This is a genomic window from Corynebacterium variabile (assembly GCF_006539825.1).
Classification (GTDB): domain Bacteria; phylum Actinomycetota; class Actinomycetes; order Mycobacteriales; family Mycobacteriaceae; genus Corynebacterium; species Corynebacterium variabile.
In genome coordinates this window covers 1-44660 of sequence record NZ_BJNT01000027.1, presented here as the reverse complement: position 1 = coordinate 44660, position 44660 = coordinate 1, and the positions used below count along the sequence as shown (strand labels likewise).

Below are 44660 nucleotides of genomic sequence, written 5' to 3'. Positions count from 1 at the left end.
GCCGACTACTCCCCCGAGTGCCCGGCCAGCAGCGCGGCGAAGCCGCCGGCAGGGACATGGAAGTCCGCGCCCTCCGGCGCAGCACCGTCAACACCCTCACCGGCGGTAGCGTCCCCTTCCACGGGTTCACGGGTTTCCGTGGATCCCGTGAATCCCGCGACCCCGGACACAACAGAGGTCAGCTGCTCAGCCAACTCCCCTGCCGCCGTCGCCACTCGTCGGGGCAGGGCAGAATCTGCACCGAACTCGGCGGTGTCCACGAAGACACCCGTAGGCAGCACCACGGCATGGAGGAACGACAGCAGCGGACGCACCGCGAAGTCCAGGACCATGGAGTGGCGCGCCGTCCCGGCGGTGGCGACCATGGTCACCGGGATCCCGGCCAGTGACTTCATGTCCAGCGCATCGAAGAACATCTTGAACAGCCCGGAGTAGCTGCCCTGGAACACCGGCGTGGCGGCAATGAGGGCATCAGCATCGGTGACGGTGCGTCGGGCGTCCTCCAGGGCCGGCGTGGCGATGAACGTGGTCATGTATGTCGCAAGGTCTGCGGCCAGGGCGCGCACGTCGACAACCCGGACGTCCAGCCCTTCTCCGGCGGCGGTGACCTGACGGACCGTGGCATCCGCGATCTGCTCGGCGACCTGGCGGGTGGTCGAAGGATCACCCAGGCCGGCGTTGACGATGACGAGAGTCTTCATCACTTCTCCTCCACTTGTCTCTGCTACTCCGCTACTTGTCCGTTGCAGCGTGGTTATGCTTCGTGGCGGGCTCGACGGCGGCCAGCCCACCGCGCGGCGGGTCCGAGGGTATATTCGCAGGACGCCGCGCCTCGAACTCCCGACGCAGCACCGGGACGACCTCGGTACCGAGGATCTCGATCTGTTCCAGGACCGCAGACTCCGGCAGTCCGGCATGGTCGACGAGGAAGAGCTGACGCTGGTAGTCACCGACCTCGTCGGCGTAGCCGAGATAACGCTCGATGACCTGGTCGACGGTGCCGACGGTCAGCGGCGTCATCTGCGTGAAGTCCTCCATCGACGGGCCGTGGCCGTAGACCGGGGCATTGTCGAAGTAGGGGCGGAAGGTCTTCTTCGCCGCAGCCTCGGTCTCGCCGATGAACACCTGACCGCCGAGGCCGACGATCGCCTCCTCACGCGCACCGTGCCCGTAGTGCTCGTAGCGCTGCCGGTAGAGCCGGACCATCTTCCGTGTGTGCTCGATGTTCCAGAAGATGTGGTTATGGAAGAAGCCGTCGCCGTAGTACGCGGCCTGCTCGGCGATCTCCGGTGAACGGATCGAGCCGTGCCAGACGAACGGCGGGGTGCCGTCGAGAGGACGCGGCGTGGACGTGAAGTTCTGCAGCGAAGTGCGGAACTCACCGGACCAGCTGACGTTCTCCTCCCGCCACAGCCGGCGCAGCAGATGGTACTTCTCCACGGCCAGCGGAATGCCCTGGCGGATGTCTGCACCGAACCACGGGTAGACGGGTCCGGTGTTGCCGCGGCCGAGCATGAGGTCGAGACGTCCTCCGGTGAGATGCTGGGCGTAGGCGTAGTCCTCGGCCAGGCGCACCGGGTCATTGGTGGTGATCAGGGTGGTGGCGGTCGAGAAGCGCAGCCGTTCGGTCTGCGCGGCGAGGTGCGAGAGCAGGATCGGCGGGTTTGCCGGGGCCGCGAACGGAGGGTTGTGGTGCTCGCCGGTGGCGAAGATGTCGAGGCCGACTTCCTCGGCCTTTCTCGCATAGCGGACAGTGGAGCGGATCCGCTCATGCTCGGTAGGGGTGCGACCGGTGGTGGGGTCAGTGGTGACGTCGCCGATGGTGAAGATTCCGAATTCCATGACTCCGATCATTCTCCTATTTAGTTGATATGTCAACTACTTTGCGGGCGACTTCTCCGTATCCTGCTCGTCCGCCTCGGCCTTCGCCTTCCGCACCCGCGACAGCACCCGGTGCACCACCTCAATGACCGCCGCACCACACACGCCGACCACCGCACCGGTGACCATGAGGGACGCATCCCCAGGCTCCAGCAGCACCAGTTCCCGCAGGAAGGGCACCGTGAAGATCACCAGGTAGCCGACCACGCAGCCGCACAACAGCAGTACCTTCCACCAGTTCAGCGGACGCGCCACGATCCCCAGCACCCACAGGCCCATGATGATCAGCGCCAGCAGCACCGCGGTGCCGGCCTGGTCACGCTCGAGCTGTGGGGCGTCCCCGCCCGGATAGACCACGATCCACATGCCCACCGCGATACCGCCGATCAGCAGCCCCGAGGGCAGCGCCAGTGACAGCACCCTTCTGACGAAACCGTCACGCGGACGCTCAGTGTTCGGCGCCAGTGACAGGATGAACGCCGGAATACCGATGGTGAACCACCCCGTGATGGTCACGTGAATCGGCTGGAAGGGGAAGGAGATCCCGAGGATGCCGACGACCAGCGCCAGCACCACCGAGTAGACGGTCTTCGTCAGGAAGAGGTTCGCCACCCGCTCGATATTGCCGATGACCCGACGCCCCTCGGCGACGACCTTCGGCAGCGCGGAGAACCTGTTGGTCAGCAGCACCAGCTGCGCGACTGACCGGGTCGCGGCCGAACCGGAACCCATGGCGACACCGATGTCCGCCTTCTTCAGTGCGAGCACATCATTGACGCCGTCACCGGTCATCGCGACGGTCCGGTCCGCCCGGTGCAGGGACTCCACCATCTGCTGCTTCTGCTCCGGAGAGACCCGGCCGAAGACATTCGCCCGGGCGATCTCCGCATCGAAGTCCGCCTCGGACAGGTCGTCGAGTTCCCTGGCATCCACGGCGACGAGCTCGCGGTCAGTCGCCCCGGCAGCCACAGCCTTCACCGAGTCCGGGTTGTCGCCGGAGATGATCTTCAGGTCCACGTCCTGCTCGGCGAAGAAGTCGAGGGTCTCCCGGGCGTCCGGACGCAGCTGCTGGCGCAGCGTCACCAGTGCAGGTTCATCGAGGGTGGGGGCGTCCGCCATGGTGGCGTCCTCCCCCGGGACGGTGAGCTGGCCGGGCACCTTCCCGAATGCGAGGACGCGCAGGCCGGCGTCCCCCAGCTCCTTTGCGGTCGCCGCCGCCTCTCCGTCCGGCGCCAGGAGGACATCCGGGGCACCGAGGATCCAGGCGGCGTCCCCGGTCTGGACGCCGGAGAACTTGTACCGGGAGTTGAAGGGGATCTCCGTGCCGGTCAGCGGGTCAGCGGGAATCGCCGTGCCGATGGCCTCGGAGGTGTCATTGCGGTCCTCCTGGGTGGCTACAAGCCTGCCCAGCGCCTCACGCAGCTCGTCCGGCGCGTCCGAGCCGTCCACGGCGTGGACACCGTCGAGCTCCATCTCGTTGGTGGTCAGCGTGCCGGTCTTGTCGGTGCACACCGTGTTGACCCGGGCCAGCCCCTCGATCGCCACGAGCTCGTTGACCAGGGCCTTGTACTGCCCCAGCCGGATCACCCCGGCGGCGAAGGCGATGGACGTCATCAGCACCAGTCCCTCCGGGACCATCGGCACGATCGCCGCGGCCATCGAGAGGATGGACTCCTTCACATCCGTGCCCGAACGGACCAGCTGCGTCCAGATGGTGAGGACGCCGGTCGGGATCAGCAGCCAGGTGATGACCTTGAGGATGGAGTTGATACCGCTCATCAGCACCGAATCAGTCAGCGAGAACTCACTGGCCTGCCTGGCGAGGCGGGCGGCGTAGGCATCGTCGCCGACATGCTCGGCCCGGTAGATACCGTGGCCGGAGGTGACGAATGACCCGGAGCGCAGCTCCTCGCCGTCCTCCTTGTGCACCGGATCGGCCTCGCCGGTGAGCTGGGACTCGTCGACCGAGAAATCCCCGTCGAGCACCGGACCGTCGACGACGATCTCGTCACCGGACTTCAGCACGATGAGGTCGTCGACGACCACCTCGCTCTGGTGGACGGTCAGCTTCTCCCCGTCACGGATGACGGTCGGCTGCGTCTCCCCCACAATCTTCAGGTTGTCGAGGGTCTTCTTCGCCCGCAGCTCCTGGATGATCCCGATCGCCGAGTTCGCGATGATCAGCAGCCCGAAGGCGGCGTTGATGACCGAGCCGGTCGACAGCACGATCACCGCGAGGACGCCGAGGATCGCATTGACCCTGGTGAAGACATTCGCCCGAATGATCTGGAGGACGCTGCGCCCCGTGCCGCGGCCGGTGACATTGGCGCGCCCGTCAGAGACGCGCTGTTCGACCTCGGCGCTGGTGAGTCCGGTGAGTTCGGTTGTGCCGGTGTTCTCGGCCACCCCTACCGCCCCTCGAAGACCGGGGCCCGGCGGTCCGCCCGGGCGGTGCGCGCCTCCTGGACATCGCGGCTGGCCCAGCAGGCCCTGGCCTCATCCGCGAGCTCCGGGGCCTCGGGATGATTGAGCGCCTTCTTGAACCAGGCGGTCGACAGCGGGGCGTGTTCACTGACACGGTGCGCGAAGGCCAGGGCCTCCTCTGAGGTGCCCGGCTGAATGGCGAAGCCACAGGTCAGTGCGGCATCCCGGTCGACCTTCGCCCCGGCGACGAGCATATTGCGGGCATGGGTGCCGCCGAGCAACTCCACGGCGCGGTTCACGGTCCACGGATCCAGGGCGAAGCCGTGCTGCACGGCGGGGACCCAGGTGACGGCGCCCTCCCCCATGACACGCAGGTCACAGGCCAGGGCGAGCTGGCAGCCCGCGCCGACCGCGGGGCCCTGGATATCCGCGATGACCGGCACCGGAACATCGGTGACCGTGGTCAGCATCTTCTCCAACGCGGCGAAGAAGTTGTCGGCGTAGACCCCGCCTTTGAGGTTCGCCCCGGCACAGAAAGCCGGGCCTTCACCACGCAGCAGGATGGCGCGGATGCCGCCGCGGGAGGTGGCGTCCTCCAGTGCTGCGGTGAGCTGCGTGCACACCTCGGCGTCCAGCGCATTTCTGCGGTCCGGTCGGGTCAGGGTGACCACCGCCACCCGCCCGTCGATCTCCAGCGACACCGCGTTCTCTGTCATGCCGCCCATTGTCCCCCATTTTCGTGGTCGGCGTCCGGACCGGGTCAGCCTCAGGCCGGGGTCAGGCCAGCGGAGTGCCGAAGACCGCGGTGCGGGGATCACCGCCGACACGTCCGGCGTAGTCGGCGTCCCCGTCGATCGCGGTGATCGCCGCGATCTCCTCTGCGGTGAGCGTGAAGCCGCCGACCGCGGCGTTCTCCGCCACCCGTTCCGGACGCTTCGACCGGGGGAACACGATGACTCCCTGGTCCAGGTGCCAGCGGATGATCACCTGCGCCGGGGTGACGCCGTGCACCTCCGCGATGCCGGTGATGACCGGATGATCGAGGACGCCACGACCCAGCGGCGACCATGCTTCTGTCCTGATGCCGCGGGTGTCGTTGTCCTCGCGCTGCTCCTGCTGGGAGAAGCCGGGGTGGACCTCGATCTGGTTGACCGCCGGGACGACGCCGGTCGCGGCGATGATCTCGTCGAGGACCTCCGGGTAGAAGTTGGAGACGCCGATGGACGTGGCCTTGCCCGCCTTGCGCTCGGCGACGAGGGCCTTCCAGGTGTCGACGTAGCGACCCCAGGGCTGGACGGGCCAGTGGATGAGGTAGAGGTCGACGTGGTCGAGACCGAGATTGGACAGGGAGACGCCGAGCGCGGCCTTCGCCTCGTCGAAGCCCTGGTCGGCGTTCCACAGCTTGGTGGTGATGAAGAGGTCGTCGCGGGTGACTTCGCCGGCCTCGATCGCGTCGGCGATGGCGCGGCCGACATTGGCCTCGTTGCCGTAGCCAGCGGCGGTGTCGATGTGGCGGATGCCGGCGGCGATGGCGGCGCGCGTGGAGGTGTAGGCCTCCTCGGGGGTGAGTTCCCACACGCCGAGGCCGAGCTGCGGGATGGTGTGCCCGTCGTTGAGGGTGACCGTGTCGGTCGGGGTGTTGCCGGTCGAGGTGTTCTGTGTGGTCGATTCAGTCATGTCCCCGTTATACGCGTCCTCCCCCCGGCACATGCAGCGATCGGCTCACCGCGAAGGGTCTGCTGCGCGCCGACCCGCATCCTCACTTCGTCCCCCGCGCCGAGTTTGCGTCACTGATTCTCGGACCCGCTGCCACAGATCCGCCCATACGGTGACGCAACCTCGCCGAGGTCGGCCGTCTCACCGCAGCAGCAGCGGGTTCCAGGTCTGCACCGGCGAATCAGTCCGGATCCGGTCCTCATCCGTCCGCTTCCTGCGCGTGCGCGGGTACGCCAGGTTGTAGCGGACGGTGTCCACGATCTCAGCCAGCGTGTACGTCAGTGTGAAATCGATGCACCGGTCGGTGTAGGAGAGCAGAGTCCAGCCGAAACGCGCCGCAGCGTTTCTCTTCCACCGGCCCTTCAGGTGACTGTCCTCCGTCGTGAATTCCCCGCCCTCGCCGTGGTAGGCGTAACTGTCGATTTCAATGAGGACGCCTGCCTCCGGGATGACGATGTCGAAGCGGTAGCCCTGGACCATTCCGTTGACGATCACCTCCACATCAATGCCGTCGAGCGCGCCGATGATGGCCGTCACCGCCCTCAGCTCGAGGTTGCTCGCCGTACCGGTGATCAGCCCGTCGAGAAGCTCCGCCGCCCGCGCCCTGCGCTGGGGAGGAAGTGCTGCGAGATCCTCGGCCAGTGCGTCATTCCCCCTGGCACCGCGGTACTGCTCCTGCAGGAATGACCGCAGGGTGGCGTCCGGAAGCGAGAGATCGACCGCAGTCTCCAGCGGGGACGTCGCCGGAACTCCCCGTATCATTCTCGAGCGGCGGACGCTCCCTGTTGTGAGGCTGAGTCGGCGTCCACCGTCGTGACTGTTCTTCCTCGGCACTCTGGCAGTGGCCGGCCAGGACAGGTCTGTCAGCCCGTAGAGGAAGGCGGCGGTCTCGCCGGTGTAGGCGAACTCGGGACGCGCCGCGACGAATGCACCGAGGCGTTCACCGTCTGTCGGCTCGCGGTCCGATTACACGCCGTGACACAGCCTGAACATGGTCCCCTCCGCAACCGCCTTGTCGATCCCGGCCCTGGTCATTCCGGACGCCAGCAATGCCCTGGTCCGCCACAACTTCTTTTCCGGCGGCGGATTCCCGTCATGCTCCTGCTTCATGGTCCCTCCCCGGTCCCCTGCCCGAGACCCCCGCGGCGCGTCGTCAGTCTAGCGGGATTCGTGGCCCCGCGATTGCCCCCGCAGAGTTTGCATCACCGTTTCCCTGTTTCGCTGCCACAGTTCCGCTCATCCGGTGACGCAACCTCCGTGGTGGACGGGAGGAAGACGGGAAGGACGCCAGGATGATGCGAACCATTGACAAAGTGTTGGGTTTATACAATACTTTGAGTCATGTCCCCAAAGAAGAAGGCCGTGATCCACAACCGGGTCCGGGTGCTGCGCGCGGAACGGGACATGTCCCGTGCACAACTCGCCGAGCTGATCGGCGTCAATCCCCAGACCGTCGGTGCGCTGGAACGCGGGGACCACTCCCCCAGCCTCGACCTCGCCTTCCGCATCTGCGAGATCTTCAGCCTCCCGGTCGAGGCCGTGTTCAGCCGCACCCCGTTCGGTCCGATGTCCACCGAGATCTACCGGTCTGCCGATACCGCCGACGACACCCCGCCCGCAGACACCCCTCCAACCCCAGGAAAGGAGTCCCCGTGACCTCTCCCACGGGGACCACCAACGGCCAATCAAGCCGTCCGACCAAACGCCCCGTCCCGCCCATTGTCCGCACCCGGCAACGACTGGTCCTCGGCGCAGACTTCGGCATCGCCGTCATTCTCCTCGGAGTTCCGCTGCGCTTTATCCAGGAGGACACCGGATTGGTCGCATGGTTCCTCGGAACCATGATCTCCGTCGTCGCCCAGGTCGCACTGCGCCGGTCCATCCGCAGCCAGGACAACCGCCCGGATGACGAACTCGACGAGTACGAGCTTCTGCGCCGTTACAAAGCTCAGCGCACCGCGTTGCTGTGGGCCCAGGGCCTGCTCATGATCGTGTGGATGACATTCTCCCTACTCACCCTGTTCCGGAGACAAGGCCCGGAGAGTTTCGATACCCTCATCGACTCGCTCTACGCATGCCTCTACGCCACGGCAGCCTTCTTGATCTTCGTCCCCCTGGTCATCCTCCGATCCATCGCCGGCGGCATGAACCGCGACCCCCTCATCTCCGGGGAGGCAGAAGAGATCGAGGACGCGGACGCCTTGAACACCACCGCATCCACCACCACCCGAGAGGACCCGTCATGAACACCATGAATCCGCTCACCGGCCTCAACGCCGCCGAACGTCACCTGGCCGCCCGTGCCGACCGATGGCGCCGACGCAGTGCCGCCGTCGCCGCGTCCCTGCCCAACTGGCGTACCGAAGCGCGAACCCGACTGCTCATCAGGATCTACCTCGGCTCCCTGGCCTTCGGGCTGATCATCGGCGTCGTCCAGGTCTTCTGGCGTCCCGCCCTGTTCGCCTGGCTCGCATTCACCGTCGTCATGCTCGTCGCATGGACGATGCTGCGCACCGTGATCAACACCCGGGACGTCGCCCCTGACGAAGAACTCGACGAGTACGAACAGGAGACCATCCGGAACTGGCAGGCCATCGCCTACGGCTGGCTCGTCCTGCTGGCGATCGCCGTCTCCGCCTACATGATCATCCTGGGCACCTCGGGCCCCGACGACCTGAGCAACTGGATCTACACCGGAGGTCTTTTCAGCCTCATCGGACTGCTTGCACTCAGCGCCATGCCGACTATCGCCTACGCCACAACGTTCGGTCCGGTCCCCCCCGGAAGTTTTCCCCGAAAACAGTAATAATCGGTAGTACCGACACTGAGGAGCGACCATGTCCACCCTAGAACTTGACCGTCTCACCAAAACCTTCGGCACCGGCGACGCCACCGTCCGCGCCCTGACCGATCTGTCCCTCACCGTCAACCCCGGCGAGGTCTACGGCTTCGTCGGCTCCAACGGCGCGGGGAAGTCCACCGCAATGCGCATCACCCTCGGCGTCCTCTCCGCGGACGCCGGCGAGGCCCGCGTCGACGGCGAGAGAATCAACGACGACATCCGCCGAACCATCGGCTACATGCCGGAGGAACGCGGACTCTACGACAAGGAACGCATCGCCGACCAACTCGTCTTCTTCGGAAAGATCCACGGCCTCACCAAGCAGAAGGCCCAGCAGACCACCGCGGACCTGCTCGACCAGCTCGGACTGGCCGACCGTGCCGACTCCAAGCTCGAGGAGCTCTCGCTGGGCAACCAGCAGCGCGTCCAGCTCGCCGCATCCCTCGTCCACGACCCTGCGATCCTCATCCTCGATGAGCCGTTCAGCGGCCTCGACCCCGTCGCCGTCAACGTCATGAGTGAGATGCTCCTGCAGAAGGCGTCCGAGGGCGTCCCCGTCCTCTTCTCCTCCCACCAGCTCGACCTGGTGCAACGGCTCTGCCACCGTGTCGGCATCATCACCCACGGCGAGATGCGCGCCGAAGGCACCGTCGACGAGCTGCGCACCCGCGGCCCGGTCCTCTACGAGGTCCGCACCACCGCCCGCGACTGGTATCCCGCCGGCACGACCGTCACCGACACGACCGAGGACGCCGTGATCCTCGACGCCGGCGGCATCGACGACCAGACCATCCTCTCCGCGGCGATATCCGCGGGCCCGGTACACGGCTTCACCCGCCGCGTCCCCGATCTCAACGAACTCTTCAAGGAGGTCGTGACCTCATGACTACGACACAGAAGTACTCCCGTGCCGATGCGATCCGGACTGTCACCGGACGCGAGATCCAGGTCGCGATGCGGAGCAAAGGGCTGATCATCACTGCGGCAATCGTGCTCGTCGTGGTCGTCGGCGGCGTGTTCCTGATCAGCTGGCTCAACAGCCGTGTCGAGGACAATCCCTCTCTCGCCGTCGCCGGAGTCGACGAGACCGCGGTCACGGCAGTTGTCGGCGAAGGGATCGACGTGACCTCGGTCGATTCGCGCGACGCAGCGGTGGACGCGATCAAGGACGACGGGAAGGACGCCGCTCTGGTTCGCGACAATGACGTTTTCACCCTCATCGCCGACGGCACCCCGGATGACGCACTGGTGGCCGCGTCCCAGGTCGCCGCGTCCGCCATCGCCCAGAATGACGCCCTGGACGCCGTGGGCGTGGACCCGGGCGAGTTCGCCGCCGCGCTCCCGGACGCCACGGTGGAGACCGTCGACGTCTCCGACGAGGCCACCGACGACACGCAGCCGGCAGTGGTGACGACGATGCTGGGCACGATGGTGATTCTCACGTTCATCATGACCTTCGCGGCGAATGTCGGGGGCCGTGTCACCGAGGAGAAGTCGTCGCGGGTGGTGGAGATCATCCTGGCAACCATCCGCCCCCTGGACCTGCTGATCGGCAAGGTCGTCGCGATGCTCATCGTCGGCTTCGTCGGCACCGCGGTGATCCTCGGCGCGGCGCTGGCTTCCATGGCGGCGACGGGGATGCTCGCGGATGTCGATCTGGATCCGGCGACGCTGGGGATCCTCATGGTCTCGTACATCCTGGGGATGCTCTTCTTCAGCGCCCTGTACGCCGCCGCGGGTTCCCTGGTGAGCCGCGCCGAGGAGCTGGGCAGCACCCAGATGCCGGTGATGCTGCTCTTCTTCGCCGTGATGTACCCGCCGATCTTCGGCTGGTCGGCCATGGACTCCACGGTGATGGAGGTGCTGGCCTGGGTGCCGCCGATGTCGATGGGTGTGGCACCGATGCAGTACGCGGCGGGGAACCTGTCACTGCTCGGTCTGGCGGCGTCCTTCCTGCTGCTGGCAGTGGCAACGCTGCTCGTGCTCATGGTCGTGGCGCGGATCTACCGCGGGTCGATCCTCAACAACGGGCGTCGACTGACCTGGATGCGGGCACTTCAGCAGGCGTGACCGCATCACCCGGGTGGAGGTCGGACACTGACAGTGAACCCCGCTGACGACAGGTTAACCCTCGGGGTCACTGCGCCGTAACAGCTCCGAAATGATGGAGGAGTTACCTGAGGTCATGAGCGAATCACAGACGATCACCGACGCCCCCACCGACTCCGCCCTCATCGCCCCCACCCGTACGGCGACCCCCTTCCACACCACACTCGGCGAACTCAACAAGATGTCCCGGGAACAGATCTCCGCCCTGATCGGTGACCTGCTGTACAACCCGACGCTCGGCGAGGAGATCGCGGCCGCCGCCCCCTTCCGCAGCCTCGAACACCTGCTGGACGTCGCCCACCGGGAACTGCTCCGGATGCCACGGGTCGAGGTGCTGACCAGTATCCAGGCCCACCCCACCCTCGGCGAGCAGACCACGGACATCTACTCGCGGGAGGAGCAGTCCTTCATCCTCGAGTCCCCACCCGAGGTGCTCGCCGAGGTCGCCGATCTCTGCCGACGCTACGAGGAGCGCTTCCACCACCTGTTCCTGGTCTGCGCCCAGGGAATCGGCGGTCACGAGGTACTTCGTCTTCTGCGCCGACGCCTCGACAACCCCACAGTCACCGAATGGGAGACCACCGTGCGCGAACTGGGGAGGATCAACACCCTGCGGCTGCGCAGCGTGGTGAGGGGCTGACCACGGCCCCGGCACCCGGACATACAGCAGGGCCCCGGGAGTCACCCGGGGCCCTGCTGCATGTCCGCGCAGATACTGCAAGATACTGCAGATGCGGTCGACGCTACTTGGCGTCGATGAGGTCGATGATGAAGACCAGTGTGCGGCCCGCGAGGGGGTTACCGCTGCCGACGGGGCCGTAGGCCAGCTCCGGCGGAATGGTGAGCCTGCGGCGTCCGCCGACCTTCATGCCGGGGATGCCGTCCTGCCAGCCCTGGATCAGGCCGGCGAGGGGGAACTCGATGGTGGTGCCGCGGTCCCAGGAGGAGTCGAACTCCTGACCGGTCTCGTAGTCGACGCCCACGTAGTGAACCTCGACCATGCCACCGGGAACAGCCTCCGCACCGTCGCCGACGGTGATGTCCTCGATGACGAGCTCGGTGGGTGCCGGCCCCTGCTGGACATCGATCTGCGGCTTGACCATGAAGGTCACACTCCTCTTCTTGTGGAATAGAACCGCGTCAGTCTATCAGTCATGACACGACCAGGCACGACAAAACGTCGGAAGCACCCCGGAGAAACACCGGACCCCCGACCACGGCGTGGTCGGGGGTCGCAGAACCGGAGTCGGAGACTAGCGCTCGGACCGCGGGGTGAGGGTACGGAGGGACTGGCCGGTGTAGATCTGCCGCGGGCGGTTGATCTTGGCGGTCGGGTCGTTGACCTGCTCCATGTAGTGGGCGATCCAGCCCGGGAGGCGGCCCATGGCGAAGAGGACGGTGAAGAAGTCCTCGGAGAAGCCCATGGCGCGGTAGATCAGGCCGGTGTAGAAGTCCACGTTCGGGTACAGCTTACGACTGATGAAGTAGTCGTCGTTGAGGGCGATCTGCTCCAGGTTCATGGCAAGGTCGAGGAGGTTGTCGCCACCGAGGTGCTCGAGGATCTCGTGAGCGGACTCCTTGACGATGGCCGCACGCGGGTCGTAGTTGCGGTACACGCGGTGACCGAAGCCCATGAGCTTGACGCCCGGCTCCTTGTTCTTGACGCGGTTCATGAACTCGGTCGCGTCGTCGCCGTTCTCGTGGATGTCCTGCAGCATCTCCAGGACGGCCTGGTTGGCGCCACCATGCAGCGGGCCGGACAGGGCGTTGACGCCGGCAGCGATGGAGGCGTAGATGTTCGCCTGCGAGGAGGCGACCATGCGCACCGTGGAGGTGGAGCAGTTCTGCTCATGGTCGGCGTGCAGGATGAGCAGCTTGTCGAGCGCCTTGGCGACGACCGGGTCGATCTCGTAGTCCTCGGTCGGGTAGCCGAACATGTTGCGCAGGAAGTTCTCGCGCGCGTTGAGCTTGTTGTCCGGGTACATGTAGGGCTTGCCCTTGGACGCACGGTAGGCGTAAGCGGCCAGCATCGGGACCTTCGCCATGAGGCGGTAGGTGTTCTTGAGCTGGAGATCCTTGTCCAGCGGGTCAAGCTGATCCTCGTAGTAGGTGGCGAGGATGTTGACCGAGGACGCGAGGACGTTCATCGGGTGGGCGTTACGCGGGAAGATCTTGAACTGGGACTTGAAGTCCTCATCCAGCAGGGTGTGCTTGCGGATGTTGTCGTTGAAGTCCGTCAGCTGGGTCTCGTTCGGCAGTTCGCCGTTGATCAGCAGGTAGCTGACCTCGTTGAAGCTGGCGTTGTTGGCCAGATCAGCGATGTCGTAGCCGCGGTAACGCAGGATACCGTTCGCACCGTCGATGTAGGTGATCTCGGACTTCGTGGAGCCGGTGCTCACGTAGCCGGGGTCGAAGGTGGTCAGGCCGGTCTCGGCGAGGAGCTTGCCCAGGGCGAACCCGGAGTTTCCTTCGGTCGCCTCAACGATCGGCATCTCGTACTCGCCACCGGGGTAGTGGAGAACGGCCTTGTCCTGGTTCTCGGAAGCCATTGACATCCCTTTCGATGTTTCTGAAGTTCTCGGTAGTTCTCGTTACGTCCACAGTCCGCGTGCCACTGGTTGTGGCAGTCCGCTACAGAGCGCACGGCCGGTCGCACCGGACCGCAGACGGTCGTGGGATAGAACACACTGTACAGAATTAAAGGTATACGCAACACAGCGGTACCCGATTGGGCAGGACACGGGTACCCCCAGTCCCTACCCCACTTAAAAGTTACGTCGCCTTCTTCTTGCCTCTTGTTCCGGTCATGGACGGTACAGGTTAGGCTGTTCGGTGGCACACCCCGGGCTCGACAAGACCCGGGGGACGACGACAAGAAAGCGGACATCACCTCACCATGAGCGATCAGTTCCTGACCCTCCCCGAGAACCTTCTCCCCTCTGACGGCCGTTTCGGCTGCGGCCCCTCCAAGGTCCGCCCGGCCCAGATCGACGCGATCGTCGCAGGAGGCACCGACATCATCGGCACCTCCCACCGTCAGCCGGCCGTCAAGGAGGTCGTCGGTTCGGTGCGCTCCGGCCTGGCCGACCTGTTCAACCTCCCGGAGGGTTACGAGATCATCACCTCCCTCGGTGGTGCGACCGCGTTCTGGGACGCCGCGTCCTTCGGCCTGATCCGTGAGAAGTCCGCCCACCTCACCTACGGCGAGTTCTCCGGGAAGTTCGCCACCGTCTCCAAGAAGGCACCGTGGCTCGCCGAGCCCGAGATCCACGCCTTCGAGCCGGGCACCGCGCCCGCCGCCTCCGAGCTCGACGGCACGGACGCCGACCTCGTCGGCTGGGCCCACAACGAGACCTCCACCGGTGCGATGGTCGCCGTGAAGCGTCCGGCCACCGACGCCCTCGTCGCGGTGGACGCCACCTCCGGTGCCGGCGGACTGCCCGTCGACATCACCGAGACCGACGTCTACTACTTCTCCCCGCAGAAGTGCTTCGCCTCCGACGGTGGCCTGTGGTTCGCCGCCTTCTCCCCCGCCGCCCTGGAGCGCGTCGAGAAGATCGCCGCGTCCGACCGCTACATCCCGGCGTTCCTGGACCTGAAGACCGCGGTCGACAACTCCCGCAAGAACCAGACCTACAACACCCCGGCCGTCGCGACCCTGCTGATGATGGACAGCCAGGTCAAGTGGATGAACGAGAACGGTGGCCTGGAGGGCATGGTCGAGCGCACCACCGAGTCCTCCTCCATCCTCTACAACTGGGCCGAGGGCCGCTCCGAGACCACCCCGTTCGTCGCGGACGCAGACTCCCGCTCCCTCGTCGTCGGCACCATCGACTTCGATGACGCGGTGGACGCCGACGTCATCGCCAAGACCCTGCGCGCCAACGGTGTCCTGGACACCGAGCCCTACCGCAAGCTGGGCCGCAACCAGCTGCGCATCGGCATGTTCCCGGCCATCGAGCCGGAGGACATCCGCACCCTGACCAAGGCGATCGACTACATCCTCGACGCCGGCGTCGCCAGCAAGTAGAGCCGCAGGCGGCCGGGCTGTCCCGGCCGCAGGTCCGCATCATGCAGGCTGAGGTTGGTGGAGCATGCTCCCCGACGACCTCTGACTGCGTGATGCGGACCTTCGTCGTCCGGGCGGGAGCCACGATAGCGTCCCCGGGGGTGCAGGCCCAGTCCTCCCCCACATCGGTGCAGGTGTGCGCTACAGTCGTCAACGAGTACCCACCGCACGGCCATGGGCCGGCACCGGACAGCGCACGACAGCGTGAGACACGGAGGCACTGATGCAGGAACTGGAGTTCGTCCCCGACGACAGTGACGCCGCCTCCCTTGTCCTGCGCGATCCCGGGAGTGACCGGCTCTACTGGATCCCGGTGACCGACGCCCTGCGCGACCACATCACCGTCGCCCGCGAGCTCGCCGCCGAGGAAGGCGGGGACACCAGCGCAGACGGGGACGCCTCGGACGCCACGCCGGACACCGCAACGTCCGCAGAATCTGCAGCCTCCGCAGAACCCGAAACCTCCACCGGGGACGCCGACCCCGCCCCGGCCCTCCCGGTCACCGCTGTCGAGCGTCCGGCCGAAGAGCCGAAGCCGAAGGTGAAGCTGCGTCCCCGCGAGATCCAGAAGCGGCTGCGCCACGGTGCGACTGTCGCCGAACTCATGGAGGAGACCGGGGCACCGGAATCCCGCCTGACCCCCTACGCCCACCCCATCCAGATGGAGCGCCACCGCATCGCCGAGCTGGCCCGTCAGGCCTACCCGGTACTGTCCGACGGCCCCGCCGAGCACACCCTCTGGGAGTCGCTCGCCACCGCCTTCGCCGCCCGTCAGGAAGACGTCCGCGCCTCCACCTGGGACGCCGCGATGGATTCCTCCGACGACTGGATCATCACGGTCACCTGGACCCGGGGCAACCGGCACGGTGCGACCCAGTTCGTCGCCGAGTTCCGGTGGGTCCCGGCACCTCCCCCGGGCACCGGCCCCTCGACCGTCGAACCGGCGAACTCCGTGGCCAACGACCTCGTCGACCCGCGGTTCAACCGACCGGTCCGCACCGTCTCCGCCCCCGCCGTCGAGGACGAGGACGCCGCCCTCGACGAGGACGCCCCGGTCGATGATCCGGCCGACTGGCATGACATCCCTGCCTCGGGCAACCGGTCCACGGACGACGAACCGGGTATCGCCCCCACCGTCGACCTCTTCGGTGACCCGACCCCGGACCAGCGGTCCCACCCGGCGAAGCGTAAGCGCAGCACCAGCACCCCGCACTGGGAGGATGTCCTCCTCGGTGTCCGGACCTCACCGCGCAAGAAGAAGTAGCCGACGATGACCGACCACGACCACCAGCAGGTGGTGACGCTCTGGTTCATCACGTCGGCCGATCCGCGTGGCGTCCTCGTCGCCGAGCCGAAGGCGGACCGCGGGTATGCCCGCAAGCTCCTGGCCCAGCTCAACCCGGCCTGGCCGCTGACACACATCGGCGACTTCGACATGAACCGCTCCGCACCGCCCGGCGAGGGAGAGTTCTACATCGGCGGTTACCGGGGTCTCACCGTGATCCAGACCGTGCTGCCCGAGGTGCCGTCGAACTGGACCCTGTCCGGGCTCCCCACGCTCACCGAGCACTTCGACACCCTCATCTCGATGATCCCCACAGCCGACCTGCTGGTCACGGTGCACACCCCGACCGACCGCGACGGTCTCGGCGGCTTCGCCCACTGGGTCGGTGGCCGGATGACCCGCTGCTTCTACGCCACACGGGAGCGCATCATCGAGGACACCGGCGTCCCGCTGCCCGACGAGGCGGCCTTCTGGGCCGGCGAGTCGGAGGCTCCGGAAGCCCGCGGTATCGAACTTCCCTTCCGCCCCTCGGAGATGGCTGCCGCGGCGATCGCCCACTGGCTGGGGTTCCGGGTCTCCGACGAGATCGACATCCCCGTCGCCGCCTTCGCCGTCGACGGCCGCCCCGAGACCCGTGCCGGACGCCCGGACAGCTCGTCCGCGCCGCGGCGCATCGTCGTCACCGCCATGCCGGACGCCGCCCCGATGGACGGCGAGGTCACCGACACCGGCTACGACGACTACGCCGACAAGCCGGAGAACGAGGACGAGTCCCGCACCACCGGTGAGCTGGTGAAGGGGGCGGCGGTGTCCGTCGGCCGTGGGCTGCGCACCGGTGTGGAATGGATCCGTACCGGAACCCACCGGATCGGCGACGAAGTCCGCCGCCGCGCCCGCAACACCGGGCGCTAGAACCTGCCTAGAACCGGCCTAGAACTGGGCCGCGTAGAACCCGACCGCCGCCGAGGTGGCGACATTCAGTGAGTCCGTGCCCGGCGACATAGGGATCTTCGCCCGTACGTCCGCGACCCGCATCGCATGCTCGGTGAGCCCTGGCCCCTCCGCCCCGACCATCACGGCCACCTTGTCGGCACCGCGCACGGCGTCCGCCAGGGTGTTGTCGGTGTTCGGCGTCATCGCCACCACGCGGTAGCCCCGCTCCTGTAGGTCGGCCAGGCCACGCTGCCAGGTCGTCGGCTTGCCGGGCACGTGGGCGAACGGCACACGCAGCACATGGCCCATCGACACCCGCACCACGCGGCGGTACAGCGGATCAGCGCAGCCGGCTCCCAGCAGCACCGCGCCGACGCCCAGGCCGGCGGCGTTGCGGAACAGTGCGCCGATGTTCTCGTGGTCCCCGACCCCTTCGAGGACGCCGATGACGCGGTTGTCCTCATCGAGCCCGTCGAGCACCTCGCCGACCGTCGGCTCCCCGACGCGGTCAGCCGCGGCGACGAGGCCACGGTGCATGTCGAATCCGGCGACCTCGGCCAGGACCTCGCGGGACACCTCGTAGATCGGTACGTCCGCCAGTCCGGCGGCGACCGCAGGATCGGCGGACGCGGCGTCCTCGAGTTCCTCCAGACGCCGGGCGAAGCCCACCACGCAGCGGACCGGGAAGCGGGACGCCGCGAGCCGGGGCACGACGAGGTTGCCCTCGGCAATGACGAGACCCCGCCCTCCCGGCAGGTCAGGACGTCGGTCCGAGGAGTTCAGGTCCCGGATGTCGTCGAGGCGGGGGTCGGCGGGGTCAGTGATGCTGATCGGGTTGGTCACCCGTTCAGCGTACCCAGTCCGGCAGGAATCAGCCGATCGCGTCCTTGATCGGGTCGATGCCGAAGTAGACGGCGAAGAGGATCGCCACCAGGTACATCAGCGGGTGGATCTTCCGCCAGTTGCCGGTACCCAGCTGGAGGACGACGAAGGCGACGAAGCCGATGCCGATACCGTTGGCGATGGAGTAGCTGAACGGCATCATGACGATCGTGAGGAAGGCCGGCAGACCGACCGCCAGGTTGCCGAAGTCGATGTCCTTGATCTGGGCCATCATCATCGCACCGACGATGACGAGCACCGGCGCGGCGGCCTCGATCGGCACGACCTCGTAGAGCGGGGTGAGGAACATCGCGGCGAGGAAGATCACGCCGGTGACGACATTCGCCAGACCGGTGCGGGCACCGTCGCCGATACCGGCGGCGGAGTCGACGAAGACCGTGTTGGAGGACGCCGAGGCACCGCCACCGACGACCGCGCCGGCGCCCTCGACGATCAGGGCGGTGCGCATGTTCGGCAGGACGCCCTTCTCGTTCGCCAGTCCGGCCTGCTTGCCGAGACCGGTCATGGTGCCCATGGCGTCGAAGAAGTTGGACAGCACCAGGGTGAAGATGAGGAGGCAGGCGGAGAGGAAGCCGATGCGGGTGAATGCGCCGAAGAGGTCGAACTCACCGAGCAGGCCGAGATCCGGCATACCGCCGAAGGAGTCCGGGATGTCCGGGGTGGCCATGTGCCAGCCGGTGGACTCCGGGTTGTCGTCGCCGGCGATGGCCTGGACGATGACGGCGAAGACGGTGGTGGTGACGATGCCGATGAACAGGCCGCCGCGGACCTTACGGGCTGCGAGGATGCCACAGGTGACCAGGCCGACGACGAAGACCACGCCGGACCAGCTGACGATGGAACCGCCGACGCCGAAGCTCACCGGGACGGTCGTGTTCATGTCGTCGGTGTTGCGGGTGACGAAGCCGGAGTCGACGACGCCGACGAAGGCGATGAACAGGCCGATACCGACGGTGATCGCCGACTTCAGGGACGCCGGGATGGCGTTGAAGACAGCTTCACGAAAGCCGGAGACGGCCAGGATCACGATGATGATGCCGTCGATGACGACCAGACCCATGGCCTCCGGCCAGGTCAGCCCCTCGGTGGAGACGAAGGTGACCGCGACCAGGGTGTTGATGCCCAGACCGGCGGCGATGCCGAAGGGGTACTTGGCGAACACACCGAAGGCGATGGTCATCACGCCGGCGGCGAAGGCGGTGACCGCAGCGACGGCGGAGACACCGAGTTCGGCACCCGTGTGGTCGGCGACGGTGCCGATGATCAGCGGGTTCAGCAGGATGATGTAGGCCATCGCGAAGAAGGTGACCACACCACCGCGGACCTCGGTACCGACGGTGGACCCGCGTTCGGTGATGTGGAAGAAGCGGTCGAGGAACGACCCCTCCTTCGCGTCCGTCGACCCGTCGGGTTCAGTCGTTGTTGCCATTGGGGGGAAACCAGCTTTCAAGCTCAGGAATACGTCAGACGTCCCAGTTTCTCCCCTGCCCGCACAGGTCGCAAGCGGAACCGGGTTTTCCGCAACCGGGTTTTCCGCTCAGTGGTGCGTCAGCAACGCGTCAGAAGCGCTCGGGCCCGCCGTCGTCCCAGGCGCTGTGGGACGCCGCCCCCTCGCCCTCGTCGCGGGGAGTGTCCGAGTGCGCACCGCAGCCGTAGTCGGCGGCCACGACCCGACCGTCGGCGGAATACTCGTTGGAGCACACCCCGACCTCAGTCCGGCGTCGACGCTGCAGCGGCAGCCAGAACGCACAGGACGCGCAGGTCCGCTCCGCCCGGCGCGCGAACTCGGAGTCCGGGCCGGTGTCGCCGGTGGTCCAGCGGCGGACCGCGGCGTCCCACCCGGCGTGCGAGAGAGTGCGCATGGTGCCGGGGTTGCGGCGTACCCCGTCGTCGTCGACGAGATCGTCCTCGTCGACGACCCGGGGGTCATCCACCTTCAGCGGCAGCTGGTCGCCGGGCTGCAGGTCACCGGGACGCACCCGGTCCTCGTAGGGCACCCAGGCGGGAGCGGACAGCGCCCGGTCACCGGCATGGAGGGCGACCTCGTTGACGGTGACGTAGTCCGCCCCCGGCGGGCAGGCGACGACGGCGATCCACTCCCAGCCCCGGTAACCGCGCTCCTTGCAGGCGAACCGGTGGACGGCGGTCTCCGGGCTCGTCGACGAACCTCCGAGGTGCTCGCCGACACCGTCCGGACCGGCGACATCGAGGACGGCCTCCCGGGCGGTGCTGATCCCCTGCGCCGACAACAGGACACCGCGTCCCCGTCGCGTCCGGTCGTGCGACGGCCGTCCCTGATGTCCTCGACTACTCACAGCACCCATTATGGCAGCATGGTCCCCATGGCCCTGTACCCGTCCAGTTCACGCCCCTCTTTGCGTCACGGCGTGCGGCTCATGTCCGTGCTCCTGAGTGTTCCCCCGCTCGTACTCTCCAGCTGCGACTCCGGTTCCGGCGGCGGAGACTCGGACGGCTCGGGCGGCACCGGGGACGTGGCATCCCTCAGCGCGGAGGTTGTCGCGGAGTACCCCTCGGACCCGACGTCCTTCACCCAGGGGCTCGAGGTCATGCCGGAAGGCGACCTGCTGGTCTCCACCGGCAAGGAGGGGCAGTCCCGTATCTACCGGACGCCGAGGACCGACGCCTCCCATGACGCGGCGACCGTGTCCGCCGACCTCGACCCGCAGTACTTCGGTGAGGGCTCCACCCGCCACGGTGACGACATATGGCAGCTGACCTGGAAACACGGTGTAGCCGTGAAGCGGGACGCCGCCACGCTCGAGCAGACCGACGAGGCGTCCTACACGGGGGAAGGTTGGGGACTGTGCTCCAACGGTGAGCGTCTGGCCATGTCCGACGGCTCGGACAAGCTGACCTTCCGCGACCCGTCGACATTCGCGGTGACCGGCGAGGTGTCGGTCGCCCTCGACGGCGATGCGGTCGGCCAGCTCAATGAACTGGACTGCTCCGACGGCGACATCTGGGCGAATGTCTGGTACGACGACCGCATCCTGCGGATCAACCCGGCCACCGGTGAGGTCAACGGCGTCCTCGACACGTCCGACCTGGATCTTCCCGCCCGGGAGAAGGACGGGGCGGACGTCCTCAACGGCATCGCGAAGGTGCCCGGCACCACCGACCACTTCCTCATCACCGGCAAGCTGTGGGACACCGTCTACGAGGTGACCGTGAAGTGAACACCGACCGGCCGGGCCGGACGCACCGGCTCACCGCGAAGGTCTACGGCATGCTCGGTGCCGACGGGGCCCGCGAATCAGGGCTGACGGCACTGATGTACGCCACCATCGCAAACTTCGCGGTGGACGCCGTGCTCGCCGTCTCCCTGGCCGGAACACTCTTCTTCTCGGCGACGACCGGAGAGTCCAAGGGCTCGGTCGCCGCCTACCTGCTGGTGACGATCGCCCCCTTCGCGGTCCTGGCCCCGGTGATCGGTCCGTTGCTCGACAGGATCCGGACCGGACGCCGCGTCGCGATGTCACTGACCTTCGCCGCCCGGGTGATCCTCGCCGCAGTGCTGCTGCAGAACTTCGACTCATGGCTGCTGTACCCGGCGGCACTCGGGATGCTGGTGCTGTCGAAATCCTACGGGGTGCTGAAATCCTCGGTGACACCGCGACTCGCCCCGGAGAACCTCGACCTGGTGCGGGCGAATGCGCGGCTGATGATCACCGGGCACATCGGCGGATCGATGATGGTCGGCGCTGCGGCGGCGGCCGTGGCCTTCGTCTTCTCCCCCAAGGAGGCACTGTGGCTGCTGCTGTTGTGCGCGCTGGTCGGCATCTACCTCTGCGGCCTCATCCCGTCGACCGCGGAGAGCAGTGGTGACGAGATCTTCGCCGACCCCTTCGCCCCGACCGATGACCTCGGTCCGGCAATGGGTGCGCCGGATGTGGAGGAGGCTCCGACTGTCGTGGCACCCATTGCGTCCTCTGCGTCCTCGTCGTTGATCGGACGGTGGCGACGGTCGATGTCCGTGCGTTTCCCCGACGCCACCCGGACCGCGATGTGGGGCACCGCGATGCAGCGGCTCGGCACCGGGTTCATGACGATCTACGTCGCTTTCGTGGCGAAGTCCTCCCACACCCTCTCAGGCGCCGAACAGCTGGCGTTGCTCGGTGTCGTCGGCGCGGCCGGCGGTGTGGGCACCTTCCTGGGCAATGCGGTCGGCTCCCGGGTGAAGTTCTCCCGGCCACGGTTCACCGTCATCATGCTGGCCGTCGTCTCGCTGGCCTCCGTGGTCGTCGCAGCCGTGGTCGACGGTGTGCCCACTGCGGCGGTGGCGACGCTTCTGCTCTCGCTGGGGTCTGCGATCTCGAAGTCCTGTCTCGACGCGACGATCCAGTCGGGGCTGAACCCGTCGGCCCAGGCGTCCGCATTCGGACTGTCCGAGACGACGCTGCAGCTGTCGTGGGTGCTCGGCGGGACGCTGGGCCTGCTGCTGCCGACCGAGCTCACTGTCGGTATGGCCGTCCTGGCCGCCACCGGTACAGTGTTCTTCGTCAATGTGATCCTTGCGTCCCGTGGTCTCGGTGTGGGTTCCCTCATCGGCCGGGCGCGGTCACGGTCCTGACCCCGCCGAGCGAAAGCAGGTCCCTATGCCGGACGAGTCCACTGAGTCCGCCGAGTCTTCCAAGGCCCCGAGACTCACCAAGAAGCAGCGGCGCAAGGCCGCCCAGCGCAAGCAGCTCCTCATGTTCCTGGGGGTCATCGTGCTGGTGGCCGCGGTGGCCGGGGCAGTGCTGGGCATCCAGAAGTACATGGACTCCCGGGACGGCACCAAGCCGGCCGACCTGCGGGTCACCGCCGTGTCCGCCGACGGCGGGGAGACGGAGCTGGCACCGTGGTCCATCTGGGCAGACGGCGACGAGCGGACCAACGACGAGGATCCCTCGACCCTCGACATCCCGGCTGACGGTGAGATCACCCTCAAACTGCCTTCCGACGTGTACGACCACGACTGGACGCTGCTACAGGTCTACGACGATGAGGGGGCGAACTCCAGCAGCAGCTACGCCGCCAATGAGGCGAAGGAGGTCACCATCGAGGGGTCGTCGAGCCTGACCGACGACGACGGCAACCATCCCCGCCTCATCGGCGTCGAGATCCAGAGCGTCCTCATCGACGACTCCGGTGACGAGGAAGAGCCCGTCGTCGCCGTCTGGTCCATCGCGCCGAAGAAGTGACGTCAGCGGGGGCCGGTCGGGGCCGCAGGTCAGGAGTCGAGTTCGCGGGCGATGGTCCGCAGGATCTCGGCGACCTGGTGGCCCTCCTTACGTCCCGGCCGCCTGCCGGACTCCAGGACCGGCTGGACCCGGTTCTCCAGCAGGGAGACCGTGTCCTGCACCAGCCCGTGCAGCTTCTCCGGGGTGTACTTGTGGGCGGCACGCCGCGGCCCCTGGTCCAGCACCGTCACACGAAGGGCCTCAGGGGCCTTGCCCCGCAGGCCGGTGGCCACGTCATACTCGACCCGCTGGCCGGGGACGAGTTCCGTGACGCCCTCCGGGAGCGCAGAGCGCCCCACGTGGACGTCGTCATAGCCGGGGTTAGACACGAATCCGAAGCCCTTGTCGGCGTCGAACCACTTCACCTTGCCGGTCGGCATGTGTCCTCCATACTCTCTGTTCCGTTCCGCCACCGGGTCTCGACAGCGGAAGAGACGACATTACCCCACTATCAACAGTCACAGCAGTCACCGCAGTCCCAGCATCGACTCGGTGTGACGAACGCCACAGTCCGGACCCGTGCCAAAAAATCACAATACGGTAACAATTTGGGCACGAAACGATAACGAACGCGCTGACCAGCACCTTTACCGAATCACGGCTGGATGACAGCTGAGGAACGCTCCGGTCACGACGATGCCGGAAACCCCGCGTCCTGCCCGAAAATCACGGCATTTCAGCCCAAGAGCGTGACTAAACCGTGACCAATCCGTTACGCTGTCCAACGAACCGAGCGGGGACGTCCCCGCTTGCACTATCCACAGAGACATCAACGGACTCCGCAGGGCAGCGTCAGACCTCACAGGAACGACCACCCTGCACCGGAAGGAACGAACCGCATCATGGGACGCCACAACACCCGCACCCGACTGACCTCCACCAAGCGCCTCGCCGTCGCCGGCATCGCCGTCGCCGGCATGGGCGCCGCTCTGGCCCCGGCCGCCACCGCCGCCCCCGACTCCGACTGGGACGCCCTGGCACAGTGTGAGTCCGGCGGAGACTGGTCCATCAACACCGGCAACGGCTTCCACGGTGGTCTCCAGTTCTCCCCGAGCACCTGGAGCGGCTACGGCGGAGGAGAGTTCGCCCCCTACGCCTACCAGGCCTCCCGCGAAGAGCAGATCGTCGTCGGCGAGCGCGTCCTCGCCGGCCAGGGCTGGGGCGCATGGCCCTCCTGCTCCTCCCAGCTCGGACTGAGCTCCGCCCCGACCGAGCGCAGCGCCCCGGCCGCCGCCCCGGCCTCCCAGAACCAGGTCCAGCAGCTCAACGCCGCCGATGACGTCCTCGCCATCGACGCCGTCTGGAAGCAGCTCAACGACGAGGCCGCCGCCCGCGGTGTCGCCGTGCCGCAGGAGGTCACCGACGCCTACAACGCGAACCGCAACGACCTGAACGACCAGTACAGCGCTGCCCTCGACGGCTTCAACGCCGCCGCCACCGCCCTGAAGTTCTAGAACTACCACCGGGGTCTCCCCCGGGCGGTCGCATGTGCGGAATGCACAGACGCCCCACGGAACATCACTGTTCCGTGGGGCGTCTTCTGCGTCTCCGGCGAAGTGTCTGCGCACCGGAGAGCACGCGGGCGCACGGAAGCACCCGGCGTACGGGGTGCTTCCGGGGAGGTTCTACTCCGCGCCGTTGATCACGGTGAACGGGTGCACGTAGTGCAGGGTCTCGGCGGGGACCGGAAACTCCAGGTCACCGTAGGGGCTCAGTGCGCCGGCATCGGCGGCATGGAGTTCGGTGACGGCGTGATGTCCCTCGGGGACATCCTGCGGCCAGCCCGGATCAACGAAGTGCTTCTTCTCAACATCAGCCATGTCACCCATCATTCCACACCTGACCGGCACGGCAGTACCTGACGCCCGAACAACGTGCCGCGTCCACCCCCGTGGGAGGTACGGGTAAAATTGTCCGGACCATGCCCGACAACACACCGTTCCCGTCCTACGGTGACTGGCTCACCGCCCATGACGACGCCACCCTCGTGGACCTGCTGTGGCGTATGCGCGCCATCCACGGCCGGACCTTCACCGCCGATGTCGCCGCACTGCGTCAGCTCGACGCCCGGTCCCTGGCCGTCCTCCACGGACTGGCCCGTGCCGGTGCCGCCCATCATCCGGTGGACGCCTCCTCCCTCTCCGACGCCCTGACTTCCCTCTTCGACGAGGCGGGGACGCCGGCTACCGGCCGCCCCACCACCGCGGAGATCCCGGAGGTGCTGCGGTCCCTGGCGCACCGCGGACTGGCCTACGGCCCCGGCCTGCACATCGACAACGCCCCCACCGGCGACGACGGGCCGGACCCCTTCCCCGTCGCGATCCCCGGCGACCTGCAGGGCTTCTTCACCGGTACCACCGACCTGCCCTGGGCACTGGTCGACGGCTACCGCTGCCCCGTCCCCACCGTGGATCTCCCCGACGTCCTCGCCGAACTCCCCGACCGGCAGCGCCGACTGCTCGACACCCTCGCCACCGCCGGCGGGATCGGACATTCGGCGTCCCTCGACGACCCGGAGCGTCCGCTGGCCCGGATGATCGCCGCCGGCCTGCTCGACCGGGTGGACGCCGAGACGGCGCGCCTGTCACCGCGGGTCGGCGCCGTCATTGCCTGCCGGGTGACCCCGGATCCCGGTGGTGACTTCACCACGCCCGAACCGGTCCCGGTCACCGACCGGGCCGACGGGGCGGGCGTCGCCCGGGCGGTGGAGACACTGCGGCAGGTCACCGAACTGCTCACCGTGCTCGGCACTGCACCGCTGCGTCCGCTGGGCGGCGGCGGGGTCGGTGTCCGTGAGATCACCCGTGTCGCCAAGGCCACGGAGACCACCACCGACGAGGTCACCGGGACGCTGCTGCTGTGCCGCCACGCCGACCTCATCGGTCCCGGCCTGCCCGTCCCCGCCCCTGAGGTCGACACCGCCGGGCCCGACGGGGAGGTGTGGGGGGTCACCGACCGCGGTGCGGAGTTCCTGGCCGCGGGAATGGCCCGGCGGTGGGCACTGCTGCTGTCCGGCTGGTCGACGAGTCCGCACTCCCCGTGGGAGATGGCGGAGACCGGCACCCACCTGCTCCAGGACAGTCTCGACCACCCGACCACTGCCGCGCTGCGCGAACTCACCGTTGAACTGGTGACCGTGCTGGGCCCCACGCAGGATGCACCAGACGATGCGCACGATGCCGCCGTCCAGCTGTGGCGGCTGCGCCCCTCCCTGGCTGCCAAGACCCCGACCCAGGCGGTGGCCGGCGTCCTCGCCGAAGCCGAGGCCCTGGGGCTGCGCGCCGACGGGCAGTCCACCAGCGCGGCGGTCGCCCTGGCGTCCGACGCCCCGGCAGATGCCCTGACCACCGCGCTGACCGGCGTGCTGCCCGCCCCGGTGAGCATGCTGATCATCCAGGCCGACATGACCGTCCTCGCCCCCGGTCTGCTGGCACCCGACGACGAGGCGATGCTGCGCGCGATCGCCGATGTGGAGTCCACCGGAATGGCGAGCGTGTGGCGGATCTCCCCCGAATCCCTCAAGCGCGCCGCGGCGGCCGGTGAGACCGCTGACCGGGTCCGCGGCTTCCTCGCCGGCATGGCCCCGGAGATCCCCCAGGGCCTCGACTACCTCATCAACGACGCCTTCCGGTCCAGCGGCGCGATGACGGCGGGCACGGCGTCCACCATCCTCACCGCCCCCGACGAGGCGACGCTGACCTCGGCCCTGACCATGCTGGCGTCTCTGTCCGACGGGGAGGTCCGCGATGCCGCCCTGCGCCGCATCGCGCCGACCGTGGCGGTCAGCCGCACGCAGCTCTCCCGCGTGGTCAGCCTGCTGGAGGACGCCGGGGTCCGCGTCGGAGTCGACGGGGACGCCGCCGCCACGACCCATGGTCCGGTCCTGTCCCTCGTGCCCGACCCGCGGCGTCCCTCCGTCTCTCGTGAGGAAGTCGAGGACCAGCTCGCCGGGACCGTGGAAGGGCTGCGCCGCACCCGGCAGGCCGTCTCCGACGCCGAGGACCCGGAGGGCACAGACCTGCCTGACGTGGAGACGGTGCGCGACCCGCACCAGATCATGGCCACGTTGCGCTCCGCCTACGACCGCGGGACGCGGGTGGAGATCAGCTACGTTAACGCCGACGGGTCGGCGGTGCAGGAATGGATCTCGGTGGTGACGATGAGCCCGGTGTCTATCGTGGGCGTCACCGAGTCTGACGGGGTCTCACTGCGGATCCAGCCGCACCGCATCGCCTGGGTCGCCGCACCGGTGTGACGAACCGGTCTAGAATGGACCGGTTCACCACACCCCGCCCATGAGGAGTCCGCAGTGCCCATCGGTGACGGACCACTGATCGTCCAGTCCGACAAGACCGTCCTGCTCGAGATCGACCACCCGGCCGCAGCCGAGGCGCGTATCGCCCTGGCGCCGTTCGCCGAGCTGGAGCGTGCCCCCGAGCACGTCCACACCTACCGCATCACCCCGCTGGCACTGTGGAACGCCCGCGCCGCAGGGCACGACGCCGAGCAGGTCGTCCACGTCCTGGAGACCTACTCGCGGTTCCCCGTGCCGCAGCCCCTGCTCGTCGACATCGCCGAGACGATGGACCGCTACGGGCGGCTGACCCTGGCGACCTCCCCGGTCCACGGCCTGGTCCTGGAATCCTCGGACGCCGCCGTGCTCGCCGAGATCCAGCGGCACAAGAAGATCCGGCCGATGCTCGGCGAGCAGATCGACGCGGACACGGTGATCGTCCACCCCTCCGAGCGCGGCCGGATCAAGCAGGAACTCATCAAGGTCGGGTGGCCGGCCGAGGACCTGGCCGGCTACGTCGATGGTGAGGCGCACCCCATCGAGCTGTCCACCGAGCACGAGCAGTGGGAGCTGCGCGACTACCAGGAGATGGCGGCGGAATCCTTCTGGTCCGGCGGCTCCGGTGTGGTCGTGCTGCCCTGTGGCGCCGGCAAGACGATGGTCGGTGCCGCGGCGATGGCGAAGTCGAAGACGACCACGCTGATCCTCGTCACCAACACCGTCGCAGGACGCCAGTGGCGCGATGAGCTCATCCGCCGCACGAGCCTGACCGAGGACGAGATCGGCGAGTACTCCGGTGAGCGCAAGGAGATCCGCCCGGTCACCATCGCCACCTACCAGGTCGTCACCCGCAAGACGAAGGGCGTCTTCCGCGCCCTCGAACTCTTCGACTCCCGCGACTGGGGCCTCATCATCTACGACGAGGTGCACCTGCTGCCCGCGCCGGTGTTCCGGATGACCAGTGACCTGCAGTCACGGCGTCGGCTGGGCCTCACCGCCACACTGGTGCGCGAGGACGGCCGGGAGGACGACGTCTTCAGCCTCATCGGCCCGAAGCGCTACGACGCGCCCTGGAAGGACATCGAGGCGCAGGGCTTCATCGCCCCGGCCGACTGCACCGAGGTGCGTGTCCAGCTCGGCGACAACGACCGGATGATCTACGCCACCGCCGAGCAGAACGAGAAGTACCGGCTGGCTGCGTGTTCGCCGGTGAAGACCGATGTGGTGCGGAAGATCCTGGCCAAACACGCCGGCGAGCCGGCACTGGTCATCGGTGCCTACATCGACCAGCTCGAGGAGCTCGGCGAGGAGCTGGATGCCCCGGTCATCGACGGCAGGACGCCGAACAAGCGCCGCGAGGAGCTGTTCGACGCCTTCCGCGCCGGTGAACTGAGCGTCCTCGTCGTGTCGAAGGTCGCGAACTTCTCCATCGACCTGCCGGGAGCGTCCGTGGCCATCCAGATCTCCGGCACCTTCGGATCCCGGCAGGAGGAGGCTCAGCGACTGGGCCGCATCCTGCGTCCGAAGCCGGACGGGTCGGCGGCGTATTTCTACTCCGTGGTCACCCGTGACACACTGGACGCCGACTACGCCGCCCACCGCCAGCGCTTCCTCGCGGAGCAGGGGTATGGCTACCGCATCATCGATTCGATCGACCTGTAGAGGTCACGAGGTTCAGAGGGTTATTCCAGTGACCGAGTTCAACTTCACCGTGGACGAGACGTTCGCCCGCACCCACAACGAGTTCTTCCGGGACGCGAAGCGGTTCCAGTGGTCCGCGGCGATCCTCGGGGTCCTGTTCCTGGTGGCGACCGTGATCCTGGTCCTCATCGGGTCGGGACTGACCGTCGTCATCGGCATCGCCACCGGCATCATGGCCCTGCTGTGCTTCGTCATGGTGCCGGTGATGCCGAAGCAGCTGGGTACCCCGCAGTCCTACTACGACAACTACGACCTGGTGCCGACGGTCGTGGCGAAGGTCAACCCGCGCGATGTCGTCCTGCTGTCACTGGTGGACACCGCCGTGCCCGGCTCCGGTGAGCCGGCCACTCCTGCCCTGGCGGTGCGGACCGTGACCTCGGTGCCGGGGATCCGGCGCATCGTCGGCGAGAAGGTGCCGTCGATGGCGGTCACCGGGATGCGGACGACCCGTAACCGGAACCACTGGGAGGAGATCTCCCCGATGCCGGTGGCCTGGGGGACGAAGGACCGTGCGGTCATCGCCTCGGCGGAGAAGGCTGTCTCCGACCGCCAGTGGAAGAAGCTCGAGGGCCTGGTCGGACGCGTCGACGAGGTCTCGGCCTCGAAGCGCCGGATGATCGAGCTGTAGTCCCCCAGCCACCCGTGGTTCCATCCACATTCCTACGGTTCTCCTGTGGCGCAGCCCACGTTGATGCACTAGAGTTTGGATTGTTCAACAATCCGACCCTGGCGCAGCACCACAGGAGGCCCACCATGCCCGTCATCGACCTCAACTCCGACCTCGGCGAGACCACCAACGGTGTCGCCGTCGCTGACGACCACGCCATGATCCAGCTGGTCACCAGCGCCAACGTCGCCACCGGGTTCCACGCCGGAGACCCGCACTCCATCGCTGACACGGTCCGGGCCGCCGCCGAGCGGGGCGTCGCCGTCGGCGCCCACATCGGCTACAACGACCCGGCCAACTTCGGCCGCACCAACATGGAGATCGATCCGGCCCGGCTCGCCGATGAGGTGCTCTACCAGATCGGCGCCCTCGAGGCCCTCGCCCACCGCTACGGCACCGAGGTCCGCTACGTGAAGCCCCACGGCGCGCTCTACAACACCATCGTCCACCACGAGGCCCAGGCCCACGCCGTGATCGACGGCATCCACGCATTCTCCGCGGATATCCCGGTCATGCTGCTCCCGGGCGGCGTCGCCGTGGACATCGCCGAGAAGAAGGGCCTGCGCGTCATCCGCGAGGCCTTCGCCGACCGCAACTACAACCCGGACGGCACCCTGGTCTCCCGCACCCTGCCGAACGCCGTTGTCCCGGACCCGGAGTTCGTCGCCGCCCGTATCCGCCAGGTCGCCGAGGACGGGTCGATCACCGCCTTCGACGGCACGGTGCTCAAGGTGGACGCCGAGTCCGTCTGCGTCCACGGCGATTCGCCGGACTCCGTCGCTCTGGCACAGAGCATCGTGAAGGCGCTCGGCGAGGACGGCATCGAGATCAAGAGCTTCCTGTGACCGTCCCCGCCGCAGTCCCTGTCCACCGGGCCGGCACCCGGGCGCTGCTCGTCGACCTGCCCGACCTCGCCACCGCCATGGCCTGGCACGCCGCCCTGAGCAGCGCTCCCCTGCCCGGTCAGACCTCCGTCGGCGCCGCCGCGCGCACCGTTCTGGTCCGCTTCGGGTCCGCTTCTGCCGCCGACGCCGCCCGTGGCATCCTCCCGGGTTTTCTCCCGGGGGACGCCACGTCCGACGAACCCCGGGACATCACCGTCGACGTCATCTACGACGGCTCCGGAACCACAGACCTGGACACTCTGGCCGGCTCACTGTCGATGACCCGCGACGCGCTCATCGACTGGCACACCACCACGGTGTGGACCGCGGCCTTCGGCGGCTTCGCCCCCGGATTCACCTACTGCGTCCCGGAGGACGCCACACGCGCGCTCGACGTGCCACGGCATCCCACGCCACGTCCTGCGGTACCGGACCGGTCCGTCGCCCTGGCCGGGGATTTCTCCGCGGTCTACCCGCGGACTTCCCCCGGCGGCTGGCAGCTCATCGGATCGACCACACAACCCTTCTGGGACGGCACGAATGAGTCCCCTGCCCTGCTCTCCCCCGGCGACCGGGTGCACTACCGCGCCGTCACCGAGCGGGTCGAGGTCGCAACATCCACGAGGAAGAACGTGGTCAGCGGTCCCCGGCGCCCCGTGTTGCGCGTCGATGATCCGGGGCTGCAGGTCCTCGTCGAGGACGCCGGACGCCACGGGTTCGGTGACCTGGGCGTCACCGGCTCGGGTGCGGCTGACCGTGGCTCCGCACAGGCCGCGAATGAGGCACTCGGCAACAGCCGGGACGCCGCGGTGCTGGAGAGCATCGGTGGACTGACCCTCACCGCGCTGGTCGAGACTGTTGTCGTCGTCACCGGCGCCGTGGCCACGGTCAGTGTCAACGGCACGGCGAAGGACCGCGGCGTCCCGCTGCTGCTGGGCGCGGGGTCCGAACTCACGGTCGACAGTGCGACCGAAGGTCTGCGCAGCTACATCGGGGTGCGCGGCGGCGTGGTCGCCGAATCCGTGCTGGGGTCGACCTCCACCGACCTGCTCTCCGGGCTGGGTCCGGCGCCGATGGAACCCGGCGACACCGTGTACGCCGGCCCGGCGCGCGGCAGCGTCCGACGTGTCGATGCACCGGTGCGTACCGACGGCGTCCTGCGCGTCGTCCCCGGTCCCCGCGACGACTGGTTCGCCGAGGGGGTCAAGGCACTGACCGGCGCGACGTGGGCCGTCAGCGCGACCTCGAACCGGGTGGGCCTGCGACTCACCGGCGAGGATCCCGTGACCCGCGACCATGAGGGCGAACTGCCCAGCGAGGGCATGATCGCCGGGTCGGTCCAGGTGCCTCCGAACGGCGAACCGGTCGTGTTCCTCCGCGACCATGCCGTCACCGGCGGCTACCCCGTCATCGCCACCGTCATCCCCGAGGACCTCGACGCCGCCGCGCAGCTCGCGCCCGGTGCGCAGGTCACCTTCGTCGAATACCGTCAGCCAGACCAGGAGTTCTCATGACCACCGTCCTCATCGCCAACCGCGGCGAGATCGCCGTCCGGATCGCCCGCGCCGCCCGCGACCTCGGCATCCGGTCGGTCGCCGTCTACTCTTCAGCCGACGCCGACGCACTGCACACCCGCGTCGCCGACGAAGCCTGGGCGCTGAAGGGCACCACCGGCGCGCAGACGTACATGAACATCCCCGCGCTGCTGGACATCGCCGCACGCGTCGGCGCGGACTGCGTCCACCCCGGCTACGGCTTCCTGTCGGAGAACGCGGACTTCGCGCGTGCCGTGGCGGACGCCGGGATGACCTGGATCGGTCCGACCCCGGAGACCATCGACACCCTGGGCGACAAGATGGCCGCCCGTCAGCTCGCGGAGTCGGTGGGAGCACCGCTGGCCCCGGGCACCTCCGAACCGCTGCAGTCCTGGGAGGAGGCGCACGCCTTCGCTGAAGAGCACGGTCTGCCTGTCGTCATCAAGGCCGCGTTCGGCGGTGGCGGTCGCGGGCTGAAGATCGTGACCCGCGAGGACGGACTCGACGCGGTGGAGGACGCCTTCCTCTCCGCCGGCCGTGAGGCGGGCGAGGCTTTCGGACGCACCGAGTGCTTCGTCGAGAAATTCCTTGAGACCCCGCGGCATGTCGAAGCCCAGGTCCTGGCGGACACCCACGGCCATGTCTCGGTGGTCGGCCTACGCGACTGCTCGACGCAGCGTCGGTTCCAGAAGCTCGTCGAGGAGGCACCGGCGCCGTTCCTGACGACTGGTCAGCGTGAGCAGATCACCGAGGGGGCGAGGTCGATATGTGCCGCGGCCGGATATGTCGGTGCAGGCACGGTGGAGTTCATCGTCGCCGCCGACGGGACGGTCTCCTTCCTGGAGGTCAACACACGTGTGCAGGTCGAGCACCCGGTCACCGAGGTGACCAGCGGGGTGGACATCGTCGCCGAGCAGTTCCGTATCGCCTTCGGTGAGGAGCTGAGCTGGATTGCTGCGGGAGAACCGCTGGACCCGGCGTCCTCCGGCCACGCCATCGAGTTCCGGATCAACGCTGAAGACGTCGCCAACGGCTTCGTCCCCTGCCCCGGCACGGTGACCGAGTTCCGCGTCCCGACGGGTCCGGGGATCCGGGTGGATGCCGGCGTGGTGTCCGGTTCCACGATCCCGGGCTTCTACGACTCGATGCTCGGCAAGCTCATCGTGTGGGGTCCGACCCGCGATGTGGCGCTGCGCCGTGCCCGGGCTGCGCTGGACGAGTTCGTGATCACCGGTGTGCGCACGGTGCTGCCGTTCCACCGCGACCATGTCCGTGCCCCGGAGTTCACTGCGGTGGCTTCTGACGGATCCGCCGGCGAGTTCGGCGTCTACACCGACTGGGTGGACTCCCACTACGTTCCCGGTGCCGCGACCGGCGGGGATATCGAGGATGCCTACATCGAGCGCACCGAGATCTCGGTGGAGATCGACGGTCGACTGCACCGGGTCGGGATCCCTGCCGGGGTGCTCGGTTCGGTGGTCAGCGGTGCAGGTGCAGGGTCTGCTGCGCCGGCGGCTTCCGAGGCGTCCGCTGCCTCCGCCGTGTCAGGAACCCCGGTGACCTCCCCCTTCGACGGCACCGTCGTCGAATGGAAGGTCGACGACGGTGCGCAGGTCAGCAAGGGCGACACGGTCGTCGCGATCGAGGCGATGAAGATGGAGCGTGCCGTCACCGCCCCGGCGGACGGCGTCCTGCACATCACGCTGAACGCCGGCGCCCATGCCGCACGTGGCGCGGTGCTGGGGGCTGTGGAGTAGGGCCCGCTGTCAGTAACGTGGGCGGTATCCGTTGACAGACACCGCCTACGCACTGACGGGAACCGTGATGAGAGACCTGGTCTACTACGTCGCAGTATCACTGGACGGATACATCGCCGCACCGGACGGGAACTTCGACGCCTTCCCCGTCGAAGGTGACCACATGCCTGTTCTCCTCAGCGAGTTCACCGACGCCGTCCCCGCCCATGTCCTGTCCGCGATCGGGATGGACGCTCCGCTGGACAGGTTCGACACGGTGATCCAGGGCTGGAACAGCTACGCGGTGGCACTCGCCGAAGGCATCGAACGCCCTTACGCCCACCTCCGGGAGTACGTCGCGACGCGCACGCACAAGGACGCCACGGTGGACGTGACCTTCACCGCCGACGCCCTGGAGACCGTGCGTGAACTCAAGCAGGAGCAGGGGAAGGACATCTACCTCTGTGGCGGTGGTGACCTGGCAGGCGTGCTGCTGCCTGAGATCGACCGTCTCATCCTCAAACGCAATCCGCTCGTCCTCGGAGACGGGATCCGATTGTTCGGTCATATGGCCGCCACGACCGTGAACTTCGACCTGGAGCGGTGCCGTAGTTTCGACTCCGGCGTCATCGTCGAGGAGTACAGACGGAGCGACCGGTGAGGGAATCTCAGTAAACCGTCGACGCCAGGCCAGATCGCCAGGCTAGATCGACCCGTCGGAATCAGCGATCACGTCGAGCGGGCCCTCCTCCGGAGACGGCGGCTCGAACCGCTCGAAGTACTCCGTCGCCGTCTGTTCTGTGAGAGGCCAGTCGTCCGCCTGACTACCGTGCCTCCGGTCGATCCGGCTCAGGATGGTACTGAGGCTGGTCGCGATGTAGACGGTCACGGGCACGATGCCCTGCGGTGCGAGAAGTGCGCGGTACTCATCGCGCTGCCGCCGGAACCAGAACCCGAAGTCGAGTACCACGTCCTCGCCCGCGGCAATCAGGCGCAGCAGGCGAGCCTTGAGCTCCGCCGACACCTCCGCGACCACTTCAGCGGAGGGCAATGTGGTGACGCCACGGTTCCAGAACTCGACCTCGAAGGAGAGTCGCGTCCAACCGTCAGCCTCCAGACCTTTCGCGTAGGTCGTCTTGCCTGCGCCGCCAGGCCCGCACATCATCACGACGCGGGGCACTGGAACTCTGTCGACTGTCACCCGGCCGACTCTACGGGTGATGTCCCGGGATCACCCCGCACACCCCGCTACACTGACCACCATGCGTGCCCAGTCCGTCGCCGCCGTCCTGCGGCATGCCGTGTCCGCCGGTGAATACTCCCCCGGCGAGAAGCTCAACGAAGTCGCCGTCGCCGACAAGCTGGGGATCTCCCGCAACACCCTGCGTGAGGGCTTTGCCGCCCTCGCCGCCGACGGCATCGTCGACCGGATCCCCAACCGAGGCGTCTTCATCGCGTCCCCCGGCTCCGAGGACATCCGGAATCTCTACCGGGCGCGTGCCGTGGTCGAACCCGGCGCGCTGCTGTGGGGGGACGCCCTTGACGTGGACGCCCTCGACCGGATCGTCACCGACGCGGAAGTTTCGGTGTCTGAGTCGTCTTCGGCAGAGACCGCCCTGGCGAACCAGTTCTTCCACCGGACCGTCGTGGAGTCCGCCGGCTCCACACTCCTCAACGAGGAGATGGACCGGCTGCTCGCCCGGATGCGCCTGGTGTTTCTCACTGTCGAGCGGAACCGTCCGGGCTTCCACGATGAGTTTGTCCCTGTAAACCGGCAGGTCGTCACCCTGCTACGGACCGGTGACCGGGCAGGTGCGGCATCGACGCTGCGCGCGTCCCTGGCGGAGACCGGGGAATCCCTGGCGTCGACGGTCAGTCCGTGAGCATTCCTGCGTCTCCGGACTCCAGGAAATTCAGGACGCCGTCCCGGTACGGTGCAGCGTCGATCCCCTGCTCAGCGAGCCAGGCGTCCGAGTAGTACTTGTCGAGGTAGCGCTCACCGGAGTCACAGATCAGCGAGACCACGCTGCCCTGCTCCCCCGCGTCCTTCATCTCGGCAACCAGGCGCAGCGCCGCCCACAGACCGGTCCCGGTCGAGCCGCCGGCGCGGATACCGGTGACCTGCTCCAGGGCGTGGACCGTGCCGATCGCCGCGGCGTCCGGAACGCTCGTCATCCGGTCGACGACCGGGCCGGTGAAACTGGGCTCCACCCGCTGGCGTCCGATGCCCTCGATCCGGGACGGGGTGTCGGTGACCAGGGAACGGTCGCCGGCAGACCATGCGGGGAAGAAGGCGGAGTTCTCCGGGTCCGCGACGCACAGCCCGGTCATCCGGCCGGTGTAGCGGACGTAGCGCCCCAGGGTCGACGAGGTGCCGCCCGTGCCGGCGGTGGCGACGATCCACCGCGGGTCCGGGAACCGCTCCATCGACATCTGCCGGAAGATCGACTCAGCGATGTTGTTGTTCCCGCGCCAGTCCGTCGCCCGCTCGGCGTAGGTGAACTGGTCCATGTAGTGCCCACCGGTCTCCGCTGCGGTCCGGGCCGCCACCGCGTACACCGTGGACGCATCGTCGACGAACCGCACCTCTGCCCCGTAGGACCTGATCAGACGCACCTTCTCCGAACTGGTGGACGCAGCGACGACAGTGATGAACGGGACACCGGTGAGCCGGGCGAAGTACGCCTCGGAGATCGCCGTGGATCCGGAGGACGCCTCGACCACCGGTGCGTCCTCGCGGATCCAGCCGTTTGCCAGGCCGTAGAGGAACAGTGACCGGGCCAGCCGGTGCTTCAGCGAACCGGTCGGGTGTGTGGTCTCGTCCTTGAGGTAGAGGTCCACGCCCCAGTCGTCCGGCAGCGGCATCTTCAGCAGGTGGGTGTCCGCCGAGCGTTGCTGGTCGGCCTGGACCTTCCGGATGGCCTCGGCGGCCCAGCGTCGGGCGGCGGCGTCGTAGCGGTTGATGTCGTGGGTGGTGCCGGTGGAGGTCATGGAGCAATCTTCCATCACGGCACCTGGTACAGGAGATCGCGGGCGTCGGTGACCAGCATGTAGCCCGGTGCGTGGGTGATAGCGAGTTCGGGCTTTGAACTCATCACCACGGACTGCGGGGTCACGCCACAGGCCCAGAACACCGGTACGGTTCCCGGGGAAATGTCCACGGCATCCCCGAAATCGGGGTGTGCCAGGTCATCGATGCCGATCGCCGCGGGGTCACCGACATGCACCGGAGCACCGTGGACCGACGGGTAGCGGGAGGTGATCCGGACGGCGTCCGCCACCTGGTTCGCGGGAATCGGACGCATGGATACCACCATCGGCCCGTGGAACTTCCCGGCCGGGGTGGTGGGGATGCTCGTCCGGTACATCGGGACATTGCGTCCCTGCTCGATGTGCGCGACGGGGACGCCGTTGTCCAGCAGGGCGGTCTCGAACGTGAACGAACAGCCGATGATGAAGGAGACGAGGTCGTCGCGCCACAGGTCGGTCACCTCCGCACGTTCCTCGGTGAGGACCCCGTCGCGGAACACCCGGTAGCCGGGGATGTCCGTCCGGATGTCTCCGCCGACGAGCAGATCTGAGGAAGTCTCCCCCGGTTCCAGAACGCCGAGCAACGGGCACGGCTTCGGATTACGCTGCGCGAAGATGAGGAAGTCGAAGGCGTCCTCCTTCGGCAGGGTGATGAGGTTGGCCTGGGCGTATCCGGCGGAGAAGCCCGGGGTCGGGACCTGCAGGCCGTCACGGAAGAGGGCGCGGGCCTCGGCGGGAGTCAGCAGTGCACGGTCAGTCATGGTCGTCCTTTCCTAGTTCCAGAGATCGGCGATGCCGGTGAGTGAGTTCCAGCCGAGGTAGATCTCGAGGACAAGCACCACGGCACCGACAACCAGCAGCCACTTCGGGTAGCTGTAACCCTTGAGCAGGTCACGCCGCTTCCACGCGACCCAGAGCACCAGGGCGAAGGCGATCGGCAGAATGACGCCGTTGAAGGCACCGGCGAAAATGAGCAGGGTCTGCGGGGCGGTACCCAGGATCAGGAAGATCACCGCGCAGACGGCGATGAAGGCGACGGTGAGCAGGTTGCGGTTCCGGGGCTGGATGTTCTGCGTGGTGACGAAGGTGATGGAGGTGTACGCCGCGCCGACCACGGAGCTGACGCCCGCGGCCCAGAGCACCATGCCGAACATGCGGAGTCCGACCTCGCCGGCAGCCTGGTGGAAGGCATCCGCGGCGGTGTTGTCCTCCGCCAGTGCGACACCGGTGGCGACGACGCCGAGCACGGCGAGGAAGAGCAGGATGCGCATGACGCCGGTGACGATGACGCCACTGACGGAGATCCTGGTGACACGTCCGGCATTCTCCGGTCCGGTGATACCGCTGTCGATGAGGCGGTGTGCACCGGCAAAGGTGATGTAGCCGCCGACGGTGCCTCCGACGAGCGTCGTGATCACGAAGAAGTCGATGTCATCGGGCAGTACCGTCTGCTTGAGCGCCTCTCCCACCGGCGGATTGGAGGCGATGGCGACGTAGAGCATGAGCAGGATCATCACCGCACCGAGGATGACGATGATGCGGTCGAGTGCCACGCCGGCCTTCTTCGACAGGAAGATTCCGATACCGACCAGCGCGGAGAGCAGGCCGCCGAGCTTCGCATCCAACCCGAACATGGCGTTCGTCCCCAGTCCCGCTCCGGCGATGTTGCCGATGTTGAAGGCGACGCCGCCGATGAATACCAGGGCTGCCAACGCCCAGCCGAGGCCGGGGAGGACGATGTTGCCGAGCTCGTTGGCCCGCTTCCCACTGACCGTGAGAACACGCCAGACATTCAGCTGGACGGCGATGTCGATGAGGATCGAGATGAGGATCGCGAAGCCGAGCGCCGCCCCCATCTGGGCCGTGAACACGCTGGTCTGGGTGAGGAACCCTGGTCCGATGGCACTGGTGGCCATGAGGAACATCGCGCCGAGAGCGGCGCCTTTACCGGGCCGGACGCCGGAAGATTCCGGGGTATCTCTGATTGACGCGTCCGCTGTGGTGGACTCGCTCATGTCTGCACCTCTTTCGTCGTGGTGCCGATCACTTTATGGGATTGTTCAACAACTCACAATGGAAGTGTTCAACAATCAACGATGTTTTACGCACTGGTAACCCGTTGCGGCCGGGGCGCCCTGCTCGCCCCCTATACGTCTCATACCCACCCCAGTCAGACGCTCTCCCCCGGACTGTCCTCCACAGGACGGCCGCTCGTCGATGCGGAACTTTCAGGTCATTGTCGCCTGTGAGATGTCGCCACCAGTACGGAGATGCGGAAGTCAGGTACCTGGCCACCGCATCTACATACTGGTAGCGACAGTGAAGCCTCAGTTGTGAAGTCCCCGGTAGCTCTTACCGGCTCTTACCGGCTCTTACCGGCTCTTACCGCGCAGCCAACCACGCCGCGTCATCCGAGACGCGACGACGCCACACCTCCGGCACGCCGATGATGTGCTCGGACAGGTACTCCGCGTACTCGAAGCCCGACCCCTCCGCCGGCGCCGTGACCTCACCGGACACGCCCGCATGTGCCCCGAACCAGTCGAGCACGACCTGGGCCGCTGTCCCCCGCGAATCTTCCGAGGCCACCGACACGCGGGTCGGCACGCCGGACAGGTCATAGGAGAGATCAGCCGGAATCCGCGGCGTCATCGCGAGCAGGAAGGCTGCGTCCTCCCCCGTGTCCTCCCCTGCCTTGTCCAGGACCTTCGACGCCACCGTGAAGCCGGAACCGAAGGTCACCAGCCCGACACGGTCCGCCGACGCCCCCGATACTCCGGCGCCCACGAACTCCCCGGCGCGCTCGCGCACCTCGGCGAACGCCGCAGCCACCGCGTCCTCCGTCACCGCAGGGGTTCCGGCGCCGTAACCGGGCAGCGGGTAAAGCAGGTCGACGATCGTCACCCCGGACTTCTCGGCGAGCGCGGCGAACAGCGGCAGCCACAGCTGCTCGTGCGATTCCGCGTCCCCGAACCAGCCCGGCCCGCCGTGCAGGCTCACCGCGACCGCACCCGTCGGCTCCGACGGACGCAGCACCGTGCCCTGCAGCCCCGCGACTTCCACAGCATCAGCCGACGGGCCTGTCTTCAGGAACGCCGACGTCGGCATCGCATGGTCCAGCCCGGCACCGAGCACCAGCAGGCTGCAGTGGGTGATGAGGTCCGGCACCCGGGCCCACATCCGCTCCGTGGCGTCCTTCAGCTCCGCAGAAACCGCCAGACCCGCACCCTCATCGGTGGTCAGCGAGGTGAAGATCTCCGGGTATGAGTCGCTGAAGTTCTGCAGCAGCAGCTCGAGCTGCGCCCGGGGGCTGAGCTTGTCATGCCCCGCCATGGCGTCAGTCGGATGCCCCTTGGGCAGATCAGCGGGGTCGGTGGCCACCAACGGCTCGACGAAATCGGGGTCCGCGTCGGTCGCGGTCAGTGGGGTGGGACGTGTCAGCTCAGTCATGACGTCCATAGTATGGCGGACATGACTGATCACCATCCGGCACACCGCGTCGCGGGCATCGGCCCGACCATCTTCGCCACCGTCACCGCCGAGGCCGTCCGCACGCAGGCCGCGAACCTCGGCCAGGGGTTCCCGGACGATGACGGCCCGGCCGAGATGCTGCGCATCGCCGCCGACCAGATCACCGGCGGCAACAACCAGTACGGCCCCGGCCCCGGTGAACCTGCTCTGCGTGAGGCCGTCGCCCGCGACCGGCGTGACCGGTGGGGACAACAGGTCACCGCCGACAACGTTCTCATCACCGTCGGTGCGACCGAGGCCATCGCCGCGTCCGTCCTCGGCCTCGTCGATGAAGGACGCCAGGTCGTCACCCTCGAACCGACCTATGACGCCTACACCGCGTGCATCGGCCTGGCCGGAGCTTCCGTGCGTCCGGTGCGCCTTCAGCTGGAACCGGACAGCACCGGCGTCCGCCGCTGGTCACTGGACCGGGAGGCCTTCGCCACCTCCGTCGCCGAGGACGCCACCGCCGCCGTCCTGCTGAACACCCCGCACAACCCGACCGGCACCGTCCTGTCCCGGGCGGACCTGGAGTTCATCGCGGACTGCGTGCGCGGCACCGGCACCGTCGTCATCAGCGACGAGGTCTACGAGCGGCTGGTGTTCAGTGGGAGCGGTGGCGAGCATGTCCCCTTCGCCACACTGCCGGGCATGGCCGACCAGACCGTGACGATCTCCTCGGCGTCCAAGAACTTCAACGTCACCGGCTGGAAGACCGGCTGGGCGATCGCCGCCCCTGACCTGCTGGGACCGGTGACCGCTGCGAAACAGTTCCTGACCTATGTGGGCGTGACCCCGCTGCAGCCGGCGGTGGCGTGGGCGCTCGACAACGCCGACGACTGGTCGGACACGTGGCGCGAGACTCTCCGACAGCGCAAGCACACCCTCGTCGGAGCCCTGGAGGACGCCGGCATGGAGGTCCTGGGCTCCGACGGCACCTACTACGTCATCACCGACATCGCCCCGCTCGGACTGACCGGCGTGGACGGACAGCCCCTGTCCGGCGAGGAGTTCTGCCGGCGTCTGCCGGGTGCAGTGGGTGTAGCGGGCATTCCGGTGACCGCCTTCGTCACCGCGGATGCCGCCGCCGACCCCACAGACCCGGTGCACACCCTCGTGCGCTGGACGTTCTGCAAGAACGACACCACACTGGCGACCGCGGCCGGACGGCTGAAGGACGGCGTCCGGGAGAGGCTGTCCGGGGGCGAATAGAGTTCACTGAACCGCTCGGTCTATTATTCACCACTGAGTAACACACCGCTGCCGCAGGACCACTGCGCACTACCACCGAGGAGCACTCATGGCCGACAAAATCCGCACCACACACGTGGGCTCACTGCCCCGCACGCCTGAACTGCTGGAGGCCAACAGTCGTTTCCAGGCCGGCGACGCCACCCGCGAGGAATTCCTCGGGACGCTCCAGTCCTCCGTCGACGAAGTCGTCGCCCGCCAGCACGACCTCGGCCTCGACATCATCAACGACGGCGAATACGGCCACCTGTCGTCCGAGTCCTTCGACTTCGGTGCCTGGTGGACCTATATCTTCCCACGACTTGCCGGCCTGGAACTCACCGACGAACCCGAGCCCGTCGTCCGCTCCACCCCAGGCAATATCCAGTTGACCAACTTCGACGACCGACGTGACTGGACGATCTTCCGGGACGCGTACCACGATCCCTCCCAGGGCATCCTCCCCGGCGGCCAGTTCACCCACCCTGCCATCACCGGCCCCATCTCCTACACCGGCCAGGACGCCGTCGCCGCCGACGTCAACGGTCTCACCGCCGCCCTCGGCAAGGTCGGTCACTCCACCGACGACGCCTTCGTCGCCGCTGTCTCCCCCGGCTCCGGCGCCCGCCTGCTCAACAAGTTCTACGACACCGAGGACGAGCTGCTCGACGCCGCCGCCCGCGCACTCAACGAGGAGTACCGGGCCATCACGGACGCCGGCTTCACCGTCCAGATCGACGCCCCGGACCTCGCCGAGGCCTGGGACCAGATCAACCCGGAGCCGTCCATCGCCGACTACCAGGCATGGATCGGCAAGCGCATCGACGCGATCAACACCGCCCTCGACGGCATCCCGCGGGACAAGGCCCGGCTGCACATCTGCTGGGGTTCCTGGCACGGCCCGCACACCACCGACGTGCCCTTCGGCGCCATCGTCGACGAGTGCCTGCGTGCCGATGTCGGCGGTCTGACCTTCGAGGGTGCGAGCCCCCGCCACGCCCACGAGTGGCGCGTCTGGTCCGAGCACCAGCTGCCGGAGAACACCCTGATCTACCCGGGTGTCGTCTGCCACTCCACCAATGTCATCGAGCACCCGCGTCTGGTGGCCGACCGGATCCTGCAGTTCACCGACATCGTCGGCCCGGAGAACGTCATCGCGTCCACCGACTGTGGTCTCGGCGGCCGTCTCCACCCGCAGATCGCCTGGGCGAAGCTCGAGTCGCTCGTGGAAGGGGCGGCGCTGGCGTCCCGCGAGATCTACGGACGCTAGAGTTCTACCCGAGTAGAGATCACCGAGCACCACCCGAGAAACACCTGAGAAAAGGACGTTGTAGATGGTCAACAAAATCCGCACCACCCACGTGGGCTCCCTGCCCCGCACCCCCGAACTGCTGGAGGCCAACAAGACCTTCGCCGCCGGTGAGATCACCCGCGAGAAGTTCCTGGAGATCCTGCAGAACAGCGTCGACGAGGTCGTCGCCCGCCAGCACAACCTCGGTCTCGACATCATCAACGAGGGCGAGTACGGCCACATCACCTCCGGTGCGGTCGACTACGGCGCCTGGTGGAACTACACCTTCACCCGACTGGGCGGCCTCACCATGACCGACACCGACCGGTGGGCCAACGCCGAGGTCGTGCGCTCCACCCCGGGCAACATCAAGCTCACCAGCTTCCCGGACCGTCGTGACCGCGCCGCCTTCAACGAGGCCTACGAGGACCCGGAGTCCGGCATCTTCACCGGTCGCGCGAAGGTCGGCAACCCGGAGTTCACCGGCCCGGTGACCTACATCGGCCAGCAGGAGGTCGACGCCGACGTCGACCTGCTCACAAAGGCCCTCGACAAGGTCGGCCACAACCGGTCCGACGCCTTCGTCGCCGCCATCGCCCCCGGTTCCGCCGCCCGCCTGGCCAACAAGGCGTACGACACCGACGAGGAGCTCGTCCAGGCCTGTGGCCAGGCACTCTCCCACGAGTACAAGGCCATCACGGACGCCGGCTTCACCGTGCAGTTCGACGCCCCGGACCTCGCCGAGGCCTGGGACCAGATCAACCCGGAGCCGACCGTCGCCGACTACCAGGCATGGATCCGGATACGCATCGACGCCCTCAACGACGCGATCAAGGACCTGCCAAAGGAGCAGACCCGCCTGCACATCTGCTGGGGTTCCTGGCACGGCCCGCACACCACCGACATCCCCTTCGGCGACATCATCGACGAGGTGCTGCGCGCCGAGGTCGGCGGCTTCACCTTCGAGGGCTCCAGCCCCCGCCACGCCCACGAGTGGCGCGTCTGGCAGGACCACCAGCTGCCCGCCGGTTCGCTGATCTACCCGGGAGTCGTCTGCCACTCCACCAACGTCGTCGAGCACCCCCAGCTCGTCGCCGACCGCATCACCCGGTTCGCCGAGGTCGTCGGCCCGGAGAACGTCGTCGCCTCCACCGACTGCGGTCTGGGCGGACGCCTGCACCACCAGATCGCCTGGGCGAAGCTCGAGTCCCTGGTCAAGGGTGCCGAGATCGCCTCGAAGCAGCTCTTCGGCTGATCCGGGACCGGATCAACTCCCCCGCTGTTCCAGGCCCCGACCGTGCCACTTCCGGCGCGGTCGGGGCCTCGGTGTATCTGAGGTGAACCGTCGTAGTTCAGACTGGGCTACGCAAACTAACA

Annotated in this window: 42 protein-coding genes; 24 read left to right on the top strand and 18 right to left on the bottom strand. The window is 67.6% G+C overall.

Annotation, left to right across the window (positions count from 1 at the left end):
• Positions 1-5 precede the first annotated feature (5 nt).
• The 6 genes from CVA01_RS13855 to CVA01_RS13830 all read right to left on the bottom strand — a co-directional run bounded on the left by CVA01_RS13855 (position 6) and on the right by CVA01_RS13830 (position 6783).
• Positions 6-701, bottom strand: coding sequence for a CE1759 family FMN reductase (locus CVA01_RS13855; RefSeq protein WP_141331554.1), 696 nt, complete (start codon positions 699-701; stop codon positions 6-8).
• Positions 702-732: 31 nt separating this feature from the next.
• Positions 733-1842, bottom strand: a complete 1110-nt coding sequence (locus tag CVA01_RS13850; RefSeq protein WP_141331552.1) for a CE1758 family FMN-dependent luciferase-like monooxygenase — start codon at positions 1840-1842, stop codon at positions 733-735.
• A 36-nt stretch (positions 1843-1878) separates the two neighbouring features.
• The gene (locus tag CVA01_RS13845) at positions 1879-4287 is read right to left on the bottom strand and encodes an HAD-IC family P-type ATPase (protein WP_141331550.1); all 2409 of its coding nucleotides are present in this window, start codon (positions 4285-4287) and stop codon (positions 1879-1881) included.
• A 2-nt stretch (positions 4288-4289) separates the two neighbouring features.
• Positions 4290-5030 (bottom strand): enoyl-CoA hydratase, encoded by a 741-nt coding sequence (locus CVA01_RS13840; RefSeq protein WP_141331548.1) that lies wholly within the window; start codon positions 5028-5030, stop codon positions 4290-4292.
• Positions 5031-5082: 52 nt separating this feature from the next.
• Positions 5083-5982, bottom strand: a complete 900-nt coding sequence (locus tag CVA01_RS13835; protein WP_141331546.1) for an aldo/keto reductase — start codon at positions 5980-5982, stop codon at positions 5083-5085.
• Between the two features lie 180 nt (positions 5983-6162).
• Positions 6163-6783, bottom strand: a complete 621-nt coding sequence (locus tag CVA01_RS13830; RefSeq protein WP_141331544.1) for a putative endonuclease domain-containing protein — start codon at positions 6781-6783, stop codon at positions 6163-6165.
• A gap of 579 nt (positions 6784-7362) precedes the next feature.
• Between CVA01_RS13830 and CVA01_RS13825 the strand changes: the two genes are divergently transcribed.
• The 6 genes from CVA01_RS13825 to CVA01_RS13800 all read left to right on the top strand — a co-directional run bounded on the left by CVA01_RS13825 (position 7363) and on the right by CVA01_RS13800 (position 11612).
• Positions 7363-7677, top strand: a complete 315-nt coding sequence (locus CVA01_RS13825; RefSeq protein WP_141331542.1) for a helix-turn-helix transcriptional regulator — start codon at positions 7363-7365, stop codon at positions 7675-7677.
• Positions 7674-8267, top strand: a complete 594-nt coding sequence (locus tag CVA01_RS13820; protein ID WP_141331540.1) for a hypothetical protein — start codon at positions 7674-7676, stop codon at positions 8265-8267. Before CVA01_RS13825 ends, CVA01_RS13820 begins: the two co-directional genes overlap by 4 nt.
• Positions 8264-8827 (top strand): hypothetical protein, encoded by a 564-nt coding sequence (locus CVA01_RS13815; protein ID WP_141331538.1) that lies wholly within the window; start codon positions 8264-8266, stop codon positions 8825-8827. Before CVA01_RS13820 ends, CVA01_RS13815 begins: the two co-directional genes overlap by 4 nt.
• Before the next feature lie 31 nt (positions 8828-8858).
• Positions 8859-9749: an ABC transporter ATP-binding protein gene (locus tag CVA01_RS13810; protein WP_014009178.1), complete on the top strand. Its 891-nt coding sequence runs from the start codon at positions 8859-8861 to the stop codon at positions 9747-9749.
• Positions 9746-10933: an ABC transporter permease gene (locus CVA01_RS13805; RefSeq protein ID WP_073884115.1), complete on the top strand. Its 1188-nt coding sequence runs from the start codon at positions 9746-9748 to the stop codon at positions 10931-10933. Before CVA01_RS13810 ends, CVA01_RS13805 begins: the two co-directional genes overlap by 4 nt.
• A gap of 115 nt (positions 10934-11048) precedes the next feature.
• On the top strand, positions 11049-11612 hold the full coding sequence (locus CVA01_RS13800) for a 2-oxo-4-hydroxy-4-carboxy-5-ureidoimidazoline decarboxylase (RefSeq protein WP_141331536.1): 564 nt from the start codon (positions 11049-11051) through the stop codon (positions 11610-11612).
• A 103-nt stretch (positions 11613-11715) separates the two neighbouring features.
• On the opposite strand, the gene CVA01_RS13795 is transcribed toward CVA01_RS13800, so the two are convergent.
• On the bottom strand, positions 11716-12075 hold the full coding sequence (locus CVA01_RS13795) for an FKBP-type peptidyl-prolyl cis-trans isomerase (RefSeq protein WP_014009175.1): 360 nt from the start codon (positions 12073-12075) through the stop codon (positions 11716-11718).
• A gap of 150 nt (positions 12076-12225) precedes the next feature.
• Positions 12226-13521: a citrate synthase gene (locus tag CVA01_RS13790; RefSeq protein WP_014009174.1), complete on the bottom strand. Its 1296-nt coding sequence runs from the start codon at positions 13519-13521 to the stop codon at positions 12226-12228.
• Between the two features lie 347 nt (positions 13522-13868).
• Between CVA01_RS13790 and serC the strand changes: the two genes are divergently transcribed.
• The 3 genes from serC (at position 13869) to CVA01_RS13775 (ending at position 17238) form a co-directional block, all read left to right on the top strand.
• Positions 13869-15002: a phosphoserine transaminase gene (gene serC / locus CVA01_RS13785; protein ID WP_141331534.1), complete on the top strand. Its 1134-nt coding sequence runs from the start codon at positions 13869-13871 to the stop codon at positions 15000-15002.
• Positions 15003-15264: 262 nt separating this feature from the next.
• The gene (gene sepH / locus CVA01_RS13780) at positions 15265-16305 is read left to right on the top strand and encodes a septation protein SepH (RefSeq protein ID WP_141331531.1); all 1041 of its coding nucleotides are present in this window, start codon (positions 15265-15267) and stop codon (positions 16303-16305) included.
• 6 nt (positions 16306-16311) lie between these two features.
• The gene (locus CVA01_RS13775) at positions 16312-17238 is read left to right on the top strand and encodes a DUF6928 family protein (protein WP_014009171.1); all 927 of its coding nucleotides are present in this window, start codon (positions 16312-16314) and stop codon (positions 17236-17238) included.
• A gap of 18 nt (positions 17239-17256) precedes the next feature.
• On the opposite strand, the gene CVA01_RS13770 is transcribed toward CVA01_RS13775, so the two are convergent.
• The 3 genes from CVA01_RS13770 to CVA01_RS13760 form a co-directional block, all read right to left on the bottom strand.
• The gene (locus CVA01_RS13770) at positions 17257-18102 is read right to left on the bottom strand and encodes a TrmH family RNA methyltransferase (protein ID WP_141331529.1); all 846 of its coding nucleotides are present in this window, start codon (positions 18100-18102) and stop codon (positions 17257-17259) included.
• A gap of 28 nt (positions 18103-18130) precedes the next feature.
• Positions 18131-19591 (bottom strand): NCS2 family permease, encoded by a 1461-nt coding sequence (locus CVA01_RS13765; protein ID WP_073884112.1) that lies wholly within the window; start codon positions 19589-19591, stop codon positions 18131-18133.
• A 130-nt stretch (positions 19592-19721) separates the two neighbouring features.
• Positions 19722-20477, bottom strand: coding sequence for a DUF3027 domain-containing protein (locus tag CVA01_RS13760; protein WP_244938319.1), 756 nt, complete (start codon positions 20475-20477; stop codon positions 19722-19724).
• 81 nt (positions 20478-20558) lie between these two features.
• On the opposite strand from CVA01_RS13760, the gene CVA01_RS13755 reads away from it, so the two are divergent.
• Genes CVA01_RS13755 through CVA01_RS13745 form a run of 3 tightly spaced genes read left to right on the top strand, consistent with a single transcriptional unit; the run spans position 20559 to position 23366 of the window.
• A complete protein-coding gene (locus CVA01_RS13755) occupies positions 20559-21359 on the top strand; it encodes a glutaminyl-peptide cyclotransferase (RefSeq protein WP_244938318.1) in 801 nt (266 codons plus the stop codon).
• The gene (locus CVA01_RS13750) at positions 21356-22753 is read left to right on the top strand and encodes an MFS transporter (RefSeq protein ID WP_244938317.1); all 1398 of its coding nucleotides are present in this window, start codon (positions 21356-21358) and stop codon (positions 22751-22753) included. Before CVA01_RS13755 ends, CVA01_RS13750 begins: the two co-directional genes overlap by 4 nt.
• A gap of 25 nt (positions 22754-22778) precedes the next feature.
• On the top strand, positions 22779-23366 hold the full coding sequence (locus tag CVA01_RS13745; RefSeq protein ID WP_141331525.1) for a DUF2771 domain-containing protein: 588 nt from the start codon (positions 22779-22781) through the stop codon (positions 23364-23366).
• Between the two features lie 29 nt (positions 23367-23395).
• On the opposite strand, the gene CVA01_RS13740 is transcribed toward CVA01_RS13745, so the two are convergent.
• Positions 23396-23785 carry a cold-shock protein gene (locus tag CVA01_RS13740; protein WP_073884108.1) on the bottom strand — a complete coding sequence of 130 codons (390 nt, stop codon included), beginning with the start codon at positions 23783-23785 and terminating at the stop codon, positions 23396-23398.
• 462 nt (positions 23786-24247) lie between these two features.
• Here CVA01_RS13740 and CVA01_RS13735 point away from each other — a divergent pair, with 462 nt between their 5' ends.
• On the top strand, positions 24248-24859 hold the full coding sequence (locus tag CVA01_RS13735; protein ID WP_073884107.1) for a resuscitation-promoting factor Rpf1 domain-containing protein: 612 nt from the start codon (positions 24248-24250) through the stop codon (positions 24857-24859).
• Between the two features lie 171 nt (positions 24860-25030).
• Here CVA01_RS13735 and CVA01_RS13730 read toward each other — a convergent pair whose 3' ends face one another.
• Positions 25031-25225, bottom strand: coding sequence for a hypothetical protein (locus CVA01_RS13730; RefSeq protein WP_041630407.1), 195 nt, complete (start codon positions 25223-25225; stop codon positions 25031-25033).
• Between the two features lie 101 nt (positions 25226-25326).
• On the opposite strand from CVA01_RS13730, the gene CVA01_RS13725 reads away from it, so the two are divergent.
• The 7 genes from CVA01_RS13725 to CVA01_RS13695 all read left to right on the top strand — a co-directional run bounded on the left by CVA01_RS13725 (position 25327) and on the right by CVA01_RS13695 (position 34883).
• Positions 25327-27660 (top strand): helicase-associated domain-containing protein, encoded by a 2334-nt coding sequence (locus CVA01_RS13725; protein WP_141331523.1) that lies wholly within the window; start codon positions 25327-25329, stop codon positions 27658-27660.
• A gap of 54 nt (positions 27661-27714) precedes the next feature.
• Positions 27715-29361, top strand: a complete 1647-nt coding sequence (locus tag CVA01_RS13720; RefSeq protein ID WP_082796468.1) for a DNA repair helicase XPB — start codon at positions 27715-27717, stop codon at positions 29359-29361.
• A 28-nt stretch (positions 29362-29389) separates the two neighbouring features.
• Positions 29390-30028, top strand: a complete 639-nt coding sequence (locus CVA01_RS13715) for a DUF3239 domain-containing protein (protein ID WP_073884105.1) — start codon at positions 29390-29392, stop codon at positions 30026-30028.
• A gap of 125 nt (positions 30029-30153) precedes the next feature.
• Positions 30154-30912, top strand: a complete 759-nt coding sequence (locus CVA01_RS13710; RefSeq protein WP_014009151.1) for a LamB/YcsF family protein — start codon at positions 30154-30156, stop codon at positions 30910-30912.
• The gene (locus CVA01_RS13705; RefSeq protein WP_141331521.1) at positions 30909-32465 is read left to right on the top strand and encodes a 5-oxoprolinase subunit B/C family protein; all 1557 of its coding nucleotides are present in this window, start codon (positions 30909-30911) and stop codon (positions 32463-32465) included. The genes CVA01_RS13710 and CVA01_RS13705 overlap by 4 nt, the downstream gene beginning before the upstream one ends.
• Positions 32462-34243, top strand: coding sequence for an acetyl/propionyl/methylcrotonyl-CoA carboxylase subunit alpha (locus CVA01_RS13700; protein ID WP_141331519.1), 1782 nt, complete (start codon positions 32462-32464; stop codon positions 34241-34243). The genes CVA01_RS13705 and CVA01_RS13700 overlap by 4 nt, the downstream gene beginning before the upstream one ends.
• Before the next feature lie 67 nt (positions 34244-34310).
• Positions 34311-34883, top strand: coding sequence for a dihydrofolate reductase family protein (locus tag CVA01_RS13695; RefSeq protein WP_141331517.1), 573 nt, complete (start codon positions 34311-34313; stop codon positions 34881-34883).
• Positions 34884-34925: 42 nt separating this feature from the next.
• Here the strand turns inward: CVA01_RS13695 and CVA01_RS13690 are convergent, their stop codons facing one another.
• Positions 34926-35423, bottom strand: a complete 498-nt coding sequence (locus CVA01_RS13690; RefSeq protein ID WP_244938316.1) for a P-loop nucleotide/nucleoside kinase family protein — start codon at positions 35421-35423, stop codon at positions 34926-34928.
• Between the two features lie 61 nt (positions 35424-35484).
• On the opposite strand from CVA01_RS13690, the gene CVA01_RS13685 reads away from it, so the two are divergent.
• Positions 35485-36105 (top strand): GntR family transcriptional regulator, encoded by a 621-nt coding sequence (locus CVA01_RS13685; protein ID WP_014009146.1) that lies wholly within the window; start codon positions 35485-35487, stop codon positions 36103-36105.
• On the opposite strand, the gene CVA01_RS13680 is transcribed toward CVA01_RS13685, so the two are convergent.
• The 4 genes from CVA01_RS13680 to CVA01_RS13665 form a co-directional block, all read right to left on the bottom strand.
• Entirely contained in the window at positions 36095-37213 is a 1119-nt protein-coding gene (locus CVA01_RS13680; RefSeq protein WP_218024592.1) for a PLP-dependent cysteine synthase family protein, read from the bottom strand. The genes CVA01_RS13685 and CVA01_RS13680 overlap by 11 nt on opposite strands.
• A 14-nt stretch (positions 37214-37227) precedes the next feature.
• Entirely contained in the window at positions 37228-38013 is a 786-nt protein-coding gene (locus CVA01_RS13675; protein ID WP_141331513.1) for a putative hydro-lyase, read from the bottom strand.
• 12 nt (positions 38014-38025) lie between these two features.
• The gene (locus CVA01_RS13670; protein ID WP_141331556.1) at positions 38026-39177 is read right to left on the bottom strand and encodes an NRAMP family divalent metal transporter; all 1152 of its coding nucleotides are present in this window, start codon (positions 39175-39177) and stop codon (positions 38026-38028) included.
• 457 nt (positions 39178-39634) lie between these two features.
• Entirely contained in the window at positions 39635-40702 is a 1068-nt protein-coding gene (locus CVA01_RS13665) for a hypothetical protein (protein ID WP_082796478.1), read from the bottom strand.
• Positions 40703-40714: 12 nt separating this feature from the next.
• On the opposite strand from CVA01_RS13665, the gene CVA01_RS13660 reads away from it, so the two are divergent.
• From CVA01_RS13660 to CVA01_RS13650, 3 genes are all read left to right on the top strand, one after another.
• Positions 40715-41974 (top strand): aminotransferase class I/II-fold pyridoxal phosphate-dependent enzyme, encoded by a 1260-nt coding sequence (locus CVA01_RS13660; protein ID WP_141331511.1) that lies wholly within the window; start codon positions 40715-40717, stop codon positions 41972-41974.
• 88 nt (positions 41975-42062) lie between these two features.
• Positions 42063-43262, top strand: a complete 1200-nt coding sequence (locus tag CVA01_RS13655; protein ID WP_014009141.1) for a cobalamin-independent methionine synthase II family protein — start codon at positions 42063-42065, stop codon at positions 43260-43262.
• 64 nt (positions 43263-43326) lie between these two features.
• A complete protein-coding gene (locus CVA01_RS13650) occupies positions 43327-44538 on the top strand; it encodes a cobalamin-independent methionine synthase II family protein (RefSeq protein WP_014009140.1) in 1212 nt (403 codons plus the stop codon).
• Positions 44539-44660 lie beyond the last annotated feature (122 nt).

Bases quoted from the DNA above. Each gene is read 5' to 3' on its own strand.
- CVA01_RS13730 (WP_041630407.1), bottom strand. From the start codon at position 25,225: ATGGCTGATGTTGAGAAGAAGCACTTCGTTGATCCGGGCTGGCCGCAG.
- CVA01_RS13800 (WP_141331536.1), top strand. From the start codon at position 11,049: ATGAGCGAATCACAGACGATCACCGACGCCCCCACCGACTCCGCCCTC.
- CVA01_RS13655 (WP_014009141.1), top strand. From the start codon at position 42,063: ATGGCCGACAAAATCCGCACCACACACGTGGGCTCACTGCCCCGCACG.
- CVA01_RS13775 (WP_014009171.1), top strand. From the start codon at position 16,312: ATGACCGACCACGACCACCAGCAGGTGGTGACGCTCTGGTTCATCACG.
- CVA01_RS13795 (WP_014009175.1), bottom strand. From the start codon at position 12,075: ATGGTCAAGCCGCAGATCGATGTCCAGCAGGGGCCGGCACCCACCGAG.
- CVA01_RS13695 (WP_141331517.1), top strand. From the start codon at position 34,311: ATGAGAGACCTGGTCTACTACGTCGCAGTATCACTGGACGGATACATC.
- CVA01_RS13810 (WP_014009178.1), top strand. From the start codon at position 8,859: ATGTCCACCCTAGAACTTGACCGTCTCACCAAAACCTTCGGCACCGGC.
- CVA01_RS13755 (WP_244938318.1), top strand. From the start codon at position 20,559: ATGTCCGTGCTCCTGAGTGTTCCCCCGCTCGTACTCTCCAGCTGCGAC.
- CVA01_RS13710 (WP_014009151.1), top strand. From the start codon at position 30,154: ATGCCCGTCATCGACCTCAACTCCGACCTCGGCGAGACCACCAACGGT.
- CVA01_RS13665 (WP_082796478.1), bottom strand. From the start codon at position 40,702: ATGACTGAGCTGACACGTCCCACCCCACTGACCGCGACCGACGCGGAC.
- CVA01_RS13765 (WP_073884112.1), bottom strand. From the start codon at position 19,591: ATGGCAACAACGACTGAACCCGACGGGTCGACGGACGCGAAGGAGGGG.
- serC (WP_141331534.1), top strand. From the start codon at position 13,869: ATGAGCGATCAGTTCCTGACCCTCCCCGAGAACCTTCTCCCCTCTGAC.
- CVA01_RS13675 (WP_141331513.1), bottom strand. From the start codon at position 38,013: ATGACTGACCGTGCACTGCTGACTCCCGCCGAGGCCCGCGCCCTCTTC.
- CVA01_RS13745 (WP_141331525.1), top strand. From the start codon at position 22,779: ATGCCGGACGAGTCCACTGAGTCCGCCGAGTCTTCCAAGGCCCCGAGA.
- CVA01_RS13725 (WP_141331523.1), top strand. From the start codon at position 25,327: ATGCCCGACAACACACCGTTCCCGTCCTACGGTGACTGGCTCACCGCC.
- CVA01_RS13805 (WP_073884115.1), top strand. From the start codon at position 9,746: ATGACTACGACACAGAAGTACTCCCGTGCCGATGCGATCCGGACTGTC.
- CVA01_RS13660 (WP_141331511.1), top strand. From the start codon at position 40,715: ATGGCGGACATGACTGATCACCATCCGGCACACCGCGTCGCGGGCATC.
- CVA01_RS13700 (WP_141331519.1), top strand. From the start codon at position 32,462: ATGACCACCGTCCTCATCGCCAACCGCGGCGAGATCGCCGTCCGGATC.
- CVA01_RS13830 (WP_141331544.1), bottom strand. From the start codon at position 6,783: ATGATACGGGGAGTTCCGGCGACGTCCCCGCTGGAGACTGCGGTCGAT.
- CVA01_RS13835 (WP_141331546.1), bottom strand. From the start codon at position 5,982: ATGACTGAATCGACCACACAGAACACCTCGACCGGCAACACCCCGACC.
- CVA01_RS13855 (WP_141331554.1), bottom strand. From the start codon at position 701: ATGAAGACTCTCGTCATCGTCAACGCCGGCCTGGGTGATCCTTCGACC.
- CVA01_RS13840 (WP_141331548.1), bottom strand. From the start codon at position 5,030: ATGGGCGGCATGACAGAGAACGCGGTGTCGCTGGAGATCGACGGGCGG.
- CVA01_RS13650 (WP_014009140.1), top strand. From the start codon at position 43,327: ATGGTCAACAAAATCCGCACCACCCACGTGGGCTCCCTGCCCCGCACC.
- CVA01_RS13680 (WP_218024592.1), bottom strand. From the start codon at position 37,213: ATGACCTCCACCGGCACCACCCACGACATCAACCGCTACGACGCCGCC.
- CVA01_RS13685 (WP_014009146.1), top strand. From the start codon at position 35,485: ATGCGTGCCCAGTCCGTCGCCGCCGTCCTGCGGCATGCCGTGTCCGCC.
- CVA01_RS13790 (WP_014009174.1), bottom strand. From the start codon at position 13,521: ATGGCTTCCGAGAACCAGGACAAGGCCGTTCTCCACTACCCCGGTGGC.
- CVA01_RS13815 (WP_141331538.1), top strand. From the start codon at position 8,264: ATGAACACCATGAATCCGCTCACCGGCCTCAACGCCGCCGAACGTCAC.
- CVA01_RS13850 (WP_141331552.1), bottom strand. From the start codon at position 1,842: ATGGAATTCGGAATCTTCACCATCGGCGACGTCACCACTGACCCCACC.
- CVA01_RS13735 (WP_073884107.1), top strand. From the start codon at position 24,248: ATGGGACGCCACAACACCCGCACCCGACTGACCTCCACCAAGCGCCTC.
- CVA01_RS13670 (WP_141331556.1), bottom strand. From the start codon at position 39,177: ATGTTCCTCATGGCCACCAGTGCCATCGGACCAGGGTTCCTCACCCAG.
- sepH (WP_141331531.1), top strand. From the start codon at position 15,265: ATGCAGGAACTGGAGTTCGTCCCCGACGACAGTGACGCCGCCTCCCTT.
- CVA01_RS13825 (WP_141331542.1), top strand. From the start codon at position 7,363: ATGTCCCCAAAGAAGAAGGCCGTGATCCACAACCGGGTCCGGGTGCTG.
- CVA01_RS13740 (WP_073884108.1), bottom strand. From the start codon at position 23,785: ATGCCGACCGGCAAGGTGAAGTGGTTCGACGCCGACAAGGGCTTCGGA.